General features: G+C 70.8%; 49 protein-coding genes (1 of these 49 running past the window's edge). 25 read left to right on the forward strand and 24 right to left on the reverse strand.

Annotated elements, in window-relative coordinates:
• Positions 1-112 precede the first annotated feature (112 nt).
• Positions 113-745 carry a TetR/AcrR family transcriptional regulator gene (locus tag AC07FN_RS33505; protein WP_478399221.1) on the reverse strand — a complete coding sequence of 211 codons (633 nt, stop codon included), beginning with the start codon at positions 743-745 and terminating at the stop codon, positions 113-115.
• A gap of 230 nt (positions 746-975) precedes the next feature.
• Here AC07FN_RS33505 and AC07FN_RS33510 point away from each other — a divergent pair, with 230 nt between their 5' ends.
• The 6 genes from AC07FN_RS33510 (at position 976) to AC07FN_RS33535 (ending at position 6714) form a co-directional block, all read left to right on the forward strand.
• Positions 976-1557 (forward strand): class I SAM-dependent methyltransferase, encoded by a 582-nt coding sequence (locus AC07FN_RS33510; protein ID WP_478399222.1) that lies wholly within the window; start codon positions 976-978, stop codon positions 1555-1557.
• 13 nt (positions 1558-1570) lie between these two features.
• Complete coding sequence (locus tag AC07FN_RS33515) at positions 1571-2404, forward strand: class I SAM-dependent methyltransferase (RefSeq protein WP_478399223.1); 834 nt, start codon at positions 1571-1573, stop codon at positions 2402-2404.
• 116 nt (positions 2405-2520) lie between these two features.
• Entirely contained in the window at positions 2521-4260 is a 1740-nt protein-coding gene (locus AC07FN_RS33520) for a WXG100 family type VII secretion target (protein WP_478399224.1), read from the forward strand.
• A 2-nt stretch (positions 4261-4262) separates the two neighbouring features.
• Positions 4263-5105 carry a hypothetical protein gene (locus AC07FN_RS33525; RefSeq protein WP_478399225.1) on the forward strand — a complete coding sequence of 281 codons (843 nt, stop codon included), beginning with the start codon at positions 4263-4265 and terminating at the stop codon, positions 5103-5105.
• A 597-nt stretch (positions 5106-5702) separates the two neighbouring features.
• Complete coding sequence (locus AC07FN_RS33530; protein ID WP_478399226.1) at positions 5703-6548, forward strand: helix-turn-helix domain-containing protein; 846 nt, start codon at positions 5703-5705, stop codon at positions 6546-6548.
• On the forward strand, positions 6538-6714 hold the full coding sequence (locus AC07FN_RS33535; RefSeq protein WP_478399227.1) for a DUF397 domain-containing protein: 177 nt from the start codon (positions 6538-6540) through the stop codon (positions 6712-6714). Before AC07FN_RS33530 ends, AC07FN_RS33535 begins: the two co-directional genes overlap by 11 nt.
• Positions 6715-6781: 67 nt before the next feature.
• Here AC07FN_RS33535 and AC07FN_RS33540 read toward each other — a convergent pair whose 3' ends face one another.
• A complete protein-coding gene (locus tag AC07FN_RS33540) occupies positions 6782-6961 on the reverse strand; it encodes a biotin/lipoyl-containing protein (protein ID WP_478399228.1) in 180 nt (59 codons plus the stop codon).
• A 56-nt stretch (positions 6962-7017) separates the two neighbouring features.
• Entirely contained in the window at positions 7018-8898 is a 1881-nt protein-coding gene (locus AC07FN_RS33545) for an ATP-binding protein (protein ID WP_478399229.1), read from the reverse strand.
• Positions 8899-9314: 416 nt separating this feature from the next.
• Between AC07FN_RS33545 and AC07FN_RS33550 the strand changes: the two genes are divergently transcribed.
• Positions 9315-11162: a CocE/NonD family hydrolase gene (locus AC07FN_RS33550; protein ID WP_478399230.1), complete on the forward strand. Its 1848-nt coding sequence runs from the start codon at positions 9315-9317 to the stop codon at positions 11160-11162.
• 162 nt (positions 11163-11324) lie between these two features.
• Here AC07FN_RS33550 and AC07FN_RS33555 read toward each other — a convergent pair whose 3' ends face one another.
• From AC07FN_RS33555 to AC07FN_RS33580, 6 genes are all read right to left on the reverse strand, one after another.
• A complete protein-coding gene (locus tag AC07FN_RS33555) occupies positions 11325-13088 on the reverse strand; it encodes an acetyl/propionyl/methylcrotonyl-CoA carboxylase subunit alpha (protein ID WP_478399270.1) in 1764 nt (587 codons plus the stop codon).
• Between the two features lie 70 nt (positions 13089-13158).
• Positions 13159-13407 (reverse strand): acyl-CoA carboxylase subunit epsilon, encoded by a 249-nt coding sequence (locus AC07FN_RS33560; RefSeq protein ID WP_358582816.1) that lies wholly within the window; start codon positions 13405-13407, stop codon positions 13159-13161.
• A 28-nt stretch (positions 13408-13435) separates the two neighbouring features.
• The gene (locus AC07FN_RS33565; protein ID WP_452613023.1) at positions 13436-15076 is read right to left on the reverse strand and encodes an acyl-CoA carboxylase subunit beta; all 1641 of its coding nucleotides are present in this window, start codon (positions 15074-15076) and stop codon (positions 13436-13438) included.
• A gap of 292 nt (positions 15077-15368) precedes the next feature.
• Positions 15369-16562 carry a TetR/AcrR family transcriptional regulator gene (locus AC07FN_RS33570; RefSeq protein ID WP_478399231.1) on the reverse strand — a complete coding sequence of 398 codons (1194 nt, stop codon included), beginning with the start codon at positions 16560-16562 and terminating at the stop codon, positions 15369-15371.
• Between the two features lie 110 nt (positions 16563-16672).
• A complete protein-coding gene (locus AC07FN_RS33575) occupies positions 16673-17527 on the reverse strand; it encodes a class I SAM-dependent methyltransferase (RefSeq protein ID WP_478399232.1) in 855 nt (284 codons plus the stop codon).
• 373 nt (positions 17528-17900) lie between these two features.
• Positions 17901-19277 carry a type I glutamate--ammonia ligase gene (locus AC07FN_RS33580; RefSeq protein ID WP_478399233.1) on the reverse strand — a complete coding sequence of 459 codons (1377 nt, stop codon included), beginning with the start codon at positions 19275-19277 and terminating at the stop codon, positions 17901-17903.
• A 199-nt stretch (positions 19278-19476) separates the two neighbouring features.
• Here AC07FN_RS33580 and AC07FN_RS33585 point away from each other — a divergent pair, with 199 nt between their 5' ends.
• Positions 19477-20205 carry a DUF899 family protein gene (locus AC07FN_RS33585; RefSeq protein ID WP_478399234.1) on the forward strand — a complete coding sequence of 243 codons (729 nt, stop codon included), beginning with the start codon at positions 19477-19479 and terminating at the stop codon, positions 20203-20205.
• Here the strand turns inward: AC07FN_RS33585 and AC07FN_RS33590 are convergent.
• Positions 20202-20813 carry an FMN reductase gene (locus tag AC07FN_RS33590; RefSeq protein WP_397527898.1) on the reverse strand — a complete coding sequence of 204 codons (612 nt, stop codon included), beginning with the start codon at positions 20811-20813 and terminating at the stop codon, positions 20202-20204. The genes AC07FN_RS33585 and AC07FN_RS33590 overlap by 4 nt on opposite strands.
• Entirely contained in the window at positions 20810-21907 is a 1098-nt protein-coding gene (locus tag AC07FN_RS33595) for an LLM class flavin-dependent oxidoreductase (RefSeq protein WP_452613017.1), read from the reverse strand. Before AC07FN_RS33595 ends, AC07FN_RS33590 begins: the two co-directional genes overlap by 4 nt.
• Before the next feature lie 191 nt (positions 21908-22098).
• On the opposite strand from AC07FN_RS33595, the gene recQ reads away from it, so the two are divergent.
• Positions 22099-23949, forward strand: a complete 1851-nt coding sequence (gene recQ / locus AC07FN_RS33600; protein ID WP_478399235.1) for a DNA helicase RecQ — start codon at positions 22099-22101, stop codon at positions 23947-23949.
• 134 nt (positions 23950-24083) lie between these two features.
• Here the strand turns inward: recQ and AC07FN_RS33605 are convergent, their stop codons facing one another.
• From AC07FN_RS33605 to AC07FN_RS33625, 5 genes are all read right to left on the reverse strand, one after another.
• Positions 24084-24353 (reverse strand): hypothetical protein, encoded by a 270-nt coding sequence (locus AC07FN_RS33605; protein WP_478399236.1) that lies wholly within the window; start codon positions 24351-24353, stop codon positions 24084-24086.
• A complete protein-coding gene (locus AC07FN_RS33610) occupies positions 24350-25885 on the reverse strand; it encodes an acyl--CoA ligase family protein (protein ID WP_478399237.1) in 1536 nt (511 codons plus the stop codon). Before AC07FN_RS33610 ends, AC07FN_RS33605 begins: the two co-directional genes overlap by 4 nt.
• Before the next feature lie 144 nt (positions 25886-26029).
• Positions 26030-26527 (reverse strand): XdhC family protein, encoded by a 498-nt coding sequence (locus tag AC07FN_RS33615; RefSeq protein ID WP_478399238.1) that lies wholly within the window; start codon positions 26525-26527, stop codon positions 26030-26032.
• Between the two features lie 61 nt (positions 26528-26588).
• A complete protein-coding gene (locus AC07FN_RS33620; protein ID WP_478399239.1) occupies positions 26589-27218 on the reverse strand; it encodes a class I SAM-dependent methyltransferase in 630 nt (209 codons plus the stop codon).
• Positions 27219-27281: 63 nt separating this feature from the next.
• A complete protein-coding gene (locus tag AC07FN_RS33625) occupies positions 27282-28745 on the reverse strand; it encodes an MFS transporter (RefSeq protein WP_478399240.1) in 1464 nt (487 codons plus the stop codon).
• An 86-nt stretch (positions 28746-28831) separates the two neighbouring features.
• Between AC07FN_RS33625 and AC07FN_RS33630 the strand changes: the two genes are divergently transcribed.
• Positions 28832-29275, forward strand: coding sequence for a MerR family transcriptional regulator (locus tag AC07FN_RS33630; RefSeq protein WP_478399241.1), 444 nt, complete (start codon positions 28832-28834; stop codon positions 29273-29275).
• Here the strand turns inward: AC07FN_RS33630 and AC07FN_RS33635 are convergent.
• On the reverse strand, positions 29272-29457 hold the full coding sequence (locus AC07FN_RS33635) for an SRPBCC family protein (RefSeq protein ID WP_478399242.1): 186 nt from the start codon (positions 29455-29457) through the stop codon (positions 29272-29274). The two genes, AC07FN_RS33630 and AC07FN_RS33635, sit on opposite strands and share 4 nt — an antisense overlap.
• Before the next feature lie 188 nt (positions 29458-29645).
• On the opposite strand from AC07FN_RS33635, the gene AC07FN_RS33640 reads away from it, so the two are divergent.
• A complete protein-coding gene (locus tag AC07FN_RS33640; RefSeq protein WP_478399243.1) occupies positions 29646-32132 on the forward strand; it encodes an ATP-dependent Clp protease ATP-binding subunit in 2487 nt (828 codons plus the stop codon).
• A gap of 95 nt (positions 32133-32227) precedes the next feature.
• Here the strand turns inward: AC07FN_RS33640 and AC07FN_RS33645 are convergent, their stop codons facing one another.
• Positions 32228-32593: an arsenate reductase family protein gene (locus tag AC07FN_RS33645; RefSeq protein WP_452613009.1), complete on the reverse strand. Its 366-nt coding sequence runs from the start codon at positions 32591-32593 to the stop codon at positions 32228-32230.
• A 135-nt stretch (positions 32594-32728) separates the two neighbouring features.
• Here AC07FN_RS33645 and AC07FN_RS33650 point away from each other — a divergent pair, with 135 nt between their 5' ends.
• The 6 genes from AC07FN_RS33650 to AC07FN_RS33675 all read left to right on the forward strand — a co-directional run bounded on the left by AC07FN_RS33650 (position 32729) and on the right by AC07FN_RS33675 (position 38171).
• Positions 32729-32995: a DUF3040 domain-containing protein gene (locus tag AC07FN_RS33650; protein ID WP_478399244.1), complete on the forward strand. Its 267-nt coding sequence runs from the start codon at positions 32729-32731 to the stop codon at positions 32993-32995.
• A 303-nt stretch (positions 32996-33298) separates the two neighbouring features.
• Positions 33299-34297 carry an ABC transporter substrate-binding protein gene (locus AC07FN_RS33655; protein ID WP_478399245.1) on the forward strand — a complete coding sequence of 333 codons (999 nt, stop codon included), beginning with the start codon at positions 33299-33301 and terminating at the stop codon, positions 34295-34297.
• Between the two features lie 159 nt (positions 34298-34456).
• Positions 34457-35596, forward strand: coding sequence for an LLM class flavin-dependent oxidoreductase (locus AC07FN_RS33660; RefSeq protein WP_478399246.1), 1140 nt, complete (start codon positions 34457-34459; stop codon positions 35594-35596).
• 231 nt (positions 35597-35827) lie between these two features.
• A complete protein-coding gene (locus tag AC07FN_RS33665; RefSeq protein ID WP_478399247.1) occupies positions 35828-37003 on the forward strand; it encodes a thiolase family protein in 1176 nt (391 codons plus the stop codon).
• A gap of 13 nt (positions 37004-37016) precedes the next feature.
• A complete protein-coding gene (locus tag AC07FN_RS33670; RefSeq protein ID WP_478399248.1) occupies positions 37017-37388 on the forward strand; it encodes a Zn-ribbon domain-containing OB-fold protein in 372 nt (123 codons plus the stop codon).
• A 9-nt stretch (positions 37389-37397) separates the two neighbouring features.
• Positions 37398-38171, forward strand: a complete 774-nt coding sequence (locus AC07FN_RS33675; RefSeq protein WP_478399249.1) for a TIGR03084 family metal-binding protein — start codon at positions 37398-37400, stop codon at positions 38169-38171.
• Positions 38172-38203: 32 nt separating this feature from the next.
• Here AC07FN_RS33675 and pucD read toward each other — a convergent pair whose 3' ends face one another.
• The gene (pucD, locus tag AC07FN_RS33680) at positions 38204-40555 is read right to left on the reverse strand and encodes a xanthine dehydrogenase subunit D (RefSeq protein ID WP_478399250.1); all 2352 of its coding nucleotides are present in this window, start codon (positions 40553-40555) and stop codon (positions 38204-38206) included.
• A gap of 269 nt (positions 40556-40824) precedes the next feature.
• On the opposite strand from pucD, the gene AC07FN_RS33685 reads away from it, so the two are divergent.
• A complete protein-coding gene (locus tag AC07FN_RS33685) occupies positions 40825-41532 on the forward strand; it encodes a GntR family transcriptional regulator (protein ID WP_478399251.1) in 708 nt (235 codons plus the stop codon).
• A 53-nt stretch (positions 41533-41585) separates the two neighbouring features.
• Here the strand turns inward: AC07FN_RS33685 and AC07FN_RS33690 are convergent, their stop codons facing one another.
• Positions 41586-42575 (reverse strand): amidohydrolase family protein, encoded by a 990-nt coding sequence (locus tag AC07FN_RS33690; RefSeq protein ID WP_478399252.1) that lies wholly within the window; start codon positions 42573-42575, stop codon positions 41586-41588.
• 376 nt (positions 42576-42951) lie between these two features.
• Here AC07FN_RS33690 and AC07FN_RS33695 point away from each other — a divergent pair, with 376 nt between their 5' ends.
• From AC07FN_RS33695 to AC07FN_RS33720, 6 genes are read left to right on the forward strand one after another with little or no spacing between them, the layout of a single operon-like run.
• The gene (locus AC07FN_RS33695) at positions 42952-44346 is read left to right on the forward strand and encodes an amidohydrolase family protein (protein ID WP_478399253.1); all 1395 of its coding nucleotides are present in this window, start codon (positions 42952-42954) and stop codon (positions 44344-44346) included.
• A gap of 37 nt (positions 44347-44383) precedes the next feature.
• Positions 44384-45727, forward strand: coding sequence for a nucleobase:cation symporter-2 family protein (locus AC07FN_RS33700; protein ID WP_478399254.1), 1344 nt, complete (start codon positions 44384-44386; stop codon positions 45725-45727).
• Positions 45728-45739: 12 nt separating this feature from the next.
• Positions 45740-47065 carry a nucleobase:cation symporter-2 family protein gene (locus AC07FN_RS33705; protein WP_478399255.1) on the forward strand — a complete coding sequence of 442 codons (1326 nt, stop codon included), beginning with the start codon at positions 45740-45742 and terminating at the stop codon, positions 47063-47065.
• Positions 47058-47633, forward strand: coding sequence for a UbiX family flavin prenyltransferase (locus AC07FN_RS33710; RefSeq protein ID WP_478399256.1), 576 nt, complete (start codon positions 47058-47060; stop codon positions 47631-47633). The genes AC07FN_RS33705 and AC07FN_RS33710 overlap by 8 nt, the downstream gene beginning before the upstream one ends.
• Positions 47634-47643: 10 nt before the next feature.
• Complete coding sequence (locus tag AC07FN_RS33715; protein WP_478399257.1) at positions 47644-49020, forward strand: UbiD family decarboxylase; 1377 nt, start codon at positions 47644-47646, stop codon at positions 49018-49020.
• On the forward strand, positions 49017-50003 hold the full coding sequence (locus AC07FN_RS33720; protein WP_478399258.1) for a CobW family GTP-binding protein: 987 nt from the start codon (positions 49017-49019) through the stop codon (positions 50001-50003). Before AC07FN_RS33715 ends, AC07FN_RS33720 begins: the two co-directional genes overlap by 4 nt.
• A gap of 42 nt (positions 50004-50045) precedes the next feature.
• Here AC07FN_RS33720 and AC07FN_RS33725 read toward each other — a convergent pair whose 3' ends face one another.
• On the reverse strand, positions 50046-51128 hold the full coding sequence (locus AC07FN_RS33725; RefSeq protein ID WP_478399259.1) for an alpha/beta hydrolase: 1083 nt from the start codon (positions 51126-51128) through the stop codon (positions 50046-50048).
• 157 nt (positions 51129-51285) lie between these two features.
• Between AC07FN_RS33725 and AC07FN_RS33730 the strand changes: the two genes are divergently transcribed.
• The gene (locus AC07FN_RS33730; protein ID WP_478399260.1) at positions 51286-52413 is read left to right on the forward strand and encodes an alpha/beta hydrolase; all 1128 of its coding nucleotides are present in this window, start codon (positions 51286-51288) and stop codon (positions 52411-52413) included.
• Here AC07FN_RS33730 and lysX read toward each other — a convergent pair.
• The 3 genes from lysX to AC07FN_RS33745 form a co-directional block, all read right to left on the reverse strand.
• Positions 52385-55639, reverse strand: a complete 3255-nt coding sequence (gene lysX / locus AC07FN_RS33735) for a bifunctional lysylphosphatidylglycerol synthetase/lysine--tRNA ligase LysX (protein ID WP_478399271.1) — start codon at positions 55637-55639, stop codon at positions 52385-52387. The genes AC07FN_RS33730 and lysX overlap by 29 nt on opposite strands.
• A gap of 234 nt (positions 55640-55873) precedes the next feature.
• Complete coding sequence (locus tag AC07FN_RS33740; RefSeq protein WP_478399261.1) at positions 55874-56728, reverse strand: MauE/DoxX family redox-associated membrane protein; 855 nt, start codon at positions 56726-56728, stop codon at positions 55874-55876.
• A 57-nt stretch (positions 56729-56785) separates the two neighbouring features.
• Positions 56786-57671: the end of an ABC transporter ATP-binding protein gene (locus tag AC07FN_RS33745; protein WP_478399262.1), read on the reverse strand. Its footprint extends 1007 nt past the window's final position; the window shows 886 of its 1893 coding nt (coding positions 1008-1893); its start codon lies beyond the right edge, outside the window; its stop codon occupies positions 56786-56788.

A 57671-nucleotide genomic window follows, 5' to 3' on the forward strand; every position in this document is an offset into this window, starting at 1 on the left:
CAGCTACCAGGAGCTTCACTACTTTTCACGCACCGACACGCCACACCCACCCAACCTGCACAAACCAGGTTGAAAAAGGCTCATTGAAATTGCGGCACCCGGCGAACAGGGATCAGCTCCCGCAGAGCTGCGTGCGCAGGAGCTCGAAAACCCACTGCTCCCACTGCTCCGGCTTCCAGCCGCGGTCGCGCACCACGAGCAGGTATAGCTCGGGGCTGAGCAGCCCGAACAGCACGTCGGCGGCCTGTTCCGCGGACACGTCGGCGCGCGCTTCCGGCTTGGCGACGAGTGCCTCGGCAGCGGCGGCCTGGACGGTGTAGCGCGGGTCGGGTCCCTGCGGCCACAGCTCGGTGACCTCGGGTTCGGTCGCGGCGGCGATGCGCAGCACCTCGGTGATCGCCGCGACCCGCTCCATGATCGGCCGCGTACCCGCGACGTGCGCCCGCAGCTGGGCCTCCGCGGTCTCGGCTTCGAGGGCCTCGCGGAACCACGGCCGGTCCATCGTCGCGATCGGCTCGTCGTCGCCCGCGATAGCGGTGTCCACGACCTCCTTCAGCAGGTTCCGCTTGTTGCGGAAGGTGAAGTAGATGGTCTGCACGGCGACGCCGGCCCGGTCGGCGATGTCCTGCAGCGGCGTCGCGCCGTAACCGCGCTCGACGAACAGCTCCCCGGCGGCCTGCAGCATCCGCAGCCGCGTCTGCCTGGCCTTCTCGGCCCGCTTGCCGCCCTTGTTGACCGAACTCATGACCGGAGTCTATAACTAGAGTCGTTCTCTAGAGTTTAACTCTAGTCAATTCGGAAGGAGTCACCGATGCGATCCGTGGCCAACACCCAGCAGGCCGAGGCGTGGAACGGCTGGGAAGGCGAGCTCTGGGCGGAGAACTCCAGCCGCTACGACGGGATGCTCGACGATTTCAACGGCCCGTTGTTCGCCGCCGCCGAGATCGGCGAGACCCACCAGGTCCTCGACCCCCCATGCTGGCCCGCGCCCGCGCCGACGCGGCGGACATCCCGAACATCGAGTTCGTGCAGGGCGACGCCCAGGTCCACCCGTTCCCGGCCGGCGGGTTCGACGTGGCCATCAGCCGGGGCGGCGTGATGTTCTTCGCCGATCCGGTCGCCGGATTCGCCAACATCCGCCGCAGCCTCCGGCCGGGCGGGCGGCTGGCGTTCATCACTCCGACCGCCCCCAACCCCGACGGCGACTACGCCCGCGCGACCGCGGCCCTGGCGGAATTCCTCCGCGGTCCGTCCCCAGCAGCGCGCGGCATGATGTCCCTGGTCGCCCCGGACCGCATCCGCGAGGTGCTCACCGAAGCCGGGTTCGGCGACACCACCATCGACCGGACCGAAGCCATCGAGACGCTGGGCACGAACGCGGCCGACGCCGCCGAGTTCGTGTGCTCGCTGGGCCCGGTCCAGTTCAACCTGCAGGATGTTGAGAAATCCACTGTGGACCGAATCCGGGACGAGGTGCGCGCCGGATTCGAGCCGTACGAAACCCCGCGGGGAGTCCAGGTCCGCGGCACGGTCTGGCTCGTCCGGGCGACCAGTTGATCGAGGAGAAATCGTGAAATCCATCGTGAACACCGGCCAAGCCGAAGCGTGGAACGGCTACGAAGGCGAGCACTGGGCCGAACACCAAGACCGCTACGACGCGGTGAACAGCGGCTTCAACGAACCCCTGCTGAATGCCGCGAACATAGGCGAGCAGGACCGAGTGCTCGACATCGGCTGCGGCAACGGGCAAACGACCCGCCTGGCGGCAGCACGAGCAGCGCACGCGGTCGGACTCGATCTCTCGGCACCGATGCTGCAACGAGCACGGAACACCGCGACCCGAGCGGGAATCGCCAATGTGTCGTTCGAACAGGGCGACGCCCAGGTCCACCCGTTCCAGGACGGCGGGTTCGACGTGGCCATAAGCAGGTTCGGAGTGATGTTCTTCGCCGACCCGGTCGCAGCATTCGCCAACATCCGCCGCGCCCTACGACCGGGCGGACGCCTGGCGTTCGTATGCCTGCGGCATCGAAGCGGCAACGACCTCGGGGCGGTGCTGGATGCAGCGGCGGAGCACTTACCGGCACCGGAGCCTGCCGCCCCGCACGCCCCCGGTCCGATGTCGCTGGCCGATCCGGAACGCATCCGCGAAGTGCTGACCGGTGCGGGCTTCTCCGACGTGACCGCAATCCCGGTCGACGCACCGCAGACGTGGGGCCGCGACGCGGCGGACGCGGCCGATTTCCTCTTCGAATGGGGCCCCGTCCAGGCGATGGTCCGCAACGCCGATCCGGCCGCCACCGAACGAGCTCGCGCCGCCCTCACGGCGGCGATGCACCAGCACCAGCAGCCCAACGGAGTCCGACTGCGCGGCACGGCATGGCAAGTCATCGCCACCCGGTGAGATCCCGGCCCAACTCGACGAACGGCCTTCCTGATCACAGTTCACCGAAATCGGTTGATCACCGACTGCGCGTGCCCTAGGACTGCGTGAGGTGCTGCAGTTCTAGGGGGAACGGGATGGACCGGTTCGCTGTCCGCTACGCCGCGATCGGCGAAGCGTGGGAAAGCGTCCGCGACGCCACCGGGCAGGTTCGGACCAAGCTGGCCGATCTCGACGGATCGCTCGGGCCGCTGCGGGCGTCCTGGACCGGGCAGGCCGCGGACAGTTTCGAGGTCGCGCGGGCGACGTGGGTTCGCGAAGCCGAGGAGATGACCGAGTTCCTCGACGGCATGGCGGACCTGCTGTCGCTGATCGACGAGAACTACCGCAGCGCGCACCAGGCGAACCTGGCGATCTGGGACGCCCCCGCAGGGTCGTCGGGAGGCTCCTCCACCGCGCCGATGTCGGCAGGCTCGGCCGGCGGACCCGGCGGCGAGGTCGACGTCTCCATCGAGGAACTGCGCCGCGCCGCGCGATCGTTCCACGGGCTCCAGCAGCAACTGGCCGACAACATGAGCTGGATCAGCCGGAACCTGCACGGCAGCGCCGCCGGCATGGCCGGAGCCGACCCGGTGCTGGCCCCGTGGCGCACCCTCTACGACGAAACAGCGCGGGCGGTGTGGGCGGTGCTCGGCGCGGCCACTGATCTGCTGGGTGGCATCGCGCAGGGCATGACCGACACCGGCAACAATTATGTCGACTCCGAGGAAGCCTCCACCGCCGGACACGGCGCTACGCTGCCGGAACGATTGCCGCAGCTCCCGGTCGACACCGTCAGCCCCGGCCCCGAACCACCCCCCAGCGGTTCGGGTGCCCCGGCGCAGAGCTTGGAGGACTGGGGCTACGAGTACTGGCCCGACGGTGACCCGGCGGGGCTCATGTTCGCCTACGGCGAGTGGAGACGCTTCGTCGAAACCCTGACGGAGGTCTCGCGGTCCGGGGATGAACTAATCAACGGCTTGGTGGAGTCCAACCGCGGTGCGGTCTTCGACAGCATCCGCCAGTACTGGGCCACCAAGTCCCAGATCTGCGGAACCTCCGAGATCTTGCCGGTGCTCACCTCCGCATGCAGTGCGCTGAGCGAATCGTGCAAGGTGCTGTCCAAGGCGGTGCGAAACGCCCAGACAAGCATCGCGAAGCTCCATCAGATAGTGGGCGAACTGGACATCTTCTCCGCGCTCGGCCTCTTGCGCAAACATTCGATCGCCGAGCTCGCTGAACTGGGCTACGAGATCGGCAGGTACGCGGCCATCAAGACGATCATGCCCAAGATCAAGGCAACGTACGAGTACGAGCGTGGCGACGCCATGCAGCTGCTGGCCACCGGCATCGCCGACCGGCTGCACGCCTGGGCACGCGACGCCGAGGCGGTCACCCTGGAGTCCGAGCGACAGGCCTACGATCAGGCAGACCATGGACTCGAACAACACCTCGGCACCGCACCGTACGACGCCTGGGCAGGAGTGGACGAGCCGCACCCCGCCCCGGCATCCGTGCACGTCACCGCCGACCGGGCGACCCACATCCTCGACGGTGATCCACCTCCGAGGAACGCTGGCGGCCACCTCGCCGGAACAGGGAAACCAGGAAAGTCCGAATTTCCACCCGGCTGGAGCCGAATGGATGTTCTGAACCGGATTCAGGATGTGGCGAAGGATCCCGACAGCCCACCGGAGCTCCAACCGAACGGAAAGTGGAAGGCCGTCGGCGTCCGAGACGGTGTTTTCATCGAAGTCGTCCTCGACGGGAATGGCAGCATCGTCACCGGCTATCCCAAGGGCGGGCCGGGCGTGCACGAGAATCCGAGAGAAATGTGATCATGAACGAAGTCGAACTCATGAACAGGACGGACTCTCTTTTCCAGGGAATGCGGGAACGCATCCCGCAGGAGACGTACTCGTTCATGTCCAGCGCAGCGCATGCCGGTGAGCATTACGAGGTCCTCGACGTGCTGTTGGCCATGCTGAAGCAGGGCCGCTTCCCGATCTCTCGGCCGGAGCGGGACGAACTTCGCACGATCATGGAATCAGTCCCACTCCCCATCGACATGTGTGACTTCATCAACGACTGGAAGAACATCGTCGCGTCGCTGAACGTCGTTGACGATGCGCCGGAGAGGGAGGACCCCGAGCCGCCGGTTGCGTCCGGGCCGCCGGTCATCGTGCACGAGAACCCGGACTTCGGTCGCACGCTGCGGACCCAGGTCGGGCTGCACGTCGATCTGCCGCCCCGGCTGTACGAGCCGTTCGTGGACCACTTCACCGCCGCCGTCGGAGTCGGCGTCGAGATCAACCTCGCCCGAACCAACCCCGACGAGTACCTGCGGAGCGGGAAGGTCCACAAACCCACCGAGGTGGAAGCGAACTTCGTTCCCCTGATGATCCAGGCGATCAGCGACGGCTCCATCTGGGGCGGCGGCATCCTGCTGCGCGGCTTCGAGCAGTGGTGGACCAAGAAGCGCTCCGACGCCGAGAACCTGATCCGGCAGCTCCCCACGGTCCTGGCCGCGGAGCAACTCGGCGACGACAACTTCCACATCGCGCTCGCGGACATGTCATCGTCCACTGTGGATCAGATCATCGCCGTGCTGGCCGAATCGAAGATCGAGGAAATCCTCGGCGCCGTCCCACCCATCCCAGTGTTCAAGTACCCGCCGATGTGACCGTCAGCCCCGCGCAGCCAGCCAACCGAAGCGGCGCAGGGCGCTGGCGAAGCGCTCGGTGTCGGCGGCCAGTCGGCTCAGGCGCGCTGTATCCACCTCACCGGTCGGGATGCGCCGCGCTTCGTCCGCTAGATCCTGCTGAGGACCAGCATCGCGGACGCCATCTCGCGCGGTGTGTCGATCCGCGCCGGGATCATCCCCTCCCCCAGTGGTCGGTTGATGAACCCCGGAAACTCCGCGGCCAAAAAGCAATCCGTGCATTCGCGTATCCCTACCGGCAGCCCGGCGCACGGCTCCCCTGGCGGGGAGCACTCCTCCACCTCGCCAGCCTGGAAAAACTGGCGGCACCACGACCAAACCAAGGAATCGCTTGCACCGCAACAGATATGCGCGAACCGACACCACTCCGGCACCGCCCCTTGCTGGTACTGGAAATGCCGGATCTGATCGCCTGATCGACCAACGTGTTGCATGAGACGCCCTCCCAGCGCAAGCGGTTCCGTTGCCACAATGTGGTAATTCCTAACTTTCGCGCAGCCTGGCATCATCAACAATGTCGTGACCGTGGGCGCAACAGGTGAGACCGTGGAGACCCGCATGACCAAGACGCCGAAAGGCCGTGCGCTGGGGAACGCGCTACGCCAGGCAAGGCAGGAGCGAGACCTGACGGTGCGGGCGTTCGCCGCTCAGCTCGGACGTGATCCCGGAGTGCTGTCGAGGTGGGAGACCGGAGACCGCACTCCCAAACCCGAGCAGGTTGCGCAGATTCTCACATCGCTTGGCGTCAACGGTGACCGGTACGAGGAGATCGTCGATCTGGCCTATGGAGCGGACGACTCGAGCTGGGTCGCCACGACGCTTCCGGCTCAGCGCCAGCAGTTGGCCGCCTTCATCGACTTCGAGCAGAACGCGTCGAAGATTCTCGAAGCGTCGCCGATGCTGATTCCCGGACTGCTCCAGACAAACGAATACATCCGCGCGGTCATGACGGACGCACGCGTTCCAGTCGGTGAGCTGGCCACGCGGATAGCCGTTCGGATCGGGCGCCGCGATGTGATAACGCGCGATCGACCCACTCAGTTCACCGCACTGGTCGGCGAAGCCGCCCTCCGACAGCTGCTCGGCGGCCGAAAAGTGATGATCGAGCAGCTCAGGTACCTACTCGAGACGGCCCGACGACCCAACATCGAACTGCGGGTCTTCCGTTTCGGCACTGGCTGGAACCCGGCCCTCGAAGGACAATTCCACCTCATAGAGACCGGTGATGGCACGGTCGTGCACCTGGAGAACCTCAAGTCCGCGTTGTTCTTGCATGAAGACTCCGACGTGCGCACCTACCAGCGAGCGGCAGAGAAGGTTCTTGACGTGGCTATGAACCAGGCCGAGTCTGCCAAGCTGATCAGGTACATCGCCAACAGCATGGAGAAGGGCAATGAACGCTGAAACGACCTGGCGCAAATCCAGCTACAGCGCCAACGCCGGTACCTGTGTCGAACTCGCGAGCTCCTTAGACCGCATCCGCGACTCCAAGGACCCGCAGGGCCCCACGCTGCGGGTCGACGTCGCCGGATTCGTGCAGGCCGTCAAGAGCGGCCGGTTCGACCGCTGACGACTCGGGTCGGACCTGGTCGTGGCTGACCGTGAGTGGTTTGGGGCGCCATAGCACCCCAAACCACTCACGGAGCGTATTCAGTCCTTCCGGCTGCGCCCGACAGGCCCGTAACCGTGCCCGCCTTGTGGGCCGTCACCGGGTTCTCCATCTTCATCGCTTCCAGCACCGCGATCAGGTCGCTCGCCCTTTTGGCCGAGTCGAAGGTGGAAGTCTTCGACTCCGCCCCACCCATCCCGATGTTCAAGTACCCGCCTATGTGACGTTCACGGCCGGGCCACCTGAATTGAGCCGCTGTGGCACCTAGTCCGGATCCGCCGCGTCGAGCGCGTTGAGGTGGTTGCGGACGATGTCGGCGTCGGTGTGGCCGAGTCGCTCGATGATGGCCAGTGCGGACTGCCAGGCTTCGCGGGCTCCTCCCGCATCGCCACCTGCGTGCAGGGCTTCGCCGAGCTTGGTGAGGTTGCCCGCCGCACCCAGCTCGTTCCCTATGGTCTGGCAGCTTTCGGCTGCCCGGGAGTAGGAACGCACCGCTTCGTCGGTGTTTCCCGCTAGGAGGTGGGCGGCCCCGAGTCGGCTCAGGGTGAAACCCCGCAAGAACGGGTCGGAACTCGAGTCGAGGGCTTGGTGCAGATGGCCGAAAGCTGCGGTGAAGTCACCCAGATGCGCCAACGCAAGCCCGAGAACGGAGTCGGCTGCTCCGTCGCCCGCGATCTGATCGTCGGAGTTGGTCTGCATCTGCAGTGCTCGTCGAGCGGATGCCGCCGCATCCTCGAAGCGACCCGACTCGAGGAACCCCTCTCCGAGCTGGATGTGCATGGCGGCTTCCCACTGGTGTTCGCCCAGTTCCGCGAACAGTTCGGCGGCTGATTGCGCGTAGCGGCTCGCTCCATCGAATTCGCCGTGAAAGAAGTGCGCGGTGGCGAGGTCCGCGAGCAGCCGTGCTTGTGCGTCGTGGTCTTCCCCGGCAAGCGCGCCCTTGACGCCTTCGGTGCTGCTGATCTTCAGTTCGTCGATCAATCCGCGCAGCTTGAACGGGTAGGTGGCCACGTGTGCCAGCCAGGGGCCACGGGGCATCTTGAGGGCCACGGCCTGCCGGATGGTGGCCAGCACACTGGCGTGCTCGACGTCCCACCAGGCCAAGGCCTCTTCGTACGTGGTGAAGTCGCGGCGCAGCAGTTCGTCTGCGCGCTCGATTTCCGGCAACGCTCGGGTAGGTGCCAGTCGTTGGTTGGCGGCGTACGTGGTGTCGAGGTAGTGGTTCAGCAAGCGCTGCAACGCCTCGATGCGTTCCTTCTCCGTGTCGTCGCCATGCGCACGCTCGCGAGCATAGGCGCGCAGAAGATCGTGGAAGACATAGCGGTCTCCCGCGCTTCGGGTCAGCACATGTGCCCGGCAAAGCTCCGCCAGCACCCGCCGAGTGCTGCGCTGGTCTGCCCCGGCAAGTGCCGCAGCCGCGCCGAGACCGATATCGGGCGAGTTCGGCAGTCCCAGCAGACGGAACAACCGAGCGGCTTGCGGGGAAAGCGCGCGGTAGGACCACGAGAAGACCGCTCGGATGCCCGTGCGGCCACCCAAGTCCAGCGCATCGAGCCGATCGCGCTCGTCGCGGAGGTCAGCGGCGAGATCCTCCAGTGCCACGTCCGGTTCGACCGCAGCCTTCGCCGCGACCAAGGTCAGCGCGAGCGGCAGACCCGCGCAATGCTCCGCCAGCGCAGCAACCGCCTCCGGGGCGTCGACCAGCCTTTCGTCGCCGAGAAAACTTGCCAGCAACCGGTGGCCTTCGTCGCGGGTGAGCGTCACGAGGGCGAGCCGCTGCGCGCCGTGGTGGGCGACCAGCTCGTCCAGCCGCTGACGACTCGTCACGACGACCAGAGACCCCGGCGAGCCGGGCAGCAGCGGCAGCACCTGGTCGGCGTCGCGGGCGTTGTCCAACACGAGCAGCATCCGCCGCCCATGCGACAGCGTCCGGAATTGCGCTGCCCGAGCTTCCTCCGTCGCCGCTACCGCCTCCGGCGCCACTCCCAACGCGGTCAGGAATCCGGCCAACGCCTCCGCCGGCGCCATCGGGTCGGCCGCCGGATCGAAACCACGCAAGTTCACGTACAACTCACCGTCGGGGAACTGCTCCCGGGCCTGGTGAGCCCACTGCACCACCAGCGCCGACTTGCCCACCCCGGCCAAGCCCGTCGACGGTCGACACCAGAACCGTGCGGTCCCGGCCGTTGAGCAGCGTGGTCAACGCATCCTGTTCCACCGTCCGGTTGACGAAGTGCCGCACCGTCGCCGGGAGCTGGCGCGGCACCACCGATGGACGAACCGGCGTACCGGCCGAGCCATGAATGTGCACGTCTCCCAGTACGTTCTGCGCCTGAACGACGTTCTCGGCCGACGACGCGCTGTTGCGCGTCCCCCCGTCCGGCGATCCCACATATCCCCTCGGCGATCCGGAAAACGACCACCACGAGACTGGCATAGGCACCACCGAACCTGCACCACCGACCGCGCAAGCCCGTGAACCGAAACAGCTCGATGCCACCGGTCCGCGTAACCCGGTGCGGCTCTGGTCGTTGATCTCCCGGACTCCCCGGGAGGTCATCATGCGCCGCTCCGCGCTGGCTCTGCTCCTCGCCCTGGCTACCGTCTTCGCCGGGTTGGCCACCGCCGAAACCAGTTCCGCTCAGGCCGTTTGGGCTCCTCGCAGCGAGGACTATCCCGCCGCAGTCACCGAAACCGACGTCTCCATCCCCATGTCCGACGGCGTCGTCCTGCGCGGTGACATCCAGCGCCCCGCCGACTCCGATGGCCGGCCGGTCGACGGCCGCTTCCCCGTGCTGCTGACCATCACCGCCTACAACAAGTCCGTGCTCGACGGGCCCGCTTCCGCCTCGCTCAACGATCCGGGTTACTTCGTCAAGCGCGGGTACGTGCAGGTCACCGTCGATGCGCGCGGCACCGGTGGTTCCGGTGGTTCCTGGGCCGCTTTCAGCGCTCGGGAGAACACCGATGCCGGGGAGATCGTCGACTGGGCCGCCTCTTCCGAGCGGTCGTGGAGCAGCGGTTCGGTGGGCATGCACGGTGCTTCCTACCTGGGCATCAGCCAGCTCTTCGCCGCCGCCGAACGGCCCGCCGGGCTCAAGGCGATCTTCCCGCAGGTCCCCGCCGCCGACACCTACCGGGACGTCGTCGCGTCCGGTGGCGCTCTCGACGTCGGGTTCATCCCGCTGTGGCTGGGCCTGGTCACCGGCACCGGGCTGATCCCGCCCGCCTACGGCGCCGGTGAGCCGGACAACGCGCTGCAGATGTACCTCTCACGCGTGCAGGGCGCCACCGGGTTCACCGCGCCGATGCTGCTGTCCGCGACGCTGGGGCTGGACTCCGCCTTCGACGGGCCCTTCTACGCCGAGCGCTCGCCGATCAACGTGGTCGATCGCATCGACGTGCCCACCTTCCTCATCGGCGGCGAGTACGACCTGTTCCAGCGCGGCACGCCGATGGTGTTCGACCGGCTCCGGGAGCGCGGCGTCCCGGTGAAGATGATCCTCGGACCCTGGGACCACCTGCAGGGCAGCACCGGCGATGGGATCGCCGAAGCCGGGCACGGCACGCTGCAGGAGCTCCAGCTGCGCTGGTTCGACCGCTACGTGCGGCGCCTGCCCGATCCGATGCTGGACGCCGACATCCCGCCGCTGACCTGGCACGAGATCAACTCCGGCGAATGGCATCACGCGCAGGGCTGGATCGACGAGCAGCGCGCCACGACGCTCCGGCTCTCCGGCACCTCTTTCCCCGGCGCACCAGGAAAACTCGTCGCTGAGGGCGCCGAACAGGGGCAGAGCACCGTCGCACCGGTCCCGGTCTCCGGGCTGTGCACCCGCTCGGCCAACCAGTGGACCGCTGGGCTGCCGGGCGCCGTCGGGATCTCGCGGCTGTGCGAGGACAACCGGTGGAACGACTTGTCGGGCGCGGTCTTCGAAACCGAACCGGTGGCGCAGCCCCTGCGTATGCGCGGACCGATCAACGCGCGGCTGCACACCTCGACGCCGACCGGCAACGGCATGCTGTCGGTATCGGTGTCGTCGGTGTCACCGACCGGTGAAGCCAACCGGCTCACCGGCGGCTGGCAGGTGCTGTCGCACCGGGCGCTGGACGAAGAGCGCTCGCGCTACCTCGACGGGCAGCTGATCCAGCCGTACCACCCGTTCACCAAGGACACGCAGAACCTGTTGCAGCCAGGGGAAATCGCGCCGATCGATGTGGAGGTCTTCCCCACCGGCGCGGTGATCCCGCCCGGTCACCGGCTGCGGATCTCCGTGCAGGCCTTCGATGTCCCGCACCTCCTGCCGACGCTGCGCGACCTGCCGGCGGCGCTGTCGCCGCTGACCATCCACAACTCCGCGCAGCACCCGTCGCAGATCACGCTGCCGGTGATTCCCGCGGACAGGTGATCTTATCCAGGTGAAGGGCACCCAGCCGGGCCCGGCCCGTTCAGGGATCCGCAATTTCAATGGAAATTGGACCTCCAATTTCCATTGAAATTGCGGAAGGAGTGACCCGATCGGTGGTGGCCCTGGTCGAGGGTGCCCTTCATCCGTCACCTGGAAGGTGGGTCAGTCTTTCAGCTCGCAGAGCGTGGTGCCCTGGGACACCGAGTCGCCCGGCTGCGCCGACAGGCCCGTCACCGTGCCCGCCTTGTGGGCCGTCACCGGGTTCTCCATCTTCATCGCTTCCAGCACCGCGATCAGGTCACCTACCGCGACCTCCTGGCCGTCGGTCACCGCGACCTTCACGATCGTGCCCTGCATCGGCGCGGTCACCGCGTCGCCGGACACCGCCGCACCGGCCTTGCCCGCGGAACGCTTGCGCGGCTTCGCCTTCGCCGCCGGGGACGCCGACGAGACCGCCAGCTCCGCAGGCAGCGAGACCTCCAGGCGGCGGCCGCCGACCTCGACGGTGATCGTCTGCCGCGCCTCCGGCTCCTCCGCCTCGACGCCGCCGGTGAACGGCTCGATGTTGTTGTCGAACTCCGTCTCGATCCACCGGGTGTGCACGGTGAAGCCGTCGGCCCCGACGAACGCCGGGTCGCGGACGATCTCACGGTGGAACGGCAGCACCGTGGCCATGCCCTCCACGACCATCTCGTCCAGCACCCGCCGCGAGCGCTCCAGCGCCTGCTGCCGGTCCGCGCCGGTGACGATCACCTTCGCCAGCAGCGAGTCGAACTGGCCGCCGATCACGCTGCCCGACTCGACGCCGGCGTCCACCCGGACGCCCGGGCCGTGCGGCGCGACGAAGCGGGTCACGGTGCCCGGCGCGGGCAGGAAGTTGCGGCCCGCGTCCTCGCCGTTGATCCGGAACTCGATGGAGTGGCCGCGCGGCTCGGGGTCGGCCGTGATCCACAGCTTCTCGCCGGCGGCGATGCGGAACTGCTCGCGCACCAGGTCCAGGCCCGTGGTCTCCTCCGACACCGGGTGCTCCACCTGCAGGCGGGTGTTGACCTCCAGGAACGAGATCGTCCCGTCCAGGCCCACCAGGAACTCCACGGTGCCCGCTCCGTAGTAGCCGGCCTCGGCGCAGATGGCGCGCGCCGCCTCGTGGATGGTGCGGTGCTGATCGTCGCTGAGGAACGGCGCCGGGGCCTCCTCGACGAGCTTCTGGTGCCGCCGCTGCAGCGAGCAGTCGCGGGTGCCCACGACCACCACGTTGCCGTGCTGGTCGGCGAGGACCTGCGCCTCGACGTGCCGCGGCCGGTCCAGGTAGCGCTCCACGAAGCACTCGCCGCGACCGAACGCCGTCTCGGCCTCGCGCACCGCCGAGGCGTACAGCTCGGGGATCTCCTCCAGCGTCCGGGCGACCTTCAGGCCCCGGCCGCCGCCGCCGAACGCGGCCTTGATGGCCACCGGCAGCCCGTGCTCCTCGGCGAAGGCGACGACCTCGTCGGCGCCGTTGACCGGGTCCTTCGTCCCCGGCACCAGCGGCGCGCCCGCGCGGGTCGCGATGTGCCGGGCCGTGACCTTGTCGCCGAGGTCGCGGATCGACTGCGGCGACGGCCCGATCCAGATCAGGCCCGCGTCGAGCACCGCCTGGGCGAACTCGGCGTTCTCCGACAGGAAGCCGTAGCCGGGGTGCACGGCGTCGGCCTCGGCGCGCTTGGCGACGTCGATGATCTTGTCGATGTTCAGGTACGACTCGCCCGGCGTCGAACCGCCCAGCGCGAAGGCCTCGTCTGCCAGCCGCACGAACACCGCGTCGGCGTCCGGCTCGGCGTACACGGCGACGGAGGCGATGCCCTCGTCCTTGCAGGCGCGGATCACCCGCACCGCGATCTCACCGCGGTTGGCGATCAGGACCTTGCTGATCGGCGTCACGTCCACAGTGGTCAACTCCTCATTTCCCGGCGCGACGCCGGACGGCTGGCGAAAATCTTGTTGGCGGGCAACGACATCAGCCCGGGAGGGCCGACGCGCGCCAAGCGTGGGGGCCGGGGCGCAGCGGCCGGCGGCCTGCCGGGTGGCGCAGCGCGGCGGACCGGTCGCCCCACAGCGACATCGGCCGCTGCTGCGGCTCGGCCGCGGCGTTCGCGGCGGCCAGGCCGCTCAGCGCCGCGGTCAGCGCGGCGATCTCGGCGTCGTCGGGATTGCCGCGCACGATGCGCAGCACCGGACGCTCCTCCGGCGTCGCGTCCTGGCTCATCTGGCACCTCCTCGCGGGTGGGACGACGTCACAGCGGGATGTTGCCGTGCTTCTTCGCGGGCAGGCTGGCGCGCTTGTCGCGCAGCATCCGCAGCGACCGCGCCACGTACCCGCGGGTGTAGGACGGCGGGATCACCGAGTCGACGTAGCCGCGTTCGGCGGCCACGTACGGGTTGCAGAGGGTGTCCTCGTACTCCTGCTGCAGCTGCGCCCGCGTGGCCTCGACGTCCTCGCCGTTCTCGGCCGCTTCGGCGAGCTGCCGCCGGTAGAGGATGTTCACCGCGCCCTGCGCGCCCATGACCGCGATCTGCGCGGTCGGCCACGCCAGGTTGACGTCCGCGCCCAGGTGCTTGGAGCCCATCACGTCGTAGGCGCCGCCGTAGGCCTTGCGGGTGATCACGGTGACCAGCGGGACGGTGGCCTCGGCGTAGGCGTACAGCAGCTTCGCGCCGCGCCGGATGATGCCGTTCCACTCCTGGTCGGTGCCCGGCAGGAAGCCCGGCACGTCCACGAAGGTCAGCACCGGGATGTTGAAGGCGTCGCAGGTGCGGACGAACCGCGCGGCCTTCTCGCTGGCGTCGATGTCCAGGGTGCCGGCGAACTGGGTGGGCTGGTTGGCGACCACGCCCACCGGGTGGCCCTCGATGCGCCCGTAGCCGGTGATGATGTTCGGCGCGAACAGCGCCCCGACCTCCAGGAACTCCTCGTCGTCGACGACGCGGGAGATGACCTCGAGCATGTCGTAGGGCTGGTTCGGCGAGTCCGGGACCAGCGCGTCCAGCTCGCGGTCGGCGTCGGTGATCGATTCGGCGATCGAGCCGGCTCCGGTATCGGGACCGTCGAACACCGGCGCCTCGGCCAGGTTGTTGCTGGGCAGGTACGACAGCAGCTCCTTGACGTAGGCGATGGCGTCCGCCTCGTCGGTGGCCAGGTAGTGCGCGTTGCCGGAGCGCGAGTTGTGGGTGCGCGCGCCGCCGAGCTCCTCGAAGGTCACGTCCTCGCCGGTGACCGTCTTGATGACGTCAGGGCCGGTGATGAACATGTGCGAGGTCTGGTCGACCATCACCGTGAAGTCGGTGATCGCCGGCGAGTACACCGCGCCGCCCGCGCACGGGCCCATGATCAGCGAGATCTGCGGGATCACGCCGGAGGCGTGGGTGTTGCGCTTGAAGATCTCGGCGTACAGGCCGAGCGCCGCCACACCCTCCTGGATGCGCGCGCCGCCGGAGTCGTTGATGCCGATCAGCGGGCAGCCGGTCTTCAGCGCCAGGTCCATGACCTTGACGATCTTCTCGCCGAACACCTCGCCCAGCGACCCGCCGAAGACGGTGAAGTCCTGGGAGAACACGCATACCTTGCGGCCGTCGACGGTGCCGTAACCGGTCACCACGCCGTCGCCGTAGGGGCGGTTCGCGTCCATGCCGAAGTTCGTGGAGCGGTGCCGCGCGTGCTCGTCGAGCTCCACGAACGAACCCGGGTCCAGCAGCATGTCGATGCGCTCGCGGGCGGTGTTCTTGCCCTTCGCGTGCTGCTTGGCCACCGCGCGCGCCGAGCCGGCGTGCACCGCCTCGTCATTCCGCCGGTACAGATCCGCCAGCTTGCCGGCGGTCGTGTGGATGTCCGGCACGTCCACCGGCGGCTGACCGACCGGCTCCGTCGCGCTGCTCATGCAACCAACCTGTCCTCGTTACCTGCTCGGCTCCAGTGTCTGCCGCCCGCCCGCGACGTTCCAGGCCCGGAACCCGGCGACGCGCCTCGGCGCGTGGCAGCCGGTTCGTCACCCCGAGGCCGGGCGCGGCGTGCGTGCTGGCAGACCTGGTCAACGCGGAGCCTAATCCGGCGCGACGGCCGAAGTCAATTTCGAAGTGAGCTGCCCCTAGTTCACCCAGACCAGGCAATCGAGCATTCTCCTGCGGGGATGATGCTTAAGTGAATATCTAGTAGTAGTCATCCGTGGCTGGTCACACGGTCTCGACGGGTGTGTCCAGCATCAGCGCCGAGCCGATCCGCGACAGCGCGTCGACGTCGCGCACCGAGCCGGTGCGCACCATGTCGTTGGCGACCGTCAACGCCGCCTGCACCAGGATCCGGGCGCGCACCGGGTCGACCCCCGGCCGCGCCTCGCACAGCAGCCCGACCCACTCGGCCACGTAGGCGTGCTGGGTCTGCCGCGCCCGGTGCCGTTCCGCGTCCGGCAGGTGGTTGACCTCGCTGACCAGGATGTCGATGAACCGGCCGTGGTCGAAGGCGAAGCCGATGTAGGAGCTCAGCAGCTCGCGCAGCGCGTCGTCGGCGGCCGGCGTGCTGGCCAGGGTCCGTTCGAGCTCGACCTCGAGCCACGCGTTGCCGCGGGTGATCACGGCGCCGAGCAGCTCCTGCTTGCTGGCGAAGTAGTTGTACAGGCTGGGCCCGGCGATCCCGGCCGCCGCGCCGACGTCCTCGGTGGTCACCTCGGTGTAGCCGGCGTCGGAGAACAGCCGCATCGCCGCGGCCAGCAGCAGCCGCCGCCGGGAGGCGCGCCCGGCGAACAGCGCGGCCCGCTGGTCGGCGTCGGGCTCGTGGTGGTCGGCGAACCGCTGCGGCGGCTGCGTCCCGATGACGACCACCACGGCCCGCAGCAGCTGCTCGAACTGGCGCCGCGGCAGGTCCACCTGGTGGTAGGACGGGCTGGTCAGGACGCTGAACATGCACCAGGCGCGGAACCGGGCGTCCTCGTCGGTCAGCTCGGGCCGGAAGGCGCGCGCCACCTCGGCGAGCCCGGTAGCGACACCGCGCAGCTCCTCGCGCAGCACATCGCGCTGCTCGGCGGGCAGGTGCCGGGCTTCGCGCTGCCAGAGCACACCGAGCTGGCGGTGGTCCAGCGCGGCGGCGGCGAGCTGCGCGACCACGTCGTCCAGGTCCCGGTCGGCCACCTGCGCGGCGATCGCGTTGAACGGCTGGAGCTCGTCGAGGACGACCCGGGTCAGCAGCTGCTGCTTGCCCGCGAAGTGCCGGTACAGCGCCGACGAGCCTACCCCGACCGCCTCGGCGATGTCGCTCATCCCGACCCGCGCGTAGCCGAGCCGGTAGAACAGGTCCGCAGCGGCGGCGGTGATCAACGCCCGGCGGTTGCGCGGCCGCGTGTTGCGGGCAGGTGGATTGGTCACCTCAGCCATCGCCGCCTCCCCTGCTCGCCCGGCACAGCGAGCATACTTGCGCGCCGTGCCGGACGACGCTGCCGAGGACTCTCCACATGAGATCGTCGGCAGCGCTGGGTTCTACGCGCTCACCCGCGCCAGGTGGCGGTGACCAACCATCCGGAGGTCTTCGCCACGACGGAGCCACCTCGCTCCAGGGTCCGCAGCGCGGCGGTGGCCTCCTCACGCGCCCGGCCGACGGACGCGTCGTCGGCACCGGACAGCCAGAACCGCGTCGGACCCCAGCCGAAGATGAACTCGGCGGCCTCGGCCGCGTTCTCGCCCAGCACCATCTCGGACTCGGCTTCCCGGAGGAGGACATCCGCGAAGCCGGCCCCGGTCAGGATCTCGCGGATGCGCCCGGGATCGGTGAACGTGGCCGGGCCGGGCGCGGTGTCCTCGGCCGGATCGGGCAGGGCGACGTGCGCGCCGATCGCCGCCCACACGGCGCCGAAGTCGGCATCGGAGGCGTCCCGGCCGCACCCGAAGACCAGCCGCCCGGACGGCTTCAGGGCCGCGCCGATGTTGGCGAACGCGGCCACCGGATCGGCGAAGTACATGATCCCGCCGCGGCTGATGGCCACGTCGAACCGGGCGGCCGGGAAGTCGTGGACCTGCGCGTCGCCCTGCTCGAACGCCACGTTGCCGATGCCTTCGGCCGCGGCCATGCGCCGGGCTCGTTCGAGCATCGGCCCGGACAGGTCGACGCCGAGGGCGTGCCCGCCGGCCGCCTTGCGCGCGGCGATCCGGGTCATCTGCCCGTTGCCGCACCCGATGTCGAGCACGTGGTGGTCGCTCTCGATGCTCGCGGCCTCGAACAGCTGGACATCGTTGCGGCCGCCGCGCCCGCCGACCATCGCTTCGTACCGCTCCTGGTTCTCCGCCCAGTGCGTGCCTTCGTAGCCGTTCCAGGCTTCCGCCTGATGAGTGTTGACGATCTTCATGCGGCCAACCCTGGCCCGACGCGCTCACAACTCCCTCACAGAACGCACACAACCGCAATTTCCATTGAGCCTTTTTCATCCTGGTCGGCCCGCAGCCGCGGGTCGCAAAGCCACACGTCGATGAGGTGTCGCATGCGCCGCAGGCGCATAACCCACCTACGACACCCGCACCGCCGCGGGTTCACGGTGCCCACCCCTCCGGGGTTCCCTCGGCGAGGACGGCCCCTCCGCCGTGTATTGGACATACATCAGGAGGGGCACCCACAGTCCAGGGAGCCTCTGAGGTTCCGCCACCCGCACCGCCACGCAAAACGAGGCTGGAAAAACCTCACTGAAATCGAACCTTCGATTTCAATGGAAATTGCGGGCCAGATCACCAGCACCAGCGGGTTCGGGCGGCGAGCTCTTCGGGCGTCGCGTCCGCGCATCGCTTCGCTTCCGCTCGGCGAACCGTGAGCATCGCGTCGTGCAGTTCCTCGCCCAGGGCTTCGGCCAGCACGTCGGAGGACTCCAATGCATCAGCCGCCTCGGCCGCGTTCGTCGGCAGACGGTGGATTCCCGCCGCCGCGCGCTCGTCGTCGGTCAGCGCCGCCGGGTCGCCGGTGATCTCCGCGGGCAGCCGCAGCTCCTCGCGCACGCCCGCGAGCCCCGCCGCCAGCACCGCGCCGACCGCCAGGTACGGGTTCGCGGTGGCGTCGAAGCACTTCACCTCCGCGTTGGCGGCCCACCGCTCGGTGCCGATCGTGCCGGTGATCAGCCGCATCGCGGCCTCCCGCGCCTCCCGGCCCCACACCTGCCACACCCCGGCCCACCTGGACGGCTCCAGCCGCAGGAAGCTCGCCGGATTGCCGCCACCGATCGCTTGCAGCGCGGGAAGTTCACGCAACACACCGGCCAGGAACGCCTCGCCGACGGGCTGCAAGCCGTAGCGTCCCGAGCCGCCCGCGAGGAGGTTGCCGTCCGAGTCGTGCACGGACAGGTGCAGGTGCCCGCCTGAGCCCGCGCCGCCGGGCACGAGGCAGGGCGCGAAGCTGGCCCGCCAGCTGTGGCGGCGCGAGACCGCGCGCACGGTGTGCCGCACCAGCAGGGCATCGTCGGCCGCGCCGAGCGGATCCTTCGCGGCCACCGACAGTTCGACCTGCCCGAGCGCGTACTCGGGGTGGAACTGCTGCACTTCGAGCCCCTGCTCGCGCAGCGCGGAGACGAGTCCGAGCGCGTAGTCCGCCGTCGCCTCCAGCCGCACCTGGCCGTAGGCGGGGCCGGTGAACGCCGGGACGAACTCGTCGGTGCCGGGCTCCCCCAACGCCCATTCGTGTTCGAAGGAGGCGAGGACGGTCAGCCCAGCGTCGGCGGCGGCCTGCGCCTGGCGCGCGGCGAACGCGCGCTGGCAGGCGATGAACCGCTGCCCGTCCTGGCCGAACTTGTCGGCGGGCGCCCACGCCCAGCCCGGCAACGCCGCCAGGCGCACCAACCGCCCGAGGTCGGGCACCAGCCGCAGATCGCCGTCCGGCCCGCCGAGGTAGCGGCCCGGCACCATCACATCGTCGAAGGTGAACGTCTCGAAGCACGGCGAGGCCCCGACGCCGAACCGGACCGCGGCCGACAACCGTTCCAGCGGAACCGATTTCACCCGCACGATCCCAGCGTTGTCCACAAAGGACACCTCGACCAGCTCGACGCCCTCGTCGCGCAGCCGCGCGATGACATCCGCCGAACCGGCCGGCTCGTCCCGGGGAATCCGCTCGCTCATGCCTGCCACGCTATCCGGCAGCGCAAGCGGAAGCGCGCCACCGACAGCGCGCCTCGGCGCCGGATCTCGCGCAAAGTTGCCGCTAGATCATCTAGCGTGACGGCGGGGTGCTGAGGATACCCGGAAGGCGCGATGAGTTTCGGCAGTTCCGCAGGTCATCACTACGAGGACACCGATGCGCGACCGGAGAGGGAAACCGATGGAAGCGAACAGCACGCACCCGTTGCCCCATATCGTCGACCGGGCTTCCTGGCAGGCGGAGCTCGACGGGTTGCTGGTGCGGGAGAAGGCGCACACCCGCGAGGGCGATGCGATCGCGGCCGCCCGGCGGCGGCTGCCGATGGTCGAGGTGGACGCGCAGATCCCGCTGGTCGGAGCGCAGGGCGAGGTGCCCCTGGTCGACGTGTTCGAGGGACGCCGGCAACTGATCGCCTACCTGCACATGTGGCACGACGGCAAGCCCGCCGCCGAGCAGTGCGAGGGCTGCACGTTCTTCACCGGGCACGCGCGCGAGCTGTCCTACCTGCACAGCCGCGACGTCACCTACGCGACGTTCTGCCAGGGCCCGTACGACGAGAGCGCCCGGTACCGGGACTTCATGGGCTGGGAGATGCCCTGGTACTCGGCCCGCGACTCGGGAGACGCGCTGCTCGCCGGGCGCGGCTTCGGCGGCTACCTCTGCTACCTGCGCGACGGCGACCGGGTGTTCGAGACTTACTGGACGACCAACCGCGGCGTCGAGGCCGGCGCCACCAGCTACCACCTGCTCGATCTCACGACCTACGGCAGGCAGGAGACTTGGGAGGACTCGCCGGAGGGCTGGCCGCAGCCCTACGCGACCGCCGGCGAGCAGTTCCGGACCGACGGTCGGCCCACGGCGCAGTGGTCCCGGCTCGCCGCGGGCCGGTCCGACGACATCTCCGGCTAGTTCCGGTTCTGGGACAGGAGTTGTTCGAAGGGGACCGGTTCTTCGAACGCGTCGGCGCGGGCGGGCGCCGGGCGGTGGTCGACGAGGGCCGCGAACTCGCCCGCCGCGCGGTCGACGCGGTCGGCCAGCGCCGCCCCGTCGCCCGCCGAACCCCAGTCCTCCGACGCCGCGTACACCGCGGTCGGCACCACCACCGCCCGCAGGTAGCTGAACATCGGGCGCATCGCGTGTTCCAGCGCCAGCGAGTGGCGCGGCGATCCGCCGGTGGCACCGATCAGCACCGGCTTGCCGACCAGCGAATCGGTCTCCACCACGTCGAAGAACGACTTGAACAGCCCGCTGTAGGACGCCTGGAAGATCGGCGTCACCGCGATCAGGCCGTCGGCGGCGGCCACCCGGTCGAGCACCTTCCGCAGCTCCGCGCCGGGAAAGCCGGTGACCAGGTTGTTCGCCACCTCCTTGGCGTGGTCGCGCAGCTCGACGACCTCGATGTCCGGCGGCTGCGCCAATGCGCGGCCGGTCGCCGCGGCGAGCTGGTCGGCTAGCAGCCGGGTGGACGACGGCTGGCTCAGGCCCGCCGAGATCACGACCAGGTTCCGCTCGCTCACTTCGCCACCTCCGCCTTCTTCGCTTCCTTCGCGGCCAGCAGCGACGCGTGCGTCGGGGAGTCCGGCACGTGCGCGGGCCGCTTCGATTCGAATTCCTTGCGCAGCACCGGGACGACCTCCTCGCCGAGCAGGTCGAGCTGCTCCAGGACCGTCTTCAGCGGCAGCCCGGCGTGGTCCATCAGGAACAGTTGGCGCTGGTAGTCGCCGACGTACTCGCGGAAGCCCAGCGTCCGGTCGATGACCTCCTGCGGGCTGCCGACCGTCAGCGGCGTCTGCTCGGTGAACTCCTCCAGCGACGGCCCGCCGCCGTACACCGGCGCGTGGTCGAAGTACGGCCGGAACTCGCGGACCGCGTCCTGGGAGTTCTTGCGCATGAACACCTGGCCGCCGAGGCCGACGATCGCCTGGTCCGCCGCGCCGTGCCCGTAGTGCTCGAACCGGCGGCGGTACAGGTCGACCATCCGACGGGTGTGCTCCTTGGGCCAGAAGATGTGGTTGTGGAAGAAGCCGTCGCCGTAGTAGGCGGCCTGCTCGGCGATCTCCGGGCTGCGGATGGAGCCGTGCCAGACGAACGGCGGGACGCCGTCCAGCGGCCGCGGGGTCGAGGTGAACGACTGCAGCGGCGTGCGGAACTTGCCCTCCCAGTCGACCACGTCCTCCCGCCACAACCGGCGCAGCAGGTCGTAGTTCTCGATGGCCAGCGGGATGCCCTGGCGGATGTCCTGGCCGAACCACGGGTACACCGGGCCGGTGTTGCCGCGGCCCATCATCAGGTCGACGCGACCGTCGGCGAGGTGCTGCAGCATCGCGAAGTCCTCGGCGATCTTCACCGGGTCGTTCGTGGTGATCAGCGTGGTCGAGGTGGACAGGACCAGCCGCTCGGTCCGGGCCGCGACGTAGCCGAGCATGGTCGTCGGCGAGGACGGCACGAAGGGCGGGTTGTGGTGCTCGCCGGTGGCGAAGACGTCGAGTCCGACCTCCTCCGCCTTGAGCGCGATCCGCACCATGGCCTTGATCCGCTCGGCCTCGGAGGGCGTGCGGCCGTTGGTCGGGTCGGTGGTGACGTCACCGACCGTGAAGATCCCGAACTGCATGTGAACTCCCTCGCTGGCCAGATCCCGATCATTTAGTACGAGATTCAACTATTTCCACGAACGATTCTGCCCTGCGAGTTGTTCCCGCCGAAGGCCCGGCCGCCCCGACGGGACGCACATCACAGGCGGCCCGACACACCGCCGCATGTCGGAACGCAGGGGCCCGGGCTCGGTCGTGGGTGCTGCGTAAGATGCGCGCCGTGGCTTCCCCCGGTCTTGAGGTGTCTGACGCCCGGCAGGTCCTGCAGCGCGTGTTCGGTTACGACTGCTTCCGCGGTTCCCAGCAGGAGATCGTCGACCACGTGATCGGCGGCGGCGATGCGCTGGTGCTGATGCCCACCGGCGGCGGCAAGTCGCTCTGCTACCAGATCCCGTCGCTGGTGCGGCCCGGCGTGGGCGTCGTCATCTCGCCGCTGATCGCCCTGATGCAGGACCAGGTGGACGCGCTCAACGAGCTCGGCGTGCGGGCGGGCTTCCTCAACTCGACGCAGAACTACGAGCAGCGCCGCCAGACCGAGGCCGCGTTCGCCTCCGGCGAGCTCGACCTGCTCTACCTGGCGCCGGAGCGGCTTCGGCTGGATTCGACGCTGGACCTGCTCGGCCGCGGCGGGGTCTCGGTGTTCGCCATCGACGAGGCGCACTGCGTGGCGCAGTGGGGCCACGACTTCCGCCCCGACTACCTGGCGCTCTCGGTGCTGCACGAGCGCTGGCCCGCGGTGCCGCGCATCGCGCTGACCGCCACCGCCACCCAGGCGACCCGCCGCGAGATCGCGACCCGGCTGGAGCTGACCGAGGCCCGGCACTTCGTCGCCGACTTCGATCGCCCGAACATCCAGTACCGCATCGCGCCGAAGAACGATCCGCGGAAGCAGCTGCTGCAGCTGCTGCGCACCGAGCACGCCGGGGACGCGGGCATCGTGTACCGGCTCTCCCGCGCCGAGGTGGAGCGGACCGCGGAGTTCCTGGTGGCCAACGGGATCGACGCGCTGCCCTACCACGCCGGCCTGGACAAGGAGGTTCGCGCCGCGCACCAGTCCCGGTTCCTGCGCGAGGACGGCCTGGTCATGGTCGCCACCATCGCCTTCGGCATGGGCATCGACAAGCCCGACGTGCGCTTCGTCGCGCACCTCGACCTGCCGAAGTCGGTCGAGGGCTACTACCAGGAGACCGGTCGCGCGGGCCGCGACGGGCAGCCGTCGACGGCCTGGATGGCCTACGGCCTGCAGGACGTGGTGCAGCAACGCAAGCTGATCGAGCTCTCCGAGGGCGACGACGCGCACCGCCGGACGCTGTCCCGGCACCTGGACGCGATGCTGGCGCTGTGCGAGACCGTCGAGTGCCGCCGCACGCAGCTGCTCGCCTACTTCGGCCAGGACGCCGCGATGGCCTGCCAGAACTGCGACACGTGCCTGGCGCCGCCGGAATCGTGGGACGGCACGGTCGCCGCGCAGAAACTGCTGTCGACCGTGGTGCGGCTGGACCGCGAGCGCAACCAGAAGTTCGGCGCGGGCCAGGTCATCGACATCCTGCGCGGCAAGAAGACCGCGAAGATCGAGCAGTTCCGGCACGACTCGCTGAGCGTGTTCGGCGTCGGCGCCGACCTGAGCGACAACGAGTGGCGCGGCGTGATCCGCCAGCTGCTGGCCCAGCGCCTGCTCTCCGTGGAGGGCGACTACGGCACGCTGGTGCTCACCGAGTCCAGCGGCGAGGTCCTGCGCCGCGAGGACCCGCGGCAGGTGCTGCTGCGCACCGAGCCCAAGCGCGCCGCCGCGTCGACCGCCAAGTCCAAGACGTCCAAGCAGGCCGCGCAGGACATGCCGCCGGAGGCGGAGCCGGTCTTCCAGCGACTGCGGGCCTGGCGCGCGGCCACCGCCCGCGAGGAGAACAAGGCGCCGTTCATCATCTTCCACGACTCGACGCTCCGCCAGATCGCGGCGGCCCAACCGTCCACTCTGGACGAACTGGCGGGGATCAGCGGGGTCGGCGAGCAGAAGCTCGCCAAGTACGGCCAGGCCGTCCTCGACGCCCTGGCCGACGAGTGATCCTCAGGAAGCGAGTCGCCACCGGAGCGGCCCTGGGCTTCGTCGTAGGCGAAGCCCAGGGCCTAGTCTCGTGTGCAGGTAGTCGCGCGCTTCCTCGCGGCCGGACATCGCCGAGCGCTCCAGCAGCTCGGCCATCAGCACGCGCAGCTGCTCGCGCTGCTCGTCGTCCGGTTCCCGCTGCGGCGCCTCGGCGCTCGCTCCTCCTGGCGGGCGTCGACGTCGTCGAGCCACTGACGCAGCCCGTCGGCGACCGCCCGCTCCAGGGTCCGGAACCCGCGCTCGAAGTCCTCGCCGCCCGGCAGCTCGCGGACCAGGCCCAGCCCGGTGCGCGCGACGTCGCGGCCGGCTCGCTCCGCCCAGCCGGCTAGGACACCGAGCACGTCCGGCTTCGGCTCCTCCGTCACTGCCGCCCCGTCCTGGCCCGCTCGCGGAGGACGTTCTTCTGCAGCTTGCCGGTGGACGTCTTGGGGAGGTCGCCGAAGACGATCCGCTTCGGCGCCTTGAAGCGCGCGATGCGGGCGCGGACGAAGTCGATCAGGTCGGCCTCGGCGGCGGTCGCCGCGTCGCGCAGGGTCACGTAGGCGATCGGGACCTCGCCCCACTTCGGGTCCGGGGCGCCGACCACGGCCGCTTCGAGGACGTCCGGGTGCGCGGTGAGCGCGTTCTCCACCTCGATCGACGTGATGTTCTCGCCGCCGGAGATGATCACGTCCTTGATCCGGTCGCGCAGCTCGACGTAGCCGTCCGGATGCCGGACACCGAGGTCACCGCTGCGGAACCAGCCGTCCAGCGTGGCCGCGGCGGTCGCCGCCTCGTCCCGGTAGTAGCCGAGCATGACATCGTTGCCGCGCAGCAGGATCTCGCCGGTCGTCAGCCCGTCGGCGGGCACGTCGCGCCCCTCGGCGTCGACCACCCGCAGCGGCTCGGCGATCACGTTCGCGATGCCCTGCCGCGCGACCAGCCGGGCCCGTTCGTCGCCGGCCGCCTCGTCCCACTCCGGCTGCCACTCGCACACCACCGCCGGGCCGAAGGTCTCGGTCAGGCCGTAGAGGTGCCGGATGTCGATGCCGAGCTCGGTCATCCGCTCCAGCAGCGCGGGCCACGGCGGGGCGCCGCCGGCGAACACCCGCACCGGCCGGGGCGCCGGGCGCGCGGCCTCGGGATGGTCGGCCAGCATCGCCAGCACGGTCGGCGCGGCGCAGAAGTGCGTGACGCCGTCGGCCCGGATCGCGCGCCAGATCCCGGCGGCGTCGGCCTTGCGCAGGCAGTGGTGCACGCCCCCGGCCGCCGTCACCGCCCACGGGAAGCACCAGCCGTTGGTGTGGAACATCGGCAGCGTCCACAGGTAGCGCGAGGAAGTGTCGAGCCGCGCGTGGTAGGCCATCGCCAGCGCCTGCAAGTAGGCGCCGCGGTGGTGGTACATCACGCCCTTCGGGCGCCCGGTCGTCCCGCTGGTGTAGTTGATCGACAGCAGCGACCGCTCATCGGCGACCTCGACCCGGTGCGGCTCGGCGGCGTCGCGGAGCTCGTCGTACCGGTCGGAGTCGATCACCGGGAGGCCCGCGCCGGATTCGTCGAGCACCCGCCGGTACTCGGAGTCCACAATGGCCAGCCGCGCGCCGCTGTGCTCCAGGATGTAGCCGATCTCGGACGCGGCCAGGCGGGTGTTCAGCGCGACCAGCACCGCACCGGCCAGCGGCACCCCGTAATGCGCCTCCAGCAGCACGTGCGTGTTGGGCGACAGGACCGCGACGCGGTCGCCCGGCCGAACCCCTTGCGCGGCAAGCATTCCCGCGAGCCGCTGGGCCCGGTCCCAGAACTGCGCGTAGGTGTAGCGCTGCGTTCCGTCGACGACCGCCGGGCGATCGGCGAACACCGCCGCCGCGCGCTCCAAAAAGGACACTGGCGACAGTTCCCGAAACGCGATACCGCTCACCACGCGCCCCTCCCGCCCGGCTCCCGGAACACTCGGCACCGGGCCACCATGATCCCGGCGCTGGGTGACCGGAGCATAACCACATCGCCCCGGCAAAAGCGAGAGTCCGCGCACCTCACCCGGCCGGGCGGGCGCCCGGCGGGCTCAGAAGGCGAAGCCGCCGGGCTTGCCGTTGCGGTCGGCCAGCAGGCCCGCGAGGGTCGCGATGGCGATCTCCGGCGGCGTGCGGGAGCCGATGTTCAGTCCGATCGGCCGGTGCACCCGCTCGATCTCGGCATCCGGGACGCCGAGCTCCCGGAGAGCGGCCACGTGCGGCCCGGCGTGGCGCGGGTTGCCCATGACGCCCACCCAGCGGACGTCGTGCTTGAGCACGTCGCGCAGCAGCGGGCCGAGTTCCGGGCGGTGGTGGTCGGTCACCACGACGTCCACCTCCGGGCCCAGCACCGGCACCGCCGGGACCGCATCGGCCCCGGCCCGCTCGGCGTCCGGTTCGACCAGGATCGTCCGGAAACCGAGGTCCCGGCCGTAGCGCAGCAGCAATTCCGCCACCGGCGAGGCGAACACCGCCACCAGCACGCGGCCACCGGACGACGCCGACGGGACTTCACCGTGCGCCACCGCGCACGCAGCATCCTCGGTCATCAGCCCAGTGTGCCAGCCGCGCCCGGCCGGGACCACACCCCCAGTCGGTCCAATGTGGACTTCAGACGCGGGTGGCGGTGGCCAGCCAGGCGGCCAGGTCGACGAGCGCGCCGTCCTCGACGGCGAGCGCCTCGGCCGGCTCGCCCAGCGCGACGCCCCGGTAGCGGCTCAGCCGGACCTCTTCCAGCCGCCAGCCCTCGCCAGCGAATGCCTCGCGGATCGCCGACTCGGGAATGCGCGGGCCGAAGCCGGGCTCGACGTCGGCCAGCGCCAGGACGTGCACGGTCGCGCCAGGCCGGCACACGCCGTGCAAGCTGTGCACGTACTTCGCCCGGTCCTCCGGACCGAACACGTGGAACAGCGCGCTGTCCACGACGGTGTCGTACGGCCCTCCGGTCAGCTGCAGCGCATCGGCGACGTCGAAGCGGGCGGCGACGTGCTGCGCGGCGGCGTTGGCCCGGGCGTGCTCGATCGCCGGGCGCGAGAAGTCCACGCCGCGGACGTCGTAACCCAGCTTGGTGAGCAGGATCGTGTGCTCCCCCGCGCCGCAGCCGGGATCGAGCACCGCGCCCCGGATGCCACCGGCCTGCTCCAGCCCGACGATGGCCGGCTGCGGCTCGCCGATCACCCACGGAGCGCTGTTCTCCTCGTAGGCGGAGTCGAACACCGTGCGTTCCACCGAAGTCCCCATGCCACACCCCTTCGAAGCCGTCGATCTGCTGAAGACAGCTTCGAACTTCGACCTAGCTCGAAGTCAATTCCCCATCGCTGGAGTCTTCGCCGCCGGCGCCTCGCCAGGCGGGGGCTCCGGCGACTTCGCGCGCGGCAGGGCGACGATGAGCGCCGCGACCAGCAGCGTCGCCACGCCCGCGACCACCAGGCTCAGGTGCAGGCCGGCGGTGAAACCGGCGCCGAACAGGCCGTCCGCGCCGCCGCTGGACATGGCCCGCTGCGCGGCCGGTCCGCCGATGCCATCGGCCAGCACCGCGACTCCCCGGGCGGTGACGAGCATGCCCAGGAACGCGATGCCCAGGGCGGCGCCCGCCTGGCGCAGCGCGTTGACCGTCGCTGCCGCGATGCCCGAGCGATGCGGGGCCACTGCCGACATCGCGGCCGCATTGGTAGCGGCGATCGCCAGCCCCATCCCGCTGCCCAGCACCGCGAACAGCACGCCGATGACCAGGTACGACGTATCCGGGCGGAAGACCAGCATCGCCAGCAGCGCGGCACCGGTGACGGCGTAGCCGACGAACATCGGAACCCGGTGCCCGCGGCGGCCCACCCACCTGCCGGACACGACCGTGCCCAGCGCGATCGCCAGCGAGTACGGCACGAACTGCAACCCGGCCGCGGTGGCGCCCGCACCCCGCACCTGCTGCAGGAACAGGGAGAACAGGTAGAAGCAGCCGTAGGACCCGAAGCCGATGACGAACGAGGCCGCAGTGGTGACGGCGAACTGCCGCTGCCGGAACAGCCCGACCGGCAACATCGGATTCGGGCTGCGAGCCTCCACGACGATGAACGCCGCGAGGCTGCCGAGCCCCACCAGCAGCGGCAGCAGCACTCCGGCCGAGCCCCAGGAAGCCTGCGCGCTCTCGATCACCGCGTAGGCCACGCCCGCGAGGCCGGACACGGCCAGCACCTGGCCCAGCGGGTCGGTGGCCGCGTGCTCGGGGCTGGCCGATTCCCGGATGCCGCGCAATCCCAGCACCAGCGCGACCACGGCCAGCGGCAGGTTGATCAGGAACAGCGCGGGCCAGCCGAAGCGGTCGGTGAGCAGCCCGCCCACCAGCGGGCCCAGCACCGTCGCCAAACCGCTGAAACCGCCCCAGATCCCGATCATGCGGGCCCGCGCGGCCGGGTCCGGGTATGCGTGGGTCAGCAGGGACAGCGCGCCCGGCGTCAGCACGGAAGCGCCCGCGCCCTGCACCAGCCGGCCCGCGATCAGCAGTTCGATCGTCGGGGCGAACGCGCACCAGGCCGAACCGGCGGTGAAGATGGCCAGGCCGACGAGGAAGACCTTCTTGCGCCCGAACCTGTCCCCCAGCGCACCGCCGGTGAGCATGAACGCCGACAGGCACAACGTGTAGCCGTCGACGACCCACTGGGCGCCGGTCGCCGTCGCACCCAGTCCCGCCTGGATCGCGGGCAGTGCGACGTTCACGATGCTCATGTCGAGCAGGGCCATGAACGTCGCGAGGAAAACCGACGCGAGCAACCTGGAACCTCCCGTTGATCGGCGGGCGTTCGCCCGCAGGGAAGATCACGATGCGTGCTCAAGTCGGCTTGAGGTCAAATGGTCGGGTGAGCGAGGACCTGACTCCCATCGGGGTGGCCGCCGAGCGGTGCGGGCTGGCGGTGTCGGCACTGCGCTACTGGGAGGAACGCGGTCTGATCCGTTCGGCGCGCAACAGTTCCGGGCACCGCTGCTACGACGCGGGCCAGCTGCGCCGCATCGCGCTGGTCCGGATCCTGCGGGACACCTGCATGCTCCGGCTCGACGAGATCGCGGTGATCCTGCACGGCAATGCGCCCGAACGGCGCTGGCAGGAGGTCGTGGAGCAGCGGATGGCCGCGATCCGCGCCGAGCAGGAGCGGCTGGCCAGGGCCGAGCGGTGCCTGGGGCCGTTCCTGACCTGCACCCGGGACCACCCGGCCGAGGAATGCCCGTGCCTGCGCGACGAGATCGACCGGCAGCTCGACGAGGGCGCCTGGACTTCCGATCCGCTGTGGACCGAGATCGCCTAGGTGCCCGCGGCGAAGTCCAAGCGGCTCCGGTCGTAGTCGAGGATCTCCACGAACCACGCCCGCGGCTGCGCCGGGTCGGTGATCGCCCGCCACACCTCCTTCCGCGGATGCGCGGGCCGGCGCTCGAAGCGCAGCTCCGGCCGTCGTCGAGCTACCGCAGCTCGTCGTTCATCCGTCCCCATCAGTGCATATTCCGTCAGGTAAATATTCCAAATGAACCATATAAGCCGCGAACGGATGCGGCGAGTGGTGACGCGCGCCACTTGTGGGACTGGTTGGAATTACCCGGACCCGACTGACGTTGGTTGATAGCAACGGACTCAAGTAGATGGCGGCGGAAGCCAGCAACACCGTCGCGAGGAGGTTAGGAATGGCGACGTTCTTCGGACCGGCAGGCGGCCCGTTCGACGAGTACTTCGCGCGCTTCTTCGGTGCCGACGACGCTGCGCCCGGCTCGCGCCGGATCGACATCACCGAGCTGATGACCGAGCAGGCGCAACAGCTGCTGAGCGGGGCCGCGCGCTTCGCCCGCGACCGCGGGCAGACCGACCTGGATGCGCTGCACCTGCTGTGGTCGGCCGCGCACGAGACCCCGACGCGCGAGCAGCTGGCGCAGCTCGGCGTGGACACCGACACCTTCGCCGCGCAGATCGAGGAGCACCTCCCGGCTGCCGGCGAAGCCGCCGGCGACCGGCCGGTGACGCTGACGCTGGCGGCCCGGACGGTGCTCGCCGACGCGCACCGGGTGGCCCGCGCGCTCGGCTCCACCTACATCGGCCCGCACCACGTCCTGCTCGCCATGTCGGCGAGCCCGGACTCCGAGACCGGGCGGCTGCTCGGCTCCGCAGGCGCCGGGCCCGAGCAGTTGCGCGCCGCGAGCCAGCGGCCCCGCGCCGAGCAGGAGGCGCCGCCCAAGGACAGCGACACGCCCACGCTCGACCAGTACGGCCGGGACCTCACCGCCCGTGCCCGCGACGGCGAGCTGGACCCGGTGATCGGCCGCGCCGACGAGATCGAGCAAACCGTCGAGATCCTGTCCCGCCGCACCAAGAACAACCCGGTGCTCGTCGGCGAGGCCGGCGTCGGCAAGACCGCGATCGTGGAGGGCCTGGCCCAGCGCATCGCGGCCGGGAACGTGCCGCGGGTGCTGACCGGCAAGCGCGTGATCCAGCTGGACCTGTCCGGGATGCTGGCCGGCACCCGGTACCGCGGCGACTTCGAGGAGCGGATGACCAAGGTCATCGACGAGATCTCGCAGCACCGCGGCGAGCTGATCGTGTTCATCGACGAGCTGCACACCGTCGTCGGCGCCGGCGGCGCCGAGGGCGCGATGGACGCGGGCAACATGCTCAAGCCCCGGCTGGCTCGCGGCGAACTGCACGTGGTCGGCGCGACGACGCTGGACGAGTACCGCAAGCACATCGAGAAGGACCCGGCCCTGGAACGCCGCTTCCAGCCGGTCCAGGTGCCGGAGCCGAGCGTGCCGGACACCGTCTCGATCCTGCAGGGCCTGCGCGAGCACTACGAGGCGCACCACCAGGTCCGCTACACCGAGGACGCGGTGGAGGCCGCGGCCCGGCTGTCCGACCAGTACATCAACGACCGGTTCCTGCCGGACAAGGCGATCGACCTGATCGACCAGGCCGGCGCGCGCAAGCGGCTGTCGGCGGCACCGGACGGCGCCGAGCTGCGCAGCCGCATCGAGCGGCTGGAGCAGGAGAAGGACGCGGCGGTCGCCGCGGAGGACTACGAGCGGGCCTCGGCGTTGCGCGACGAGATCGGCAAGGCGCAGGGCGAGCTCGGCGACGCCGGCGAGGCCGTTGTCCTGGAGGTCACGGCCGAGGACATCGCCGAGGTCGTCGCGCGGGCGACCGGGGTGCCGGTCAGCCGCCTGACCGCCGCCGAGAAGGTCCGGCTGCAGGGGCTGGAGCAGGAGCTGCACGAGCGCGTGGTCGGCCAGGACGACGCGGTGCGGGCGCTGGCCCGCGCGGTGCGGCGGTCGCGCAGCGGACTGGGCGACCCCGACCGGCCGGTCGGCAGCTTCCTGTTCCTCGGTCCGACCGGCGTCGGCAAGACCGAGCTGGCCAAGGCGCTGGCCGAGTCGCTGTTCGGCGACGAGCAGCGGATGGTGCGGCTGGACATGAGCGAGTTCCAGGAGCGGCACACGGCCAGCCGTCTCGTCGGCGCGCCTCCCGGCTACGTCGGGCACGGCGAGGCCGGTGAGCTGACCGAGGCGGTGCGGCGGCACCCGTACTCGGTGATCCTGCTGGACGAGGTCGAGAAGGCTCACCCGGACGTGTTCAACACGCTGCTGCAGGTGCTCGACGACGGCCGCCTGACCGATGGCCAGGGCCGCACCGTCGACTTCACCAACACGGTGCTGATCATGACGAGCAACCTCGGCTCGGAGGTCATCTCCAGCGCCGGCGGCAAGATCGGCTTCACCGCCGGGGACGCCGACCCGGCACTGGACGAGCGGATCATGCCGCGGCTGCGCGAGGCGTTCCGGCCGGAATTCCTCAACCGCATCAACGAGATCGTGGTCTTCAAGCGGCTCGACGGCGAGCAGCTGCACACGATCACCCGGATGCTGCTGGAGCAGACCGTGCGCCGGCTGCAGGCGATGGGCATCGGCGTCGAGTTCGACGAGGCGGCGGTGGCCTGGATCGCCGAGCGCGGCTACCGGCCCGAGTTCGGGGCCCGGCCGTTGCGGCGGGCGATCGAGCGGGAGGTCGACGACCGGATCAGCGACCTGATCCTGGACGGCGAACTGGCCGAGGGAGCCCGGCTGCGGGTGTCCGCGGCCGACGGCGAGCTGACCCTCCAGATCGGCGAGCCGGCCGCGGCAGCAGCCTGATCAGGCAGAACCCGGGGGCGGGCGCGACGAGCGCCCGCCCCCGTCCTCGTATCCGCTGGCGGCGTCCGGTGGGAAGGACCGACCTCCTCAGCCGGTCAGTCGGTCCCCGGCAGCACCGATCGCACGGCTTCCGGGGTCCGGGCGACGACCGTGGTGCCGTCGTCGGCCGTGATGATCGGGCGCTGGATGAGCTTCGGGTTCGCCACCAGCGCTTCGATCCACCGGTCCCGGTCCGACGGCTCCCGGCCCCAGGTTTTCAGGTCGAGTTCCTTCGCCACCGGCTCGGCCGTCCGGGCGATGTCCCACGGCTCCAGCCCGAGCCGGTCCAGCACCTCGGCCAGCTCCGCGGCCGTCGGCGGCTCGTCGAGGTACCGGCGCACGGTGTACTCCGCGCCCGCCTCGTCCAGCAGCGACACCGCCGAACGGCATTTCGAACATGCCGGATTGACCCAGATCTCCATCGGAAGCTCCCTGCCGCGACGACTGCGGACACAGGCTATCCGCAGGGACCGGCAACCGTGCCAATGGACCCTTCACAGCGGAGGACATCGTTGCAATACTTGTTCAACGAGGCGGATGAACCGTTGGAGGTGGCCATGCTACCGAGGGACGAGCGGCGCCGCCTGAGGGAGATCGAGCAGCAGCTCATCGGTGACGACCCCAAGTTGGCCCGCCGCTTGACGGAGACCAGCGCGTGGCGGCGGATCTGGGCCCTGATGTCGCCGCGGATGACGCTGGTGGTGTTCGCGGCGCTCGTCGCCGTGGTGTGCCTCTTCCTCGGCGAGGGCGGCGGCGTGCTGTCCGCCGGGGCGCTGGCCGCGATCGTGTTCTTCTCCCGCACCTGGCACGTCCGGCTCGAATGAGCAGCCGGCTCCGATCACCATCCACAGTGGCCGGACGATGACCATCGCGCTCCCGGACGCCCGGCGTTCCCGATCCGTGGGAGCCTTTCACTCGTCATTGACTCCTCCGCCGGCCGGCTGACAGCATCGTGATCGTGTCCGGACGCTTCGCGTTGACCTGGCGCCTGCACGTCGATCTGCGACGGCAGGCCAGTTCCGCATGTCGTCCCTGCTGACCTCTTCGCGCTGATCCCCGCCCTCGCCGGGCCGCTTCGCGCTGCCCGCCGGCGTGCCACTCCCCCCGCAACGATGGAGCAATCGACCGTGCGTCGTCGTGAATTCCTTGCTGCCCTTGCCCTTTCCGCCACCTCCGCCGGGCTGCTCAGCGCCTGCGCGAGCGGCCGCGGCGACCCGGCCCAGGCGCCGGTGCCCGCGCCGGTCGACGCCGGGCAGCTGGCGCGGGTGACCCTGCGCGTCGGCGACCAGAAGGGCAATTCCCGTTCCCTGCTGCGGTCGGCCGGCCTGGACGACTTCCCGTACACCGTGCAGTGGGCGACCTTCCCGTCCGGCCCGCCGCTGCTGGAAGCCGTGTCGGCGGACGCCATCGACCTCGGCGGCGTCGGCAACACTCCGCCGCTGTTCGCCGCCGCGGCCGGGGCGAAGATCAAGATCATCGCCGCGTCGAAGGGCAACGTCGCGAGCGATGCCCTGGTGGTGCTGCCGGACTCCCCGCTGCGGGGCCGCGATCAGCTCCGGGGCCGCAAGATCGCGGTCGCCAAGGGCAGTTCGGCGCACGGCCAGATCCTCCTGACGCTGCGCGCGGCCGGGCTCACGCCCGACGACGTCGAGCTCGTGTTCCTGCAGCCCTCCGACGCGCTCGGCGCGTTCAAGCAGGGCGCCGTGGACGCGTGGGCGATCTGGGACCCGTACTACTCGCAGATCCAGCTGGAATCGGGCGCCAGGACGATCGCCGACGGGCAGGGCACCGCCAACGGCCTGAGCTTCCAGGTCGCCGGCACGGCCGCGCTGGCCGATGCGGGCCGCAACACCGCCATCGCCGACTACCTGGTGCGACTGGCGAAGGCGCAGCGCTTCGCCGACGGCAACCGCGAGCAGCGCGCGCAGGCGTGGTCGGCGGACACCGGACTGCCGATCGAGGTGACGCGGCGCGCCACCGGACTGGGACCGGACGTGCCGGTCGCGCTGGACGACGCGGTGATCCGCTCGGAGCAGGAACTCGCGGACGCGTTCGTGACGGCCAAGGAGATCCCGCGCCGCTTCGAGTTCGCCGAATTCGTCGACACCCGCTTCGCCGCCGCCTGACCCACCGGGAGAACAACGCATGAGTAGCCCTGTGTCAACCCGAGTCCTCCTCAACCGCGCCTCAGGGGAACGTGACGCAAACCAGCCACAAGAAACTGCGAAACGCGAGACTGAGCCGGACGCAGCCACAACTGTGAATCGCGGAGAGGCGGAACTGGCATGAGCGTCACCACGCACTGGTTCCTGCCCACCCACGGCGACGGACGGTCCATCGTGGACAGACCGCACGTCACCCCGACCGGCGCCGACACGCCGCGCCAGCCGGACATCGACTACCTGGCGCAGGTCGCGCAGGCCGCCGAGCACCTCGGGTTCACCGGGATGCTCACCCCCACCGGCAGCTGGTGCCAGGACGCCTGGGTCACCACCGCGGCACTGCTCGCCCGCACCCGGCGCATCAAGTTCCTGGTCGCGTTCCGGCCCGGCGCGCTGACGCCGACCCTGGCCGCCCAGCTCGCCGCCACCTACCAGCGGGTCTCCGGCGGGCGGCTGCTGCTGAACATCGTCACCGGCGGCGAATCCGTCGAGCAGCAGCGCTTCGGCGACTGGCTGGACCACGACCAGCGGTACGCGCGCACCGACGAGTTCCTCGCCGTGCTGCGCGGCATCTTCGCCGGTGAGCCGTTCGACTTCGACGGCGAGCACTACCAGATCCGCGGCGCCGTCGCGTTCGAGAAGCCGGACCCGCAGCCGCCGCTGTACTTCGGCGGCTCCTCCGACGCCGCCCTGCCGGTGGCCGCGCGCCGCGCGGACGTGCACCTGACCTGGGGCGAGCCGCCGGGCGCGGTGGCCCAGAAGGTGCAGCGGCTGCGCGAGCTCGCCGCCGAGGAAGGCCGCACCCTGCGCTTCGGCATCCGCGCGCACATCATCACCCGGGACACCAGCGCCGAGGCCTGGGCCACCGCGCAGAAGTTCGTGGACCAGATGGACCCCGCCGACGTGGCTGCTTCCCAGGCGAAGTTCGCGGCGACCGAATCCACCGGCCAGCGCAGCATGGCCGCCCTGCACGGCGGCGTGCTGCGCAGCGACGCGCGGGAGCTGGAGATCCACCCGGGCCTGTGGGCGGGCATGGGGCTGCTGCGCGGTGGCGCGGGCACCGCGTTCGTCGGCAGCCACGCCGAGGTCGCGGACCTGATCGAGGAGTACCACGCGGTGGGCATCGAGGAGTTCGTGCTCTCCGGCTATCCGCACCTGGAAGAGGCCTACTGGTTCGGCGAAGGGGTGCACCCGGAACTGGCCCGCCGCGGCCTGCTGCCCCCGGCCGGAACCCCCGCTCCGGAACTGGTGACCACCCGGTGACCGAGCCGCAATTTCCATTGAAATCGCGGGAGTAGTCCACAACCTCCGGCGTGTCGTGCTGCCGACACGCCGGAGATCCGCAATTTCAATGGAAATCGAGGGTCTGATTTCCATTGAAATTGCGGCCGGGTCGGTGTCTTGCGCGGCGGGGTCGGGCGAGTCATCATGGCGGGGGTAATTTTGGACCGAAGCGGTCCGAAATGATCCGGGCGCCGCGCAGAGGAGGCAGCGTTGACGGGCTCCGCAGGACGCCGGCCGGTGATCGCCGGCCTGGGCATGACCGAGCTGGGCAAGGTCTACGGCCGCACCGCGGGGCAGTTCGCCGCCGACGCCGTCCGCCTCGCGGTCGCCGACGCCGGCCTCGAACTGTCCGATGTGGACGGCATTCTCGCCAACTCCGGGGTCTCCGGCGGCGTCGACATCTGGACGCTGCAGCAGGAACTCCAGGTCCGCGACCTCCGGCTGCTGACCGAGATGCAGGCGTTCGGCTCGTCGGCCGGCTCGATGCTCGCCTACGCCTCGATGGCCGTGCAGGCCGGCATGGCCGACAACGTGGTGTGCGTGTTCGCCGACGCGCCCCGCCTGCCCGACAAGGGCAGCGCCGCGGCCTACACCGGGCGGCGCAAGGCCACCGGCTTCGAAGGCCTGCTCGGCGCGAGCGGGCTGACCAGCGTGAACGCCATGTACGCGCAGGCCGCCCGGCGGCACATGAACGCCTACGGCACCACCTCCGAGCAGCTCGGCGCGATCGCCGTGGCGCAGCGGGCGTGGGCCGCGCGGAACCCGCTGGCGCAGATGCGGGAGCCCATCACGCTTGCCGACCACCAGGAATCGCGGATGATCGCCGATCCGCTGCGGCTGCTGGACTGCTGCCTGGTCAGCAACGGCGGCATCGCGATCCTCGTGACCTCCGCCGACCGCGCCGCCGACCTGCGGCAACCGCCCGTGCACGTGCTCGGCTTCGCGCAGTCGCACCCCAACTACCCGGCCGCGCGCGGCAGCGAGTTCGGCCTGCGCAGCGGCGCGGCGCAGGCCGGCCCGGCGGCGCTGAAGATGGCCGGCGCGTCCATCGCCGACGTCGACGTCCTCGAACTGTACGACTGCTACACCTTCACCGTGCTGATCACGTTGGAGGACTACGGTTTCTGCGCCAAGGGCGAGGGCGGCGAGTTCGTCGCCTCCGGCGCGCTGGCGCCCGGCGGGACGCTGCCGGTCAATACCGGCGGCGGCCAGCTGTCCGCCTACTACATGTGGGGCATGACGCCGCTGTCCGAGGCGGTGATCCAGGCCCGCGGCCACGGCGGCGAGCGGCAGGCGCCGCGCAACGACGTGGTCATGGTCAGCGGCAACGGCGGCATCCTGGCGCACCACTCCACGACCGTGCTCAGCCCGAACGCCCCCAGCTGACCCGGGAGGACCCGTGATCTCCGTTGCCCGCAACGAGGCGTCCGCCGAGTTCTTCGACGGCACCGCCCGCGGCGAACTGCTCATCCGGCGCTGCCCGCGGTGCTCGCCGCTCATCGCGCCGAACGTGCCGCAGTGCCCGGCCTGCGGCTCCACCGAACTCGCGTGGGTGCCGGCGAGCGGCCGGGCCACCCTGGTGACCTGGACCGTGGTCCCCGTCCCGGACGGCGGGCACGTCGTCGCCGGTATCGTCGAACTCGCCGAGGGCCCCTGGCTGCACGCGCGGATCCTCGGCGTCGCGCCCGAGGACCTCGCCGAAGGCATCGCCCTCGAAGTCGGCTTCGAGCGGCACGCCGACGGCGAGACCGTGCCGGTGTTCCACGCCTGAAGGACGAGCATGCTCACCGAACTGCTGGCCGATCTGCGCGCCGACAGCGCCGACCTGGATTCGCTCGTCGCGGACCTGGACGCGGCGGGTTGGGCGACGCCCACCCCCGCGCCGGGCTGGACCATCGCCCACCAGATCGCGCACCTGGCCTGGACCGACGACCGGTCCAACCTGGCCATCGACGATCCCGACGAATTCGTCCGGCAGCGCCGGGGATCCGAGGACATCGGGGTCGACGCCGGAGCCGCCGAAGGCGCCCGCGCCGAGCCCGGCGAGCTGCTCGCGCGTTGGCGCGCGGGCCGCGAGCGGCTGCAGGCCGCGCTGGCCGCGGCGCCGGCCGACGGCCGCCTGGTCTGGTACGGGCCGCCGATGAAGCCCGCGTCGATGGCGACCGCGCGGATCATGGAGACCTGGGCGCACGGCCAGGACGTGGCCGACGCACTCGGCGTCCAGCGCGAACCCACAGCCCGGCTGCGCCACATCGCGCACCTGGGCGTGCGCACCTTCGGTTTTTCCTTCGCCGCCACCGAATTGCCCGTCCCGGACGTCCCGCTGCGCGTGGAACTCCGCGCCCCGGACGGCGGGGAATGGGCCTGGGGACCGGAGAACGCCGCCGACCGGGTCAGCGGCCCGGCGCTGGACTTCTGCCTGCTGGTCACGCAGCGCCGGCACCGCGACGACCTGGCGATCACCGCCGTCGGCGACGACGCGCGCCGGTGGCTGACGATCGCGCAGGCCTTCGCCGGCGCTCCCGGCCCCGGGCGGGCCCCGACCGGTTCGTGAGTGCTCGTTCCGGTAAGAACCGGAACCATCGCTCACGAGGGTTGGGCCGCCAGCGCGATGTCGTCCGGGCGCACCGGGACCCGGCCGAGGGCCAGGCCGGTCGCGTCGCGCAGGGCGTTGACGATCGCCGGGGTCGACGACAGGGTGGGCGGCTCGCCGACGCCGTTGAGGCCGTAGGGCGAATCCGGGTGCGGGAACTCGAACACCGAGATCGGCATCGGCGGCACGTCCAGGATGGTCGGGATCAGGTAGTCGGTGAACGACGGGTTGCACACCCGGCCCTGCTCGTCGAGCAGGATCTCCTCCATCAGCGCCAGGCCGAGGCCCTGCGCGCTGCCGCCCTCGATCTGCCCCTCGACCGACAGCGGGTTCATCGCCTTGCCGACGTCCTGCGCGGTGGCCAGCTCCACCACTTTGACCAGGCCGAGCTCGACGTCGACGTCCACCACGGCGCGGTGCGCGGCGAACGCGAAGGCGATGTGGGCGTCGCCCTGGCCGGTCTCGGGGTCGATGGTCTCGGTCTTGCGGTGGTGGTACTCGAAGACCCGCTCCAGCACGTCGTCCCCGACGATGTCCGAAATGGACACCAGCGGCGAGCCGCCGGGATCGACCACGTGGTCGTCCAGCAGCGCCAGGGATTCCGCCGGCCTGCCGGTGCGTTCGGCCGCACGGCGCAACAACTCTCGTGAGAGCTCGCGGCAGGCACCCTGGACCGCGCCGCTGGACATCCACGTCAACCGGGACGCCGAGGCCGAGCCCGCGTCGCCGATCCTGGTGTCCGCGGGCAGCACCACCACCCGCGAGACGCCCAGCTCGGTGGCGGCGATCTGGGACTGCACCGTGGTGATGCCCTGCCCGCACTCGGCCGCCGCTGTGTGCACCGACACCGAGGGCCGGCCCCCGGTGACCGACACCGCCACCCGCGCCGTCGAGATGTCGTCCACGCCGCCGGAGTAGCCGATCGCCTTGACGCCGATCGCGTAGCCGACTCCCCGGCGGACGCCCTCGCCGCGGGTGGTGTTGGACAGCCCGCCCGGCAGCAGGTCTGCCCCCGCCGGCGGTAGCGGCCGGTTCCGCAGGTCGGCGAGCAGTTCGGCGACCGGCGCCGGGCCGTCCACGGCCTGCCCGGTCGGCAGCACGGTGCCAGTGGTCATCGCGTTGCGCAGCCGGAGTTCCAGCGGGTCGATGCCCAGCTCGCGGGCGAGCTTGTCCATGTTGGACTCGCAGCCGTAGGCGGACTGGACCGCGCCGAAGCCGCGCATCGCGCCGCAGGGCGGGTTGTTGCTGAACACCGCGAAGCCGTCGATCTCGGCGTGCGGGACCTCGTATGCGCCGGTGACGAAGTAGCAGGCGTTGGCGATCACGACCGGCGAGGTGGAGGTGTACGCGCCGCCGTCCATGACGAGCTTCGCCTTGACGTAGAGCAGCTTCCCGTCCCGCGTGGCGCCGTGCTCGTAGTGCATCTTCGCCGGATGGCGATGCACGTGGCCGAAGAACGACTCCTCGCGGTTGTAGACCATCTTCACCGGCCTGCCCAGCCGCAGCGCGAGCATGCAGGCGTGCACGTGCACGGACAGGTCCTCGCGGCCACCGAACGCGCCACCGACCCCGGCCAGCGTGAGGCGGACCTTGTCGGCGGGCAGCCCCAGGCACGGCGCGATCTGCTCCAGGTCCTTGTGCAGCCACTGCGACGACACGTACAGCTCGACGCCGCCGTCCTCGGTGGGCAGCGCCAGGCCCGACTCCGGGCCGAGGAACGCCTGGTCCTGCATGCCGACCTCGTACTCGCCGGTCACTACCACATCGGCCCGCTCGCGCGCGGCAGCGAGATCGCCGTGGCGGATCTTGACGTGCCGGACCAGGTTGCCGCCCGGGTGCACGTCGCGCGCGGTGCCGTCCAGCGCGCGCTCCGGGTCGGTCACCGGCTCCAGGAGCTCGTAGTCGACCTGCACCAGCTTCGCCGCCCGCCGCGCCGTCTCCGGGTCGTCGGCGGCGATCAACGCGACCGGCTCGCCCTGGTAGCGGACCTCGTCGATGGCCAGCACCGGCTGGTCGGCCACCTTCATACCGTAGGTCTTGGCGCCCGGCACGTCCTCGTGGGTGAGCACCGCGTGCACCCCGTCCAGCGCCAGGGCCTTCCGCGCGTCGATGGACCGGATGCGGGCCGAGGCGTGCGGGCTGCGCAGCGTCGTCGCCCACACCATGCCCGACACCCACAGGTCCGAGGAGTAGGCGAACTGGCCGGTCACCTTCAGCGCGCCGTCCGGCCGCGGCGTGCTCCGGCCGATCCCGGCGGCGCGTTCCGTCTCGGCGCTGGGGTGCGGGGTTCGCACGTCGCCGGCCGCGGCCCGGGTGTCCGGTCGGTGCAGTGACTTGTCGCGCATGCCGCCTCCAGGGGATCAGGTGACACCGGCATCGCACAGCTCGTGTGCCGCACGGCATGTCGGGACTCGTACCCGGCCTTGTTCCGCAACGGTTTTCGGGCTCGTGCGGCCGAAAACCCTTGGCCGCACAGAGTGAACCCAGCCGATCGCACGCTGTCAAGAGCGGTCGTCCGGTCCGCCGCGCCGCGCCGGCCGGGTCTCCGGGGCGAGCGAGCCGGGTGATTGCATGTAATATCGAGCCGTCCCGCTTATCGAGTGAGGTTCCCGCGATGCCCCCGGCACCCCGTCTCGCGCCGCTGACCGGCGAAGGCCTGCTGGCCGACCGCACGTACGCCGCGCTGAAGAAAGCCATCCTGGACAACACGCTGCCGCCCGGCACCTCGCTGAGCGTGCCGGAGCTGGCCCGCCAGCTCGACGTCAGCCGCAGCCCGGTCCGCGAGGCCGTGCAGCGGCTGATCCACGACGGCCTGGCCACCCACGCCCCGCACCGGGGCGCCGAGGTCAGCCGGGTGGACATCGACGACCTGCGCCAGCTCTACGTGGTGCGCGAGCAGCTGGAGGGCCTCGCGGCGCGGCTGGCCACCGAGCACCTCGACGGCGACGGGCTGGCGCTGCTGCGCGGGATCCTCGCCGAGCACGAGGCGGCGCTGGCCGCCGACGCCGACAACGCCGCGCAGATCGAGCTGGACATGCGCTTCCACCGGGCGGTCCGGGAACTCGCCGAGAACCCGCACCTGCTGGCGGCGCTGGAGCCGATCGCCGGCCGCTCGCACTTCGCGCTGCACTCGCTGTGGCGCGGCGCGGAAGCGCCCCGGCTCGCGCTGGACGAACACCGGGCGGTGGTGGACGCGATGGCCAGCGGCGACCCGGAGATGGCCGAGGCCGCCGCCCGCCGCCACATCTCCCGGCTGCGGGTCCGCCTCGGCCAGGCCACGGCCCGCGAAGCCACCCCCCGCCGCCTCCGCCCCAGCTCCTGACGGAGCACAGTTTCAATTGCAACTGCTGGCATCCTGGGGTCGGTGCGGCCAGGTCAGCTGGCCAGTTCGCCCTCTTCCAGCCAGGAATCGGGGGTGTAGCCCGCGTAGGCCCCGGCGTGGGAGTTCGTCGCCGACGCCTGCGTCACCTCTCCCCGCAGGTAGGCCTCGGCTTGCGCCTTGTCCTTCGGCGGCGGGGTCGGCTGCAGGCCGAGCAGCTTGGCCATGTTGTTGCCGAGGTAGCCCTCCAGGTCGTCCTCGGAGAGGTTCAGGCCCTGCGGCGGCTCGTGGCACAGCACCTCCAGCTCGCGCGCCCACATGCCGGGCTCGTTCGGCGGCGAGTCGGTGCCGTAGACCATCTTGGTCTTCTTCATCTCCTTGGCGAACTCCACGATCCGCGACTGCAGCAGCCAGCCGGACTCGCCGATGACGTTGTGCGAGTCCTGGATCATCCAGAACGCCTCGAAGCAGTACACGCCGCCGGTCTGGATGCCGAAGTGGCCGAGGATGAACGTGACGCCCGGGAACTCCCGGATGATCGGGTAGAACTGCGTCGGGATGGAGTACGGGCCGTCGCCGGTGTGGATCAGCACGATCACGCCGAGCCGGTCGCAGACGCGCATCACCGGCCGCAGCCAGTCCAGCGCCCGGTCCGGCCGGTAGGCGTGCATGTTGGCGTGCAGCTTGAGCATCCGGTAGCCGTGCTCCTCGACGTGGAACTCCAGCTCCTTGGCGCCGTTCTCCGGCCCGAACCGCGGGTTGTAGATGAAGTTGCCGATGAAGCGGTCCGGATAGCGCTGCACCAGCTCGGTCACGTAGGCCTGGTAGTCGCGGATGCCTTCGCGGCCGCCCCGGTTGCCCTCCCGCCAGGAGGTGTTGCCCGGCGGCGGCATGATGCAGCTGATGTCGACCCGGCGCGGCTTGCCGTTGATCCACATCGGACCGTCCATCATCTTCAGGGTCCGCTCGCCGGTGAACGGCTCACCGGTGTGCCGCCAGGCCTCGTCTACCAGGTTCGTCGGGTGCACGTGCGTGTCGATGATCAACGGATCTCTCCTGTAATGATCGGTCGCACCCCGGCCGCGATTCACCGCACCTACGGGTCGCCGCACTTCGACAGCGGCGCGTTCGAGTGCAACACCGGCCTCGGCGCCGTGTCAACAAGTTGCATGTAATTTCCCCGAAACCCGAGTTCCGAGCTTGCAAGGACACACTCACTCGACACACGAGGTCGACCGGAAGGGTTGACACGACACATGCACCTTGTTTTACATGTTATCCGCGAACGGGCCTCCCGCCTGACGGCATCGCCGTTCGCTCCAGCGCCGGTGACCTCCCTGACCTCCTCGTCGTGGGCCAACCGTTCGGCGAATCCCTCCTCAGGATGGGGGCGGTCGCGCACCGCCCAGGAAGCGAGGCGGCATGCCTCCGACCAACGAGAAGCACTGCGACCTGCTGCTCACCAGGGCGACGGTGCTCACCGTCGACGACCACCGCACCATCCACCGCCCCGGCGCCGTCGCCGTGACCGGCAACCGGATCGCGGCGGTGGGACCGCAGTCCGAAATGGCGCCTTGGCGGGGCGAAACGGTGCTCGACTGCACCGGTCAGGCCGTGCTGCCCGGCCTCGTCGACGGGCACAACCACCTTTACCAGGCGCTGGCAAGGGGTTTGGGCGAGGGCATGTCGATCGTGCCGTGGCTGCGCGACTTCATGTGGCCGTACTCCATCGCGGTCGACGGCGACGACGCGGTGGCCGCGGTCCGCCTCGCGGCGGCCGAAGCCCTGCGGCACGGCACGACGACGGTGGTGGACAACCACTACGCGCCCACCGACCTGGCGACCACCCTCGCCGTCGCCGACGTCATCGAGCAGGCCGGGCTGCGCGGCGCGGTGGCGCGCGGAATCGTCGGTCCTCGCACCGAGATCGCCGCGCGGCGCGGCCAGCCCGACGCCCTGTTCCGGTACTCCGCGACCGACGAGATCGCCATCACCCGCGAGGCGATGCAGCACCGGCCGGCGGGATCGCGGGTCGAGATCTGGCCCGCGCCGCTCAACCTCACCTACGTCGACCAGGACCTGGTCCGGCGCAGCGTCGAGCTCGCCGGCGAGCTCGGCACCAGCTGGCACGCGCACTGCTGCGAAGGCAGATCCGATCCGCAGAGCTACCTGGACGCCTACCAGGCGCGTCCGGTGCAGTGGCTGGCGAAGGCCGGGCTGCTCGACGAGCGCGCCACGCTGGCGCACGCGATCTGGCTCGACGAAGCCGAATTCGACGCGGTCGCCGCCGCAGGCGCGCGCATCGCGCACAACCCCACGTCCAACGCCTACCTGGCGTCCGGCACCCTGCCGCTGGCCGAGCTGCGGGCCCGCGGGGTCGCCGTCGCGCTGGGCACCGACGGGCCGAGCTGCGGGCACCGGCAAGACCTGTTCGAGGTGATGAAGCAGTCCGTCTTCGCCCAGCGGTTGGCCACCCTCGACCCGGCCGCGATGCGCGCGCAGGACGCGCTGGACCTGGCGACCCGCGACGGCGCCCGCTACGCCGGGATCGACGCCGGGGTGCTCGAACCCGGCCGCCTGGCCGATCTGATCGTGGTCGATCTCGACCGGCCGCACCTGCAACCGCTGCACGACGTGGTGAGCTCGCTGGTCTACGCGGCCCGCGGCACCGACGTCGTGGCCACCGTCGTCGACGGCGAAATCGTCCAGCGGCACGGGCATTGCCTGCGCGTCGACGAGCAGTCCGCCGTCCGGCAGGCCCGGGAACGGGCCGAACGCCTGCTGCACCGCGCCGGGATGACCGGCCTGCTGCGCTGAGCCCCCACGAATCGCGCTGACGGAACACGGAGGAACCATGCGCTTCCGCCCCAGACCTCGCGCCACCGCCCCGCCCGATGCCGTCGACACCGTTCCCCCGCTGCGCCAGCTGCTGCCGCTGGGCCTGCAGCACGTGCTGGTCGCCTACTCCGGGATGGCCACCGTTCCGCTGCTGATCGGGCTCGGCATCGGCATGTCCACCGAGCAGATCGCCGTGCTGGTGTCGGCCAACGTGCTGGTCAGCGGCCTCGCCACGCTGCTGCAGGCGCTCGGCGTGCTCAACATCGGCGTGCGGCTGCCGATCGTGATGGGCTCGACGTTCACCGGGATCACCCCGGCGATCCTGGTCGGCAAGGACGGCGGGCTGCCCGCGGTGTTCGGTGCGACCATCGTCGCCGGGCTGCTGACCTGGGTGGTCGCGCCCTGGTTCAGCCGCCTGATGCGGTTCTTCCCGCCGATCGTGACCGGCACGATCATCGCGATCATCGGCTTCTCGCTGCTGCCCTCCACGTCGAAGCTGATCGCGGGCACCGACCCGGCCGCCGCCGACTTCGCCTCGGGGACGCGGCTGCTGATGGCCCTGGGCACGATCGCGCTGGTGGTGCTGGTGGAGGCGTTCGCGCCGGCGGCCGTGGCCCGGTTCGCGATCCTGATCGCCCTGGTCGCCGGCACGCTGGTGGCGCTGCCGCTGGGCCTGACCGACTTCTCCGCGGTGGGCGAGGCGTCGTGGTTCGGCGCGGTGCAGCCGTTCGCGTTCGGGCTGCCCGAGTTCACCATCGCGGCGATCCTCCCGATGATCATCATCCAGCTGGTCAACATGGTGGAGTCCACCGGCGACACCATCGCCATCGGGCAGATCGCGGGCCGCGACATCGGCCACGACGAGCTGGCCCGCGCGCTGCGCGCCGACGGCGTGGGCACCGCGCTCGCCGGGGTCTTCAACTCCTTCACCATCGTCACCTTCGGCGAGAACGTCGGGCTGGTCAGCATGACCCGCGTGCTCAGCCGGTTCGTGGTCGCCACCGCGGGCGCGCTGCTGGTGCTGATCGGACTGCTGCCGAAGCTGGGCGCCGCCGTCGCGTCGCTGCCCGGGCCGGTGCTCGGCGGCGTCGGGGTCGTCATGTTCGGCACCGTCGGCGCGATCGGGGTGAAGATCATGGCGCAGGCCGATCTCGGCCAGGCGCGCAACATCCTGATCGTCGCCATCTCCTTCGGCTTCGGGCTGCTGCCGGTGGGCGCGCCCGAGTTCTACGCGAACCTGCCCGGCGTGCTGCAGCCGGTGCTCTCCAGCGGCATCGCGGCCGGTGGCATCGCCGCGTTCCTGCTCAACCTGGTGCTGAATCGGAACGCGCCGGCGGCCGCCACCGCCGGGCCGCGGTGAGGACGGTCGGACATGGTGCGCAACGAACCGGGGCAGTCCACATCGGACATGGGTGTCGACGACCGGCCGCCGTGGGGGCACACGATCCTGCTGGGCCTGCAGCACGTGCTGGTGATGTACGCCGGGGTGGTCGTGGTGCCGATGGTCATCGGCGCCGCGCTCGGCCTGAGCCAGGACGAGATCGCCACGCTCGTGTGCATCGACCTGGTGCTGGCCGGGATCGGCACCGTCCTGCAGTCGCTGGGTCTGTGGAAGTTCGGCATCCGGATGCCGCTGGTCGTCGGCGCCGCCTCCAACGGCATCGTGCCGATGATCCTGATCGGCCAGACCAAGGGCCTGCCGACGGTGTACGGGTCGCTGCTGGTGGCCGGGATCCTGTGGGTGCTGCTGGCGCCGTTCTTCGGGAGCCTGCTGCGGCTGTTCCCCGCCGTGGTCACCGGCACCGTCATCACGCTGATCGGCCTGACGCTGATCCCCGTCGGACTGCGGCTGATCGCGGGCAAGGATCCCGACGCGCCCGGCTATGGCGCGCCGGGCAACCTCCTGCTCGCCGGGTTCACGGTGCTGCTGGTGGTGCTGTTCTCGCGGTTCCTGAAGGGTTTGCTGGGGCAGATCTCGCTGCTGCTGGCGCTGGTCGTCGCGGCGGCCGTCGGCTGGCTGTTCGGGGCCGGGAACCTGGCCGAGGTCGGTGCCGGCCCGATGATCGGCGTGCCGCTGCCGTTCCAATACGGCCCGCTGCAGTTCGACATCCCGTCCATCCTGCTGTTCCTGATCGTCGTGCTGGTGCTGACCGTGGAGGCGTCCGGGCAGGGCCTGGCCGTCGGCCAGGTGGTCGGCCGCGAGGTCGGGCCCGCCGAGGTCAGCCGGCTGCTGCGGGTGGACGGGCTGATGACCGCGCTCAGCGGCATCTTCAGCGGCTTCGCCTACACCACCTTCGGCCAGAACATCGGCCTGATCGCCCTGACGAAGGTGCGCAGCCGGTACCCGGTCGCCGTGGGCGGCGTGATCCTGGTGCTGCTGGGCGTGATCCAGCCGATCGGCCGGCTGGTCGCGGCGATCCCGCAGCCGGTGATCGGCGCCGTCGCGGTGGTCACCTTCGCCGCGCTGACCGTGTCCGGCGTCGAACTGCTGTCCGAAGTGGACTTCAAGCGGTCGGGGAACCTGATCATCGTGATGGTGTCGCTGGGCATCGGCCTGGTGCCCACCGGCGCGCCGGAGTTCTACCACCAGCTGCCGTTCGTCGCGCAGGTCTTCCTGCACAGCGGCGTGGCCACCGGAACGGTGCTCGCGGTGGTGCTCAACGCCCTGTTCCACCTCCGGGAAGGCAAGCATGCGTGACCGACTCGTCGTGGGCGTGACCGGCGCCAGCGCGCCGCAGCTGGCGATCCACCTGCTCACCAGCCTGCGGCAGCTCGGCTCGGTCGAGACGCACCTGGTCGTCTCGCGCGCCGCGCACCGCACCATCGAGCTGGAGACCGGGCTGCGGCCCGCCGATGTCGCCGCGCTGGCCGACGTGTGCCACCAGCGCGGCGACATCGCCGACAGCATCGCCTCCGGTTCCTTCCCCACCATGGGCATGGTCGTGGTGCCGTGCTCGATGAAGACGCTGGCCGGGATCGCGCACGGCTACAGCGACGACCTGCTGACCCGCGCCGCCGACGTGTGCCTGAAGGAGCGCCGCAGGCTGGTGCTGGTCACCCGCGAGACGCCGCTGAGCCTGGTGCACCTGCGCAACATGGTCGCGGCGACCGAGGCGGGCGCGGTGGTGCTGCCGCCGATGCCCGCGTTCTACCACCGGCCGGGCTCCGTCGACGACCTGCTGGCCCACATCACCGGCAAGATCCTCGACCAGTTCGGCATCGACCACGATCTCTTCCCCCGCTGGCACGGACCCGTCAAGAGCTAGGAGCCCTCCGGTGAACCTCTCCCCGCGCCAGGACGCGCACGCCTTCCTCGCGGACTACCGCCGTGCGCACCCCGACGACGTCCTCGTCATCGACGAACCGGTGCCCGCCGAGGAGGGCGTCACCGGGCTGATCTACGAGCTCATCGCGCGCGGCCGCGACGAGATGCTGGTGTGCAACGAGGTCGACGGCGTGGGAACACCGGTGGTGAGCAACGTCTTCGCCTCGCGGCGGCGGATCTCCCGCATCCTCGGCGTCGAGCCCGCCGGGCTGCACGAGGCGTACCAGTCGCGCGCCTCCCGGCCGCTGGCGCCGCGCGTCGTGGACGCCGGGCCGGTCACCGAGCTCGCATCGTCCGATGTGGACCTCTCGGCGGTGCCGATGCTCCGGCACTTCGCCTCCGACCGCGCGCCCTACATCACCAGCGGCATCGTGATCGCCGAGGACCCGGACACCGGGGTGGGCAACATGAGCTACCACCGGTCGATGGTGCACTCCCCCACCGAGCTCGCCACCAGCCTGCACTCCCGCGGCGACCTGTGGCGGCTGCTCGCCAAGTACGCCGAGCTCGGCAGGCCGATGCCGGTCGCGATGGTCATCGGCGGGCACCCGCTGTTCATGCTCGCCGCATCCGCCCGCGTTCCGTCCGATGTGGATGAACGGGCGGTGGCGGGCGGGCTGTTCGGCGAGCCGCTGGAGGTGGTGCGCACACCCCGGCACGGCATCGGCGTCCCGGCGTGGGCGGACTTCGTGCTGGAAGGCACCATCGACCCGCAGCTGCACGCCGAAGAAGGCCCGTTCGGCGAGTTCTCCGGCTATTCCTCGCACCGCTCCACCAACAACGTGCTGCGCGTGGAGACCGTGCTGCGCCGCCGCGACGCGATGCTCATCGACGTCGAGGGCGGCAACACCGCGGACCACCTGAACCTGGCGCGCATCCCGCGCGAATCCGAACTCGCCGAGAAGCTCAAGGACCGCTTCCCCGACGTCACCGCCGTGCACTACCCGACATCGGGCACGCACTTCCACTGCTACGTCGCCCTGCGCCCGTCGCGCCCCGGCCAGGCCCGGCAGGTCCTGCTCGGGCTGCTCGGCTGGGACCCGTACGTGAAGACGGCCGTCACCGTGGACGCCGACGTGGACGTCACCTCCGACGCCGAGGTGCTCTGGGCGCTGGCCACGCACTTCCAACCGCACCGCGACGTGTTCGTGGTGGACGGACTTCCGGGATCGCCGCTGGATCCCTCGTCGGACCCCAGCGGCACCACCTCCCGGATGGGGCTGGACGCGACCCGCGGCCCCGACTTCGCCGGCGACCGCATCGTGGTCTCCGAATCCGCCCGCACCAACGCCCGCCGACTGCTGGGCACCACAGGAGGAGCGCAATGAGCAAGATTCCCGTGACCGTGCTGACCGGCTTCCTCGGCGCCGGGAAGACGACGCTGGTCAACCACATCCTCACCGCCGACCACGGGCACCGCATCGCGGTCATCGAGAACGAGTTCGGCGAGATCCCGATCGACGACGCGCTGGTGCTGCGCTCCGACGAGCAGTTCTTCGAGCTCAGCAACGGCTGCTGCATCTGCTGCACGGCCCGCACGGATCTCGTCGAGACGCTGCGGAAGCTGGTGGAGCGCAAGGAGAAGATCGACCGGGTGCTGATCGAGACGACCGGCCTGGCCGATCCGAACCCGGTGGCGCAGACCTTCTACGTCGACGACGAGATCGGCGAGCACTTCGCGCTGGACGCGATCGTGACGCTGGTCGACGCCAAGCACATCGACCGGCACCTCGACGAGGCCGGGCCCGACGGCGTGGGCCACCAGGCCGTCGACCAGATCGCGTTCGCCGACCGGCTGGTGCTCAACAAGGTCGACCTGGTCGACGAGGCCGGCGTGGCTGCGCTGCGGGAGCGGCTGCGCGGCATCAACGCGACCGCCGAGATCATCATGTCCAGCTATTCGCGGGTCGACCTCGACGACATCCTCGGCGTCGGCGCGTTCAACCGCATCGTGCACCCGGCCTGGCTGGACGAGCAGGAGCACTTCCACGACCCGGCGGTGACCTCGGTCGGCGTGGAGCTGACGGAGGACTTCGACGAGGCCGCCCTGCGCGCCTGGCTGTCCGAGCTGACGGCCGAGCACGGTGACGACCTGTACCGGCTCAAGGGCGTCGTCGCGGTCCGCGGCGACTCGCGGCGCCACGTCCTGCAGGGCATCCACCGGATCTTCGAGCTCCGCGCGGCCGACCCCTGGGGCCGGGATGCGCGGGGCAGCAAGGTCGTGTTCATCGGCCGGAACCTGGACCGCGAAATGCTCACCGAAGGGCTCCGGGCCTGTACCCGCGCCGTCTCGGCTGCGCAGGCCTCGTGAGCGGTTTGGATTGCTGTAGCGCTCCAAAGTGCTCACGAGGCCTCATCCCCGCCGGGTAGCGATCCAGGGCAGGGCGTCGGCGAAGGCCGTGCGCCAGACGTCGAAGGTGTGCTCGCCGCCGGGAATCACCACCACTCCGGTGTCGATCCCGGCCAGGCGGGACAGCTCTGCGAGCCGGAGCACGGCCGCTCGCGGTTGCGGGTCGTCGTCACCGACCGCGAAGAAGCCGTGCAGCCCGGGGAACCGGCGGTGGGCCAGCAGCCAGGACGGCTCGTGGGCGTCGAACTCCTGCTGCGAGCCGCCGAACAGCGCGGCCGCGGTGCCTGCGGGATCGTTGGTGTCGCCGTCGCGCGGGCCGAGCAGCCCGCCGAAGTCCGCGAACGTCCCGAACAGCCCGGGATGCCGCAACGCGAGCATGATCGCGCAGCTGCCGCCTTCGCTGAGCCCGGCCACCCCCCAGTCCGGCCCTGGATCCCGGGCGAGGAACCGGGTGCGGACGAAGCGGGGCACATCGGCGGTCAGGTAGGTCTCGGCGTTGCCGCGGACGCCGTCGACGCATTCGGTGTCGTCGAAGGCGCCGCCGTTGACGTCCGGGATCACCACGATCGGCGCCGCGCCGCCGTGCTGGGCCGCCCAGCGGTCGGCGGTCTGCTGCGCTTCGCCGCCGTCCAGCCAGTCCGCCGGGCTGCCGGGAGTGCCGTGCAAAAGCACGATCACCGGCAGCCTGGGCCGGGGCTGGGCGAACCACGCGGGCGGCAGGTAGACGTTCGCCGGGCGCGCTTGGAAACCCGAGTCGCGCCCGGGGATGTCGATGGTGACCACCATGCCGGATTTCGGCGGTGTCGCCTGGGCGTTGAGCATCGCCAGCGAGCCCGTGCTCTCGCCGGCCACGCCGAGCGCCTGCGAGAGCGTCAGGTAGTACCCGAAGTACGCGTTCACCCCGACCAGGGCGTTCATCGCGAACAACGCCACCACGAGCGGGACGAGCGCCGCGCGCATCGCCCGGTCGCGGAACCGCCACACCAGCATCACGAGCAACAGCAGCGCCACGGCGAGCAGCGGCACGCGCAGGGGCCACCAGTCGACGAGTGAGAGATCCGCGCAGAAATCGGCGATCCACCGCATTCCCGGCAACCTCCCAGAAAACCGACACCGACCGAAGTGGACGCTCGCCAGCGTACCGGGATTTTCCCGGTACGAACCGCAAAAATCGGACCACAGTGCCGAAAGCGCCTATCAGCACGGCGATTTCGCCCGTTGGGTAATAATCGAACTCGTGCGCGTGGCATTGACGAGTGGCGTAGGCCCGGGACCGCAGCTGCCCGCTTCGGTCACCGAACAGGCGGGCGGGCGCAGCCCGCTGGAATCCGTGGTGCTGGTGGCGGCGCTCGCGCTGCTGACCGTCGGCGCGATCGTGGTCGTCAAGCGGTGGCGAATGCGCCGGATCGCCGTGATCGTCCCGGTTCTGCTCGCGGTGCTGACGTGCGCGGCGGGCGTCAACAGCTACGTCGGCTACGTGCGGTCGTTCGACGACTTCGGGCGGTTGCTGATGCTCGCCAGCGGCGGCAACGGCGACGCCGAGCCGGCCGCGCCGGCGGAGCCGGATCCGGTGCCCGGTGGCGTGCGGGTCGCCGACGTGTCGCTGCCCGATCCCGGGCTCGGCGTGCCGACCGGCAGGACCAGGGTGCTGCTGCCGCCGGGCTACGACGATCCGGCGCACTCCGGCGAGCGGTATCCGGTGGTGTACCTGGTGCACGGCTATCCCAGCGGCGGCCCCGACGACTGGCTCGGCCCGGGTGGCGCGGTGCAGACCCTGCAGGCGCTGGCGGACGCGCGCGCCGCGCGGCCGATGATCGTCGTGGCGGTGGACGCCACCGCGGGCGCCGGCACCGACTGGGAATGCCTGAACGTGCCGGGCGGCCCGCAGCTGGAGTCCTACCTGACGACGACCGTGCCGCGGGAGATCGACGCCCGGTTCCGCACCCTGCCCGACCGGGGCGACCGGGCGATCGGCGGCATGAGCGGCGGCGCGTTCTGCGCCCTGAACCTGGGGTTGCGCAACCAGAACACCTACTCGGTGGTCCTCGCGACCGAACCCTACGACGATCCCGGCACGACGCTGCTCGACGGCCATCCCGACCTGCTGCGCGCGAACACGCCGCGCGAGTACCTGCCGACGCTGCCGGTGGCGCGGCCGCTCGCGGTGATGCTGCACGCCGGCGTCGTCGCGCACTCCGACGTCGACCTCGCCAACCGGCTCGGCGAGCAGCTCGCCGCGCGCGGCGCGACGGTCGCGGTGCGCGCCGAACCGGGCGAATGGCACACCTGGCGCACGGCCCGCATCGGCCTGCCCTACCTGCTGGCCTTCGCCGCCGAGAACTTCACCGCCGGCCCGCGAAGTCCGTTCTGACCAGCGGGAAGGCCAGGGTTTCCCGGATCGAGCCGCCGGTGAGCAGCATGATCAGCCGGTCCACGCCCAGCCCCAGGCCGCCGGTGGGCGGCATCGCGTACTCGAGCGCCGCGAGGAAGTCCTCGTCGAGTTCCATCGCCTCCGGGTCGCCGCCCGCGGCGTGCAGCGACTGCTCGGTGAGCCGGCGGCGCTGCTCGATCGGGTCGACCAGCTCGGAGTAGCCGGTGCCGAGTTCGGTGCCGAACGCGACCAGGTCCCAGCGCTCCGCCAGCCGCGGATCGTCCCGGTGCGGGCGGGTCAGCGGCGACACGTCGGCCGGGAAGTCGGTGTAGAAGGTGGGTTCGGCGGTGCGCGACTCCACCAGCCGCTCGTATATCTCCAGCAGCACCGCGCCGCGTTCCCAGTGCGCCTCGTACGGCACCGACGCCGCATCGCAGAGCTCCTGCAGGCGCGGCAGCCCGGTGTCGGCGGTGATCTCCTCGCCGAGCGCCGCCGAGACCGCGTCGTTGACCGGGACGACCGGCCAGTCGCCGTCGAGGCCGAACTCGCCGTCCGGGCCGATCGCCGTGGGTGCCCCGCGCGCGGCGGTGGCGGCGGCGAGCACCAGGTCGCGGCACAGCTCGCGCATCGTCGTGTAGTCGCCGAATGCCTGGTACGCCTCCAGCATCGTGAACTCGGGGTTGTGCTTGTGCGACACGCCTTCGTTGCGGAAGTTGCGGCCGATCTCGAACAGCCGTTCCACGCCGCCCACGCACAGCCGCTTCAGGTACAGCTCGGGCGCGATCCGCAGGTACAGGCGCATGTCGTAGGCGTTGCTGTGGGTGGTGAACGGCCGCGCGTTGGCGCCGCCGTGCACCGGCTGCAGCATCGGGGTCTCGACTTCGAGGAAATCCGATCGCACCAGCGTTTCCCGCAGCGCGTGCACCGCGGCGCCGCGGGCGCGCAGAGCGTCGCGGGCGCCCGGTCGCATGATCAGGTCCACGTGGCGCTGCCGGACCCGGGCCTCGGGGTCGACCAGGCCGCGGTGCTTGTCCGGCAGCGGGTGCAGGCACTTCGCCGCCAGCCGCCAGTCGGCCGCCAGCACCGACACCTCGCCGCGCCGCGATGCGACCACCTCGCCGGTCACCGACACCTGGTCGCCGATGTCCACCTGCTGCCGCCACGCCTGCTGCAGCTCGGCGCCGGAGTCCTTGGTGGTGAGCATGACCTGCAGGTCGCCGGAGAAGTCCCGCAGCGTCGCGAAGCACACGCCGCCGTGGTCGCGCAGCAGCACCACCCGCCCGGCCACCGAGACGTGCTCGCCGGCCCTGGCGTCCGGCAGGAGGTCCCGGTGGCGGGCGGTGACGGCCCGGCAGCGCTCGGTGCGCGGCACCGCCACCGGATACGGCTCCACGCCGGCGGCGCGCAGCGCGTCCAGCTTGCCCCGCCGCACCTGCTGCTGTTGCGATCCGATGCGCTGCGGCTCTTCGCTTTCCGCTTCCAGCAGCGGAACTTCCACCAGGTCGTCCGATGTGGACCTCCGTCGCGGCGCGGGCAGGAAGCCTTCCGCGATCGCCGAGGCGATGCCGACCCGCGCCAGATCGCGCCGTTCGGCGAACGCCACGTAGCGCGGGAACCAGTGCGGCCGGTACTTGACGTTCGACCGGTACAGCGACTCCAGCTGCCACCACCGGGAGAAGAACAGCAGCAGGCCCCGCCAGGCCCGCAGCACCGGCCCGGCGCCGATGCGCGCGCCCTCCTCGAACGCGGCGCGGAACATCGCGAAGTTCAGCGAGATCCGCTCGACCCCGAGCCGCGGCGCGGCCTGCGCCAGCGAGCTGATCATGAACTCGACGACGCCGTTGTCCGCGTCGCGGTCGCGGCGCATGAGGTCCAGCGACAGCCCGTTGCGGCCCCACGGCACCAGCGACAGCAGCGCCACGGGTTCGCCGCGGTCGCTCACCGCCTCGACCAGCACGCAGTCGTCGTCCTGCGGGTCGCCGACCCGCCCCAGCGCCATCGAGAAGCCGCGTTCGCTCTCGGTGTCGCGCCAGGCCTCGGCCAGCCGCGCGATCTCGGTCATCTCCGCCGCGGGCACCTCCCGGTGCCGCCGGATGCGCGCGGTGTGCCCGGCCCGCTGGACCCGGCTCACCGCCTGCCGCACCGGGCGCATGTCCCGGCCGTCCAGGCCGAACTCCGCGACGTGCACCACCGCCTCGTCGCCGAGCTGCAGCACCTTCATCCCGGCGCGGGCGTACGCCGTGGCGCCGGGTTCGCTGACGCCCATCACCGCCGGCGTCCAGGTGTACTCCCGGCACATCGCCAGCCACTTCTCGATCGCCGGCCGCCAGGCCTCCGCGTCGCCCAGCGGGTCGCCGCTGGCCAGGCAGACCCCCGCGACGACCCGGTAGGTGACCGCGGCCTTGCCGCTGTCGGAGAACAGCACCGCCTTGTCCCGGCGGGTGGCGAAGTAGCCCAGCGAATCGCGTTCGCCGTGCTCGGCGAGCAGCTGCCGGACCTGCCGCTCCTCCTCGGGGCGCAGGGCGGCGGCCAGCCGCTGCGCGCGCAGCAGCAGGAACAGCGCGGTGAACAGGGCTGCCGTGCCGAACAGGCCGAGGACGAAGTTGACCCAGCCGGGCGCGTGCCCGAAGCCGGTGACGTCGAAGTCGATCGCGCCGCCCAGCACCCGCTCGACGGTCCACGTCAGCCGCGCCTGCGCGCCCCGCAGCGAACCCGGGAACAGCGACACCAGGACGTATCCGAGGCCCACGAACGCGGCGATGAGCAGCACGAACACCAGCGCCGCCTGGTAGCCGCTGCCGCGTTTGGCGCGGCCGTAGAACTCGCCGCGCGACAGCCACAGCGGCACGAACGCCAGCGCCGAGACGACGATGTTGGTGCTGAAGATCCACACGTGGTCGATCGGCACGTGGTAGCGGGCGCCCAGCTCGTCCATCCACAGCGCCTCGATGTGGTCGCCCAGCACCACGAGCACCACGATGTCGCCGATCACCTGCATGACCAGGATGCCGATCAGGATCCACAGCGCGAGCCGCTTGCGGCGCTTCAGCGCGGCCGCCAGCACCGCCAGGAACGCGCCGTACGCGATGTTCGGCGGCGCCGGGAACAGCACGTTGTCGACGAACCTGCGCACCGGTTGCACGTTCCCGAAAAGCGCCAGCCCGACCGCCGAGCTCACGCACAGCACCGCCACCACGAGCACCGCGCCGGCGGTGATGCTCGGCATCTTGCTGCGCCACCGGCGCTGCGCGGTCTCCTCCTGCTGGACCACCGTGTTCCTCCCCGGCCGTGGATCGGCATCGCGGCCCGTCGGGGCCCGCTCGCCGACACCCAATCTACGACCGGCGGGGCACCGCGCGCCGCCGCCCCGACCGCACGTCGGGGGAATTCCGGTGATCTTGCTACCCATTTCGGCGATGTCCGCCCACAGAGGACCAAACGGCCGATTCGGATCCGCCGGTCAATTCCCGGCTTCGGCGAGCAGGCTCGCCAGCTGCTCCGGCCGGTTCGCGCCGCCCTGCGAGAGCACCACTCCCGATCCGGTGGTGACGACGGCGTACGGCGGGCCCGGAACGTTGTTAGCGTCGAACACGTCCGGCCCGGTCACCAGCGGCAGCGAGATGCCCTGCCGGTCCAGGTAGTCACGGACCTCGTCCGGCGCACCGTTGCTCAGCAGCACCACGGGCAACTTCCGCGCCGCGGCGCCGAACTCCGGCAGCATCAGCCGGCAATGCCCGCAGAGCGGGGAGATGTAGGCGAAGAGGACGCGGTCGCCGTCACCGGCGAACGCGGCGACGTCGGCGCCGATCTCCAGCACGGCACCCCGCGCCGGGCCGTGCGGCGGGGCCTTCAGCAGTCCGGACAACCCGAACACCGCGGCCACCAGCACCGCACCCATCAGCACGTGCACCGGCCCGACCGGGGCGTCACCCGCGAGGCAGGCGAGCACCGCCAGCACGAACAGCAGTGCGGTCCGGGTGACCGAGCCCGCGCCGATCGCTTCCGCCGCCTGGAAGCAGCCGCAGTCCACCCGCATCCCGCGCCGCAGCACGCTGATCATGCCGATCAGGAAAGCCGCGAACAGCCCGGCGGCCAGCACCGCGCCCCACACCCGCAGCGGCGGGACTACCAGCAGAACCGCGCTCAGCAGCTCGGCCGCGATCACGACGGGCGCCAGCACCGGGGCCAGCCGGTCCGGGAAGATCCGGTACCCGGCGATGGACCGGGCGAACCCGCCGACGCTGCGCAACTTGCTGATCGCGGCGAACGCCAGCACGCCGCACACCGCGAGCGCCGCCGACCCGAACCAGTGCATCCAGCCACCTCTTTTCCTCGAAGTGGCAGGGGGCCGCCACGCGAAACGAGCCTTGCCTCACGCCGAGCTGGGTTGTTCCGCGCGGTAGGCGGCGGCTTGGAGTTCGTAGAGCTGCGCGTAACGGCCGTTCACCGACATCAGCTCCGGGTGCGTGCCCTGCTCGACGACCTCCCCCCGGTCCAGCACGTAGATCCGGTCCGCGTAGCGCACGCTGGAGAGCCGGTGCGAGATCAGCACGACCGTGCGGCCCTCGGCGTGCTGGCGGATGCGTTCGAACAGCGCGTGCTCGGCGCGCGGGTCCAGCGCCGAGGTCGGCTCGTCGAAGATCATCAGGTCCGCGTCGCGGTAGAAGGCGCGGGCGATCGCGATCCGCTGCCACTGCCCGCCGGAGAGGTCGTGCCCGCCGTGGAACCGGCGGTCCAGCAGGGTGCCGTAGCCGTCGGCTAGCCGGGCGACGACCTCGTCCGCCCCGGCGGCGCGGGCCGCCTCGGCCAGCTTCTCGGCGTCGCGTTCCCGGCCCATCACGATGTTCTGCTCGGCGGTCAGCGGCCAGCGGGTGTGGTCCTGCGCGATGACCGAGATCCGCTCCCGCAGCACATCGCCTGCGATCCCGGTGATGTCCGCATCGTTCCAGCGGATCGCGCCGGAGTCCGGTGTGTACAGTCCGGCCAGCAGCTTGGCCAGCGTGGTCTTGCCGGAGCCGTTCTCCCCCACCAGCGCGACGACCTCGCCGCGCTCGACCGCGACGCTCACCCCGGACAGCGCTGGCGAATCCGCGCCCGGGTACCCGAAATGCACGGAATCCGCCGCTATGCGCCGGAATTCGCCGGGTTCCGCCGAGGTGCGCTCCGGCGGCACCCGCCGCTCCGCCAGCTCGCAGAACTCCAGGTAGTCACCGAAGTAGAGCCCGGCCTCGTAGAGCTTGTTCACAGACTGCACCAGG

It is taken from the genome of Saccharopolyspora sp. NPDC045941 (assembly GCF_056431445.1).

Excerpts from the sequence above, each read along its gene's own strand:
- AC07FN_RS33710 (WP_478399256.1), top strand. The coding sequence starts at position 47,058 with ATGCGTGACCGACTCGTCGTGGGCGTGACCGGCGCCAGCGCGCCGCAG.
- AC07FN_RS33580 (WP_478399233.1), bottom strand. The coding sequence starts at position 19,277 with ATGAGCGAGCGGATTCCCCGGGACGAGCCGGCCGGTTCGGCGGATGTC.
- AC07FN_RS33530 (WP_478399226.1), top strand. The coding sequence starts at position 5,703 with ATGACCAAGACGCCGAAAGGCCGTGCGCTGGGGAACGCGCTACGCCAG.
- AC07FN_RS33620 (WP_478399239.1), bottom strand. The coding sequence starts at position 27,218 with ATGGGGACTTCGGTGGAACGCACGGTGTTCGACTCCGCCTACGAGGAG.
- AC07FN_RS33740 (WP_478399261.1), bottom strand. The coding sequence starts at position 56,728 with ATGCACTGGTTCGGGTCGGCGGCGCTCGCGGTGTGCGGCGTGCTGGCG.
- AC07FN_RS33535 (WP_478399227.1), top strand. The coding sequence starts at position 6,538 with ATGAACGCTGAAACGACCTGGCGCAAATCCAGCTACAGCGCCAACGCC.
- AC07FN_RS33640 (WP_478399243.1), top strand. The coding sequence starts at position 29,646 with ATGGCGACGTTCTTCGGACCGGCAGGCGGCCCGTTCGACGAGTACTTC.
- AC07FN_RS33550 (WP_478399230.1), top strand. The coding sequence starts at position 9,315 with ATGCGCCGCTCCGCGCTGGCTCTGCTCCTCGCCCTGGCTACCGTCTTC.
- AC07FN_RS33635 (WP_478399242.1), bottom strand. The coding sequence starts at position 29,457 with ATGGGGACGGATGAACGACGAGCTGCGGTAGCTCGACGACGGCCGGAG.
- AC07FN_RS33585 (WP_478399234.1), top strand. The coding sequence starts at position 19,477 with ATGGAAGCGAACAGCACGCACCCGTTGCCCCATATCGTCGACCGGGCT.
- AC07FN_RS33525 (WP_478399225.1), top strand. The coding sequence starts at position 4,263 with ATGAACGAAGTCGAACTCATGAACAGGACGGACTCTCTTTTCCAGGGA.
- AC07FN_RS33570 (WP_478399231.1), bottom strand. The coding sequence starts at position 16,562 with ATGGCTGAGGTGACCAATCCACCTGCCCGCAACACGCGGCCGCGCAAC.
- AC07FN_RS33695 (WP_478399253.1), top strand. The coding sequence starts at position 42,952 with ATGCCTCCGACCAACGAGAAGCACTGCGACCTGCTGCTCACCAGGGCG.
- AC07FN_RS33650 (WP_478399244.1), top strand. The coding sequence starts at position 32,729 with ATGCTACCGAGGGACGAGCGGCGCCGCCTGAGGGAGATCGAGCAGCAG.
- AC07FN_RS33510 (WP_478399222.1), top strand. The coding sequence starts at position 976 with ATGCTGGCCCGCGCCCGCGCCGACGCGGCGGACATCCCGAACATCGAG.
- recQ (WP_478399235.1), top strand. The coding sequence starts at position 22,099 with ATGCGCGCCGTGGCTTCCCCCGGTCTTGAGGTGTCTGACGCCCGGCAG.
- AC07FN_RS33660 (WP_478399246.1), top strand. The coding sequence starts at position 34,457 with ATGAGCGTCACCACGCACTGGTTCCTGCCCACCCACGGCGACGGACGG.
- AC07FN_RS33505 (WP_478399221.1), bottom strand. The coding sequence starts at position 745 with ATGAGTTCGGTCAACAAGGGCGGCAAGCGGGCCGAGAAGGCCAGGCAG.
- AC07FN_RS33645 (WP_452613009.1), bottom strand. The coding sequence starts at position 32,593 with ATGGAGATCTGGGTCAATCCGGCATGTTCGAAATGCCGTTCGGCGGTG.
- AC07FN_RS33595 (WP_452613017.1), bottom strand. The coding sequence starts at position 21,907 with ATGCAGTTCGGGATCTTCACGGTCGGTGACGTCACCACCGACCCGACC.
- AC07FN_RS33705 (WP_478399255.1), top strand. The coding sequence starts at position 45,740 with ATGGTGCGCAACGAACCGGGGCAGTCCACATCGGACATGGGTGTCGAC.
- lysX (WP_478399271.1), bottom strand. The coding sequence starts at position 55,639 with ATGCCGAGCATCACCGCCGGCGCGGTGCTCGTGGTGGCGGTGCTGTGC.
- AC07FN_RS33575 (WP_478399232.1), bottom strand. The coding sequence starts at position 17,527 with ATGAAGATCGTCAACACTCATCAGGCGGAAGCCTGGAACGGCTACGAA.
- AC07FN_RS33560 (WP_358582816.1), bottom strand. The coding sequence starts at position 13,407 with ATGAGCCAGGACGCGACGCCGGAGGAGCGTCCGGTGCTGCGCATCGTG.
- AC07FN_RS33685 (WP_478399251.1), top strand. The coding sequence starts at position 40,825 with ATGCCCCCGGCACCCCGTCTCGCGCCGCTGACCGGCGAAGGCCTGCTG.
- AC07FN_RS33725 (WP_478399259.1), bottom strand. The coding sequence starts at position 51,128 with ATGCGGTGGATCGCCGATTTCTGCGCGGATCTCTCACTCGTCGACTGG.
- AC07FN_RS33565 (WP_452613023.1), bottom strand. The coding sequence starts at position 15,076 with ATGAGCAGCGCGACGGAGCCGGTCGGTCAGCCGCCGGTGGACGTGCCG.
- AC07FN_RS33520 (WP_478399224.1), top strand. The coding sequence starts at position 2,521 with ATGGACCGGTTCGCTGTCCGCTACGCCGCGATCGGCGAAGCGTGGGAA.
- pucD (WP_478399250.1), bottom strand. The coding sequence starts at position 40,555 with ATGCGCGACAAGTCACTGCACCGACCGGACACCCGGGCCGCGGCCGGC.
- AC07FN_RS33720 (WP_478399258.1), top strand. The coding sequence starts at position 49,017 with ATGAGCAAGATTCCCGTGACCGTGCTGACCGGCTTCCTCGGCGCCGGG.
- AC07FN_RS33675 (WP_478399249.1), top strand. The coding sequence starts at position 37,398 with ATGCTCACCGAACTGCTGGCCGATCTGCGCGCCGACAGCGCCGACCTG.
- AC07FN_RS33615 (WP_478399238.1), bottom strand. The coding sequence starts at position 26,527 with ATGACCGAGGATGCTGCGTGCGCGGTGGCGCACGGTGAAGTCCCGTCG.
- AC07FN_RS33700 (WP_478399254.1), top strand. The coding sequence starts at position 44,384 with ATGCGCTTCCGCCCCAGACCTCGCGCCACCGCCCCGCCCGATGCCGTC.